Annotated in this window: 62 protein-coding genes, 1 tRNA gene and 2 pseudogenes (2 of these 65 running past the window's edge); 33 read left to right on the top strand and 32 right to left on the bottom strand. The window is 53.3% G+C overall.

The features are described from left to right. Nucleotides 1–394, bottom strand: the 5' portion of a protein-coding gene (locus ADH66_RS17375) for a transglycosylase domain-containing protein (RefSeq protein WP_066538218.1). The gene continues 335 nt to the left of window position 1, outside the view; only the first 394 of its 729 coding nucleotides appear in the window; its start codon is at nt 392–394; the stop codon falls past the left edge of the window. A 92-nt stretch (nt 395–486) separates the two neighbouring features. Then, a complete protein-coding gene (locus tag ADH66_RS17370) occupies nt 487–1,527 on the bottom strand; it encodes a TRM11 family SAM-dependent methyltransferase (protein ID WP_066538221.1) in 1,041 nt (346 codons plus the stop codon). A gap of 87 nt (nt 1,528–1,614) precedes the next feature. Between ADH66_RS17370 and ADH66_RS17365 the strand changes: the two genes are divergently transcribed. The 9 genes from ADH66_RS17365 to ADH66_RS17325 all read left to right on the top strand — a co-directional run bounded on the left by ADH66_RS17365 (nt 1,615) and on the right by ADH66_RS17325 (nt 9,803). After that, a complete protein-coding gene (locus tag ADH66_RS17365; protein ID WP_407922901.1) occupies nt 1,615–1,980 on the top strand; it encodes a metal-dependent transcriptional regulator in 366 nt (121 codons plus the stop codon). A 207-nt stretch (nt 1,981–2,187) separates the two neighbouring features. Continuing rightward, the gene (locus ADH66_RS17360) at nt 2,188–2,358 is read left to right on the top strand and encodes a DUF362 domain-containing protein (protein ID WP_066538232.1); all 171 of its coding nucleotides are present in this window, start codon (nt 2,188–2,190) and stop codon (nt 2,356–2,358) included. A gap of 116 nt (nt 2,359–2,474) precedes the next feature. After that, nucleotides 2,475–3,224 (top strand): tRNA1(Val) (adenine(37)-N6)-methyltransferase, encoded by a 750-nt coding sequence (locus ADH66_RS17355; protein WP_066538234.1) that lies wholly within the window; start codon nt 2,475–2,477, stop codon nt 3,222–3,224. After that, the gene (gene rsmI, locus ADH66_RS17350) at nt 3,217–4,065 is read left to right on the top strand and encodes a 16S rRNA (cytidine(1402)-2'-O)-methyltransferase (RefSeq protein WP_066538237.1); all 849 of its coding nucleotides are present in this window, start codon (nt 3,217–3,219) and stop codon (nt 4,063–4,065) included. Before ADH66_RS17355 ends, rsmI begins: the two co-directional genes overlap by 8 nt. A gap of 74 nt (nt 4,066–4,139) precedes the next feature. Next, nucleotides 4,140–4,553 carry a hypothetical protein gene (locus ADH66_RS17345; RefSeq protein WP_066538239.1) on the top strand — a complete coding sequence of 138 codons (414 nt, stop codon included), beginning with the start codon at nt 4,140–4,142 and terminating at the stop codon, nt 4,551–4,553. Between the two features lie 16 nt (nt 4,554–4,569). Continuing rightward, nucleotides 4,570–5,346 carry a nucleoside phosphorylase gene (locus ADH66_RS17340; RefSeq protein ID WP_066538241.1) on the top strand — a complete coding sequence of 259 codons (777 nt, stop codon included), beginning with the start codon at nt 4,570–4,572 and terminating at the stop codon, nt 5,344–5,346. Between the two features lie 295 nt (nt 5,347–5,641). Then, nucleotides 5,642–6,109: a MarR family winged helix-turn-helix transcriptional regulator gene (locus ADH66_RS17335; protein ID WP_084384389.1), complete on the top strand. Its 468-nt coding sequence runs from the start codon at nt 5,642–5,644 to the stop codon at nt 6,107–6,109. A gap of 42 nt (nt 6,110–6,151) precedes the next feature. After that, nucleotides 6,152–7,903: an ABC transporter ATP-binding protein gene (locus tag ADH66_RS17330; protein WP_066538243.1), complete on the top strand. Its 1,752-nt coding sequence runs from the start codon at nt 6,152–6,154 to the stop codon at nt 7,901–7,903. Beyond that, the gene (locus ADH66_RS17325) at nt 7,893–9,803 is read left to right on the top strand and encodes an ABC transporter ATP-binding protein (protein ID WP_066538245.1); all 1,911 of its coding nucleotides are present in this window, start codon (nt 7,893–7,895) and stop codon (nt 9,801–9,803) included. The genes ADH66_RS17330 and ADH66_RS17325 overlap by 11 nt, the downstream gene beginning before the upstream one ends. A gap of 136 nt (nt 9,804–9,939) precedes the next feature. On the opposite strand, the gene ADH66_RS17320 is transcribed toward ADH66_RS17325, so the two are convergent. Both ADH66_RS17320 and ADH66_RS20240 read right to left on the bottom strand, forming a co-directional pair. Beyond that, nucleotides 9,940–10,290 carry an IS5 family transposase gene (locus ADH66_RS17320; protein WP_066538249.1) on the bottom strand — a complete coding sequence of 117 codons (351 nt, stop codon included), beginning with the start codon at nt 10,288–10,290 and terminating at the stop codon, nt 9,940–9,942. Next, on the bottom strand, nt 10,287–10,427 hold the full coding sequence (locus tag ADH66_RS20240; RefSeq protein WP_157130640.1) for a hypothetical protein: 141 nt from the start codon (nt 10,425–10,427) through the stop codon (nt 10,287–10,289). Before ADH66_RS20240 ends, ADH66_RS17320 begins: the two co-directional genes overlap by 4 nt. Before the next feature lie 444 nt (nt 10,428–10,871). Between ADH66_RS20240 and ADH66_RS17315 the strand changes: the two genes are divergently transcribed. Beyond that, the gene (locus ADH66_RS17315; RefSeq protein WP_066538252.1) at nt 10,872–11,993 is read left to right on the top strand and encodes an aldo/keto reductase; all 1,122 of its coding nucleotides are present in this window, start codon (nt 10,872–10,874) and stop codon (nt 11,991–11,993) included. A 95-nt stretch (nt 11,994–12,088) separates the two neighbouring features. Here ADH66_RS17315 and ADH66_RS17310 read toward each other — a convergent pair whose 3' ends face one another. After that, nucleotides 12,089–13,837, bottom strand: coding sequence for a glycoside hydrolase family 2 protein (locus tag ADH66_RS17310; RefSeq protein WP_066538255.1), 1,749 nt, complete (start codon nt 13,835–13,837; stop codon nt 12,089–12,091). A gap of 175 nt (nt 13,838–14,012) precedes the next feature. Here ADH66_RS17310 and ADH66_RS17305 point away from each other — a divergent pair, with 175 nt between their 5' ends. Genes ADH66_RS17305 through ADH66_RS17285 form a run of 5 tightly spaced genes read left to right on the top strand, consistent with a single transcriptional unit; the run spans nt 14,013 to nt 18,902 of the window. Then, complete coding sequence (locus ADH66_RS17305) at nt 14,013–15,281, top strand: 3-phosphoshikimate 1-carboxyvinyltransferase (protein ID WP_066538258.1); 1,269 nt, start codon at nt 14,013–14,015, stop codon at nt 15,279–15,281. Then, on the top strand, nt 15,262–16,359 hold the full coding sequence (gene aroC / locus ADH66_RS17300) for a chorismate synthase (protein ID WP_066538261.1): 1,098 nt from the start codon (nt 15,262–15,264) through the stop codon (nt 16,357–16,359). The genes ADH66_RS17305 and aroC overlap by 20 nt, the downstream gene beginning before the upstream one ends. Nucleotides 16,360–16,372: 13 nt before the next feature. Continuing rightward, entirely contained in the window at nt 16,373–17,518 is a 1,146-nt protein-coding gene (locus ADH66_RS17295; RefSeq protein WP_236757109.1) for a bifunctional chorismate mutase/prephenate dehydratase, read from the top strand. Next, on the top strand, nt 17,519–18,034 hold the full coding sequence (locus tag ADH66_RS17290; protein ID WP_066538264.1) for a GNAT family N-acetyltransferase: 516 nt from the start codon (nt 17,519–17,521) through the stop codon (nt 18,032–18,034). Then, complete coding sequence (locus ADH66_RS17285; protein WP_066538266.1) at nt 18,027–18,902, top strand: serine hydrolase domain-containing protein; 876 nt, start codon at nt 18,027–18,029, stop codon at nt 18,900–18,902. Before ADH66_RS17290 ends, ADH66_RS17285 begins: the two co-directional genes overlap by 8 nt. Before the next feature lie 74 nt (nt 18,903–18,976). On the opposite strand, the gene ADH66_RS17280 is transcribed toward ADH66_RS17285, so the two are convergent. Both ADH66_RS17280 and ADH66_RS17275 read right to left on the bottom strand, forming a co-directional pair. Further along, nucleotides 18,977–19,966, bottom strand: coding sequence for an S-layer homology domain-containing protein (locus ADH66_RS17280; protein ID WP_084384391.1), 990 nt, complete (start codon nt 19,964–19,966; stop codon nt 18,977–18,979). A 17-nt stretch (nt 19,967–19,983) separates the two neighbouring features. Next, a complete protein-coding gene (locus tag ADH66_RS17275) occupies nt 19,984–21,654 on the bottom strand; it encodes a hypothetical protein (protein ID WP_066538268.1) in 1,671 nt (556 codons plus the stop codon). Between ADH66_RS17275 and ADH66_RS17270 the strand changes: the two are divergent. After that, a pseudogene (locus tag ADH66_RS17270) lies at nt 21,635–21,883 on the top strand (ABC transporter ATP-binding protein); the annotation flags it as partial. The gene ADH66_RS17275 and the pseudogene ADH66_RS17270 sit on opposite strands and share 20 nt — an antisense overlap. Before the next feature lie 58 nt (nt 21,884–21,941). Here ADH66_RS17270 and ADH66_RS17265 read toward each other — a convergent pair. From ADH66_RS17265 to ADH66_RS17235, 6 genes are all read right to left on the bottom strand, one after another. Beyond that, nucleotides 21,942–22,304, bottom strand: a complete 363-nt coding sequence (locus ADH66_RS17265; RefSeq protein ID WP_066538272.1) for a metal-dependent transcriptional regulator — start codon at nt 22,302–22,304, stop codon at nt 21,942–21,944. A 13-nt stretch (nt 22,305–22,317) separates the two neighbouring features. After that, entirely contained in the window at nt 22,318–23,502 is a 1,185-nt protein-coding gene (locus tag ADH66_RS17260) for an MATE family efflux transporter (protein ID WP_066538275.1), read from the bottom strand. Between the two features lie 351 nt (nt 23,503–23,853). Beyond that, a complete protein-coding gene (locus ADH66_RS17250) occupies nt 23,854–24,822 on the bottom strand; it encodes a ketopantoate reductase family protein (protein WP_066538278.1) in 969 nt (322 codons plus the stop codon). Nucleotides 24,823–24,955: 133 nt separating this feature from the next. After that, a complete protein-coding gene (locus tag ADH66_RS17245; protein WP_066538281.1) occupies nt 24,956–26,683 on the bottom strand; it encodes an ABC transporter ATP-binding protein in 1,728 nt (575 codons plus the stop codon). After that, nucleotides 26,676–28,454: an ABC transporter ATP-binding protein gene (locus tag ADH66_RS17240; RefSeq protein WP_066538284.1), complete on the bottom strand. Its 1,779-nt coding sequence runs from the start codon at nt 28,452–28,454 to the stop codon at nt 26,676–26,678. Before ADH66_RS17240 ends, ADH66_RS17245 begins: the two co-directional genes overlap by 8 nt. Nucleotides 28,455–28,523: 69 nt before the next feature. Beyond that, nucleotides 28,524–29,141 (bottom strand): TetR/AcrR family transcriptional regulator, encoded by a 618-nt coding sequence (locus ADH66_RS17235; RefSeq protein WP_066538287.1) that lies wholly within the window; start codon nt 29,139–29,141, stop codon nt 28,524–28,526. A 172-nt stretch (nt 29,142–29,313) separates the two neighbouring features. Between ADH66_RS17235 and ADH66_RS17230 the strand changes: the two genes are divergently transcribed. Continuing rightward, complete coding sequence (locus ADH66_RS17230) at nt 29,314–29,616, top strand: nucleotidyltransferase family protein (RefSeq protein ID WP_066538290.1); 303 nt, start codon at nt 29,314–29,316, stop codon at nt 29,614–29,616. A gap of 228 nt (nt 29,617–29,844) precedes the next feature. Here the strand turns inward: ADH66_RS17230 and ADH66_RS17225 are convergent, their stop codons facing one another. From ADH66_RS17225 to ADH66_RS17170, 11 genes are all read right to left on the bottom strand, one after another. After that, on the bottom strand, nt 29,845–30,348 hold the full coding sequence (locus ADH66_RS17225) for a hypothetical protein (protein WP_157130641.1): 504 nt from the start codon (nt 30,346–30,348) through the stop codon (nt 29,845–29,847). A 65-nt stretch (nt 30,349–30,413) separates the two neighbouring features. After that, the gene (locus ADH66_RS17220) at nt 30,414–30,656 is read right to left on the bottom strand and encodes a hypothetical protein (protein WP_066538295.1); all 243 of its coding nucleotides are present in this window, start codon (nt 30,654–30,656) and stop codon (nt 30,414–30,416) included. Further along, the gene (locus ADH66_RS17215; RefSeq protein WP_066538296.1) at nt 30,656–30,922 is read right to left on the bottom strand and encodes a hypothetical protein; all 267 of its coding nucleotides are present in this window, start codon (nt 30,920–30,922) and stop codon (nt 30,656–30,658) included. Before ADH66_RS17215 ends, ADH66_RS17220 begins: the two co-directional genes overlap by 1 nt. A gap of 200 nt (nt 30,923–31,122) precedes the next feature. Further along, nucleotides 31,123–31,314, bottom strand: coding sequence for a hypothetical protein (locus ADH66_RS17210; protein WP_066538298.1), 192 nt, complete (start codon nt 31,312–31,314; stop codon nt 31,123–31,125). Between the two features lie 3 nt (nt 31,315–31,317). Next, nucleotides 31,318–31,917 carry a type 2 periplasmic-binding domain-containing protein gene (locus ADH66_RS17205; protein ID WP_207653011.1) on the bottom strand — a complete coding sequence of 200 codons (600 nt, stop codon included), beginning with the start codon at nt 31,915–31,917 and terminating at the stop codon, nt 31,318–31,320. Nucleotides 31,918–31,941: 24 nt separating this feature from the next. Further along, nucleotides 31,942–32,394 carry a hypothetical protein gene (locus tag ADH66_RS17200; RefSeq protein WP_066538304.1) on the bottom strand — a complete coding sequence of 151 codons (453 nt, stop codon included), beginning with the start codon at nt 32,392–32,394 and terminating at the stop codon, nt 31,942–31,944. A 294-nt stretch (nt 32,395–32,688) separates the two neighbouring features. Further along, complete coding sequence (locus tag ADH66_RS17195) at nt 32,689–32,937, bottom strand: GHKL domain-containing protein (protein WP_157130643.1); 249 nt, start codon at nt 32,935–32,937, stop codon at nt 32,689–32,691. Between the two features lie 95 nt (nt 32,938–33,032). Beyond that, on the bottom strand, nt 33,033–33,287 hold the full coding sequence (locus ADH66_RS17185; RefSeq protein WP_157130644.1) for a hypothetical protein: 255 nt from the start codon (nt 33,285–33,287) through the stop codon (nt 33,033–33,035). Between the two features lie 16 nt (nt 33,288–33,303). After that, nucleotides 33,304–33,660 carry a hypothetical protein gene (locus ADH66_RS17180; protein ID WP_088364474.1) on the bottom strand — a complete coding sequence of 119 codons (357 nt, stop codon included), beginning with the start codon at nt 33,658–33,660 and terminating at the stop codon, nt 33,304–33,306. Nucleotides 33,661–33,755: 95 nt separating this feature from the next. After that, nucleotides 33,756–34,058, bottom strand: a complete 303-nt coding sequence (locus ADH66_RS17175) for a LytTR family DNA-binding domain-containing protein (RefSeq protein WP_407922935.1) — start codon at nt 34,056–34,058, stop codon at nt 33,756–33,758. 26 nt (nt 34,059–34,084) lie between these two features. Next, nucleotides 34,085–34,486: a LytR/AlgR family response regulator transcription factor gene (locus ADH66_RS17170; RefSeq protein ID WP_157767230.1), complete on the bottom strand. Its 402-nt coding sequence runs from the start codon at nt 34,484–34,486 to the stop codon at nt 34,085–34,087. Between the two features lie 314 nt (nt 34,487–34,800). On the opposite strand from ADH66_RS17170, the gene ADH66_RS17165 reads away from it, so the two are divergent. The 5 genes from ADH66_RS17165 to ADH66_RS17145 all read left to right on the top strand — a co-directional run bounded on the left by ADH66_RS17165 (nt 34,801) and on the right by ADH66_RS17145 (nt 39,973). After that, nucleotides 34,801–34,956, top strand: coding sequence for a cyclic lactone autoinducer peptide (locus tag ADH66_RS17165; protein ID WP_084384395.1), 156 nt, complete (start codon nt 34,801–34,803; stop codon nt 34,954–34,956). A 109-nt stretch (nt 34,957–35,065) separates the two neighbouring features. Further along, nucleotides 35,066–35,272, top strand: coding sequence for an accessory gene regulator B family protein (locus ADH66_RS21905; RefSeq protein ID WP_066538314.1), 207 nt, complete (start codon nt 35,066–35,068; stop codon nt 35,270–35,272). Between the two features lie 203 nt (nt 35,273–35,475). Then, entirely contained in the window at nt 35,476–37,056 is a 1,581-nt protein-coding gene (locus ADH66_RS17155) for a glycoside hydrolase family 5 protein (protein WP_066538317.1), read from the top strand. A gap of 50 nt (nt 37,057–37,106) precedes the next feature. Further along, nucleotides 37,107–38,855 carry an HD domain-containing protein gene (locus ADH66_RS17150; protein ID WP_066538319.1) on the top strand — a complete coding sequence of 583 codons (1,749 nt, stop codon included), beginning with the start codon at nt 37,107–37,109 and terminating at the stop codon, nt 38,853–38,855. Then, nucleotides 38,801–39,973: a hypothetical protein gene (locus ADH66_RS17145; protein ID WP_066538322.1), complete on the top strand. Its 1,173-nt coding sequence runs from the start codon at nt 38,801–38,803 to the stop codon at nt 39,971–39,973. The genes ADH66_RS17150 and ADH66_RS17145 overlap by 55 nt, the downstream gene beginning before the upstream one ends. A gap of 416 nt (nt 39,974–40,389) precedes the next feature. On the opposite strand, the gene ADH66_RS21225 is transcribed toward ADH66_RS17145, so the two are convergent. The 3 genes from ADH66_RS21225 to ADH66_RS17135 form a co-directional block, all read right to left on the bottom strand. After that, entirely contained in the window at nt 40,390–40,845 is a 456-nt protein-coding gene (locus ADH66_RS21225) for a transposase (protein ID WP_236757106.1), read from the bottom strand. Next, the gene (locus ADH66_RS21220) at nt 40,811–41,512 is read right to left on the bottom strand and encodes an IS110 family transposase (RefSeq protein ID WP_236757105.1); all 702 of its coding nucleotides are present in this window, start codon (nt 41,510–41,512) and stop codon (nt 40,811–40,813) included. The genes ADH66_RS21225 and ADH66_RS21220 overlap by 35 nt, the downstream gene beginning before the upstream one ends. A 54-nt stretch (nt 41,513–41,566) precedes the next feature. Then, a protein-coding gene (locus ADH66_RS17135) for an IS5 family transposase (protein WP_088364400.1) occupies nt 41,567–42,363 on the bottom strand; the annotation gives its coding sequence in 2 pieces (ribosomal slippage) (nt 41,567–41,973 and nt 41,973–42,363; 798 coding nt in all). Nucleotides 42,364–42,753: 390 nt separating this feature from the next. On the opposite strand from ADH66_RS17135, the gene ADH66_RS17130 reads away from it, so the two are divergent. Both ADH66_RS17130 and ADH66_RS17125 read left to right on the top strand, forming a co-directional pair. Continuing rightward, nucleotides 42,754–43,572: a Nif3-like dinuclear metal center hexameric protein gene (locus ADH66_RS17130; protein WP_066538325.1), complete on the top strand. Its 819-nt coding sequence runs from the start codon at nt 42,754–42,756 to the stop codon at nt 43,570–43,572. A 693-nt stretch (nt 43,573–44,265) separates the two neighbouring features. Then, on the top strand, nt 44,266–47,964 hold the full coding sequence (locus tag ADH66_RS17125; RefSeq protein WP_066538327.1) for an SIR2 family NAD-dependent protein deacylase: 3,699 nt from the start codon (nt 44,266–44,268) through the stop codon (nt 47,962–47,964). Between the two features lie 297 nt (nt 47,965–48,261). On the opposite strand, the gene ADH66_RS20235 is transcribed toward ADH66_RS17125, so the two are convergent. The 3 genes from ADH66_RS20235 to ADH66_RS17115 form a co-directional block, all read right to left on the bottom strand. Continuing rightward, a tRNA-Ser gene (locus tag ADH66_RS20235) sits at nt 48,262–48,390 on the bottom strand. Between the two features lie 227 nt (nt 48,391–48,617). After that, on the bottom strand, nt 48,618–49,007 hold the full coding sequence (locus tag ADH66_RS17120; protein ID WP_066538330.1) for an HI0074 family nucleotidyltransferase substrate-binding subunit: 390 nt from the start codon (nt 49,005–49,007) through the stop codon (nt 48,618–48,620). Then, nucleotides 48,994–49,284 (bottom strand): nucleotidyltransferase domain-containing protein, encoded by a 291-nt coding sequence (locus ADH66_RS17115; RefSeq protein ID WP_201448085.1) that lies wholly within the window; start codon nt 49,282–49,284, stop codon nt 48,994–48,996. The genes ADH66_RS17120 and ADH66_RS17115 overlap by 14 nt, the downstream gene beginning before the upstream one ends. Nucleotides 49,285–49,408: 124 nt before the next feature. On the opposite strand from ADH66_RS17115, the gene ADH66_RS17110 reads away from it, so the two are divergent. From ADH66_RS17110 to ADH66_RS20230, 9 genes are all read left to right on the top strand, one after another. Further along, a complete protein-coding gene (locus tag ADH66_RS17110; RefSeq protein ID WP_066538332.1) occupies nt 49,409–51,154 on the top strand; it encodes a DUF262 domain-containing protein in 1,746 nt (581 codons plus the stop codon). A gap of 92 nt (nt 51,155–51,246) precedes the next feature. Next, on the top strand, nt 51,247–51,483 hold the full coding sequence (locus ADH66_RS17105) for a DUF3791 domain-containing protein (RefSeq protein ID WP_066538334.1): 237 nt from the start codon (nt 51,247–51,249) through the stop codon (nt 51,481–51,483). Further along, on the top strand, nt 51,480–51,950 hold the full coding sequence (locus ADH66_RS17100) for a DUF3990 domain-containing protein (protein ID WP_066538341.1): 471 nt from the start codon (nt 51,480–51,482) through the stop codon (nt 51,948–51,950). The genes ADH66_RS17105 and ADH66_RS17100 overlap by 4 nt, the downstream gene beginning before the upstream one ends. Further along, nucleotides 51,947–52,162, top strand: a complete 216-nt coding sequence (locus ADH66_RS17095; protein ID WP_066538343.1) for a DUF3791 domain-containing protein — start codon at nt 51,947–51,949, stop codon at nt 52,160–52,162. Before ADH66_RS17100 ends, ADH66_RS17095 begins: the two co-directional genes overlap by 4 nt. Next, on the top strand, nt 52,159–52,899 hold the full coding sequence (yaaA, locus tag ADH66_RS17090) for a peroxide stress protein YaaA (protein WP_066538349.1): 741 nt from the start codon (nt 52,159–52,161) through the stop codon (nt 52,897–52,899). The genes ADH66_RS17095 and yaaA overlap by 4 nt, the downstream gene beginning before the upstream one ends. Before the next feature lies 1 nt (nt 52,900). Next, nucleotides 52,901–53,365: a thioredoxin-dependent thiol peroxidase gene (bcp, locus tag ADH66_RS17085; protein WP_066538351.1), complete on the top strand. Its 465-nt coding sequence runs from the start codon at nt 52,901–52,903 to the stop codon at nt 53,363–53,365. A gap of 3 nt (nt 53,366–53,368) precedes the next feature. After that, nucleotides 53,369–53,491 (top strand): hypothetical protein, encoded by a 123-nt coding sequence (locus tag ADH66_RS21390; RefSeq protein ID WP_257789553.1) that lies wholly within the window; start codon nt 53,369–53,371, stop codon nt 53,489–53,491. After that, complete coding sequence (locus ADH66_RS17080) at nt 53,488–54,096, top strand: sister chromatid cohesion protein PDS5 (RefSeq protein WP_066538352.1); 609 nt, start codon at nt 53,488–53,490, stop codon at nt 54,094–54,096. The genes ADH66_RS21390 and ADH66_RS17080 overlap by 4 nt, the downstream gene beginning before the upstream one ends. Before the next feature lie 276 nt (nt 54,097–54,372). Further along, entirely contained in the window at nt 54,373–54,510 is a 138-nt protein-coding gene (locus ADH66_RS20230; protein WP_157130646.1) for a hypothetical protein, read from the top strand. Nucleotides 54,511–54,613: 103 nt separating this feature from the next. On the opposite strand, the gene ADH66_RS21900 is transcribed toward ADH66_RS20230, so the two are convergent. Both ADH66_RS21900 and tnpC read right to left on the bottom strand, forming a co-directional pair. Then, on the bottom strand, nt 54,614–54,721 hold the full coding sequence (locus ADH66_RS21900) for a hypothetical protein (RefSeq protein ID WP_456236496.1): 108 nt from the start codon (nt 54,719–54,721) through the stop codon (nt 54,614–54,616). Between the two features lie 126 nt (nt 54,722–54,847). Then, nucleotides 54,848–55,196 (bottom strand): annotated as a pseudogene (gene tnpC / locus ADH66_RS21210) (IS66 family transposase) (it continues 990 nt past the right edge of the window).

The raw sequence follows: 55,196 nt of genomic DNA, 5'->3' as shown, positions 1-55,196 counted from the left end.
TCAATTCCTTTTCCTGTGTGAAGTAAAGGTTTTTTGCCAGCTGCTGGGTGATGGTGCTGCCGCCCTCGGCAAAGGACATGGTCCTTATGTCGTTATAAACAGCCCGGCCTATGGCGATATAGTCCACGCCGCCGTGCTCATAGAACCTATGGTCCTCGGCGGCGATGACGGCGTCCAGATATGTGTCCGGGAGCTCCGAGAGAGGTGTGAAGCCCTCCTTGGCCCGGACCTCCCCGGCGGCCCGGCGGACCGGGAGCTGCTCCAGGGCGGAGGTGTACATATAATAACCCCGCAGGGTTATCGCCCCCGCAGCGGCAACGCAGACGGCGAAGAATATCAAGAATATATTGCGGGCTATTTTAAGGGCTTTATGCTTTTTCTTATTTGCGGTCATTGCAAGGACTCCCTTCGTTTTTGATGGCTCTATTCTATCAGGTCTTCCTTGCAAATTTCTTACGGAAATTCTTTCGGAATATTTAGCGTGCCTTACATTTTTTGTAAGGTTCCCTTTTTAAGCAGGAGGATCCCCGCTTTCTTGCCGGAGACGAGTATATCGTATCTCCCGGCAAGCGACAGCCCCGGGGCGCTCTTTAGAGCCGCCGGCAGCGCGTCCTTTGCGGCGGTGAGCAGGACTATCCGCCCTCCGGGCTTTAGGCAGGCGGACATCTCAGCGAGGGCCCGGGAGTAGAACTCCTCAAGGGGCATACCCACGTCCTGATAGAGCCCCCAGGGCGGGTCGGTGACGAAAGCGTCCACCGTGCCGGGGGCAAGGACCTCTGTCAGCTTCAGCGCGTCCTGCTTTTTTATATGCACATTCCCCCGGCGGGGGAGCTTGCGCCGGGCGGAGGCCAGCCTCCTCTCCTCTGTGTCAAAGGCGAAAATTTCACTGTACGGGAATCGCCTGCACCGCTCCCGGGGTATGGCCCCGTGGCCGCAGAAGGGGTCGCATATAATGTCCCCGGGCTTCGGGTCTGAGAGCCAGCAGAGCATATAGGCAAGCTCCGGGTGCAGCTCCCCGGGGGAGAGGAGCTTGTCATATGCCTTGTGCCGACTGAGGCGCTTTAATAGCCACCCCTGCCCGTCGGAGCGGACCATGGTCCAGAATTCGCTGTCGGGCAGGGAGCGGTCGGGCCTAAGGCCGCTCTCTGCCCGAAGCTTCTCCTCCAGGCTGGCCTTTGCCTTCTTGGGCACGGAGACCAGTTGTCCGCAGCAGGAGCTGACCAGACGGAAGGTGCGCGCCCCCCGGGGATTGTCCCGGCAGGCAAGCCAGTCCACGGGCGCGCTTGGCAAAGAGCGGAGGAAGCCCGCAAGCCCCTCGGGAGTTGGGGCAGCGGGGGCGGTGTAGAGAACCCGGAAGATATTGTTGAAGCAGAACAGATTGAGGTCGCTGTAGGGTACGGCGGTGGTAAAGTCTACGGAGCCGCCGGAGAGGGAGAGCCCGCAGAGATCCTTCAAGCGGCGGGCAAGTATTTGGGCGCAGATATCCTCCGTCCCGGATATGCAAAGGCCAAGATAGCGGTATGTCATAAGTATCGTCCTCCTGGGGATGTATGCTTGAAATCTGGCGAGAGATATAATATAATATAAAGTATATCATAGAAGGGACGGGTCGTGTTGAAAAAAATTCAAGAATCTTCGGAAAATTATTTGGAGACTATACTCATCCTCCACCAGCGCACAGGGGCCGTGCGGTCCATAGATATTGCCGCTGAGATGGAGTTCAGCAAGCCCAGCGTCAGCGTGGCCATGAAGCACCTTAGAGAGCGCGGCTGCATAGCCGTGGACCCTGAGGGGTACATCACCCTTACGGAGGAGGGCCGGGCTATTGCCGAGAGCGTATATGAGCGGCACCTGCTGTTTACCCGATGGCTGACCTCTCTGGGCGTGCCGGAGGAGCTGGCGGCCGAGGACGCCTGCCGGATAGAGCATGTTATAAGCGAGGAGACCTTCAGGGCCATACAGAAGCACGTGGACGGATAAGCGCACCGCCCTCCGCCTCGGGGCATAAACTGCCGGGAGCAAAGGCATTTTCCCGCATGACCCCAGCTCATAAAAAATCCCTCAAAAAACATCTTGCAATTTTGCAGATATATGTTACAATAAAGGTATAATGCGGCATAAACAGTAAACGCAGTTTTAAAATGCGTTTACTGTACCAGGCCGCAAATCTACATGGAGGTGTTCCCTATGCCTTATACTATCAGTGACGAGTGCATCGCCTGCGGTGCCTGCGCCGCCGAGTGCCCCTCCGAGGCTATCTCTGAGGGCGACGGCAAGTACGTTATCGATCCCGACAAGTGCGTGGACTGCGGCGCCTGCGCCGGCGTCTGCCCCGTAGACGCTCCTCAGGAGGGCTAAGCAGCAGTTTGACACGGTTCGTGTTAAACTGCAACGCATAACCAGAAGAAGCGAAGCCTGCAAATTCCGGGCTTCGCTTTTTTTGTAATATTATTACTGCTATGAGGAGTTCACATATGGAAGACCACTGGGAGCCCCTGGGAGAAGGTCTGAGGGTGCTTGTCAGCCCCTCCCACGGCTTTAATACAGACACCCTGCTGCTGGCGGATTTCTCCCTGCCAAAACCCCGCTCACGCTGCGCGGACCTGGGCAGCGGCTGCGGGGTGATACCGCTGCTATGGTGCCGCCGTGCGCGGCCCGAATCCGTCCTGGCCCTGGAGGTGCAGGAGGACGCAGCGGAGCTTGCCAAGACGTCTGCCGCCGCCAACGGCATGGAGGACCGCATATACACAATCTTAGGGGACGTCCGTGACTATAAGGCCCTTCTACCCCACCAGTCCCTGGACCTTATCGCCAGCAACCCGCCCTACTTCGCTCCGGGCACCGGCGCTGTCAGCCGGAACCCAGAGCGGGGCCTTGCCCGACACAGCCCCACCTTTCAGCTTTCGGACCTGGCGGAGGCTGCGTTTTACTCCCTGCGGCATGGGGGGCGGCTTTGTATCTGCCTGCCCACTGTTCGCCTGGCGGAGGCCGTGTCCCTTTTCCACGCCCGGTCTCTGGAGCCAAAGCGCCTGCGCCTTGTGCAGCAGCGGCCCGGAAAGCCGCCGTACCTGTTCCTGCTGGAGTGCAGGAGGGGCGGAGGTTCTAGTCTTGCGGTAGAGGAAACCTTAACGCTCACCGACGGGTCGGGGCGATATTCCCGGGAGATGGAGCGCATATACGGCGACTATTTAGAAATTAACCGAAAGGAGCCTTCAAATGCTTGAAAAAGGTGCACTTTACATCGTGGGAACACCCATCGGGAACCTGGGCGATTTCTCGCCCAGGGCCCGGGAGACCCTGGGCGAAGCCGACTTCATAGCCGCAGAGGACACCCGGGTAACCATGGGGCTATTGAACCGCTTCGGGCTTCATAAGCCCCTTATAAGCTATTTTGAGCACAATAAGCTGAGCCGCGAGGGAACTATAATAGCCCGCCTGCGGGCCGGGGAGACCTGCGCCCTGGTCTCCGACGCGGGCATGCCCGCTATATCCGACCCCGGCGAGACGCTAGTGGCCGCCTGTGCCCGAGAGGATATCCCGGTCTATGTGGTGCCCGGACCCACCGCCGCCATCTCCGCCCTGGCCGTCAGCGGCCTGCCCACAGGGCGTTTCACCTTCGAGGGTTTCCTGTCCGTTAACAAGCGAAGCCGCCGCAGGCACCTGGAACAGGTGGAGGGCGAGACCCGCACCATGGTCTTCTATGAGGCCCCCCATAAGCTGCGCCGGACCCTCTCGGACTTTGAGAAGCTCTTCGGCGGGGACAGGAGGATAGCCGTGGTCCGGGAGCTGACAAAGGTACACGAGGAGGTCTGGCGCACCACCCTTGGGGAGGCCGCCGCCCATTACCGGGAGAAGGAGCCCCGTGGGGAATATGTGCTGGTAATAGCAGGGGCGGAGGAGTCCGGTAACGAGGAAACCGCCTATACCCTGGAGGAGGCGGTTGACATGGCACGGGAGCTTTTGGAGGAGGGCGCGCCTCCCTCAGAGGCCGCAAAACAGGCCGCAAAGGCCACGGGCCTGCGCAAGTCAGAAATCTACCGGGTCCTGACAGAAGAAAGCCCTTGACATTGCTTTTTTGCGCGGTATTATTTATATGCTCCAATCGGAGCATATAAATAATATTTTCAAGGGGGATTAAGATGAACACCAATACCGGCAATCTAACGGAGAAGGTTTCAGTAAACATCAACACCACCACACTGGCCGCTATTGACCTGCTGATAGACAACGGCCACTACTTCAACCGCAGCGACTTCATAAACCAGGCCTTGCGAGAGGCCATAGCCCGGAACGAAGCAAACATTCAGCGGGCCTCTGAGGAGAGCGGCAAGAAGCTTGAGAGCGGCTACTGGTTCATGGGCGTGTCCCGGCTGACCGGGCCGGAGGTGGACGAGATACTCCGCTCCGGTAAGCCCAGAAGCATCACCGGCTACGGCGTGCTGTCCATTGACCCCAATATACCCGCCGAAAAGGTCTTCGCCGCCATAAGCGGCATAAATATCCGGGGCAAGGTTTCCTGCGCGCCGGAGGTTCGGGAACACTATAATCTATAAAAAGGAGCGAGAAACTATGCAATGGTTCTTTGATGGGGACAGGACCCCGCCTGTTTTCACCGCCAGGCAGCACGCGGAGAGCAAGCACGTCACCACAAGCGTATCTCCCCTGCCAAGGCGCGGGGTGGCCTTCTGCCTGGGCCGGGGCCTGCCGGTGCTTCTGGAGCGCTTCGAAACCCGCCTGATCATGGAGGAGCTTCCGGGCTTCATCGTCCACAGCCCCGTCTATATGATAGAGGGCTTTGATAATGTCTGCTTCTTCGACGGTGGCCGGGGCGCGCCCCAGGCCGGGTGCTGTGTGGAGACGGTCCACGCCCTGGGGGTGGAGGAGCTGCTGGTAGTTGGGCTCTGCGGAGCCTTCGGGGAGGATATAGAGGTCTGCGACGTGCTGCTGCCCGGCCGCCTGCTCATTGAGGAGGGCACCTCCCACCACTACTCCGCGGGGCAGGAATACACCGTTCCCGAAAGCCCCTGGCCAGGTGAGCAGATGGCGGACTTTCTTGGCGGCTTCGCTGTAAAGCGCCGCGACACCGTCACCACAGACGCGCCCTACCGCCAGACTTACTATAAAGAGGCCCTCTGGCGGCAAAACGGCTTTTACGGCGTGGACATGGAGGCCTCGGCCCTTGTCAGCGTCTGTAATTATTTTGGCATGAAATCCGCCGTGGCGCTGATGGCCTCGGACAAGCACCCGCTGTCGCCGGACAGCCCGCCCTGGACCTGGGGGAACGTGGATTTCAAGGCGCGCCGGGACGATTTTATCGAGGCCTGCGTGCGGCTGGCGGTGGAATAGAATAGACTAAAGAGCTTGGAAATCCTGAAGGGGTCTCCCAAGCTTTTCTATTTTAACTCGTTCATAAGGTATGGAGGCTCGTTTTCAGAGTGCATTGGATTACCCATAGAACCACTACTTTCTCTAACATTTTATACCGAAGGAATGAAAATAAATTAAGTCGACAAAAAATCCCAAATATCCCTTGACAACCCCAAAAGCCAGAGTTATAATGTTACCATCCTAACAGTTCGTTTTCTAACAGTACAGCATCTAACTGTTCGGCAACTATCGGAGAAGGAAGGAGGGACTACAGATGTCGAAAGACTGCGGCAAGCTGCACCGAATGGAACACCGGGACGAGGTGGGATTCCAGATAAACGGGCTGTCGCATATGATACGCTGGCTCACCCACCAGTATGTGGGCGAGGACGGCGGGCACTCGGGCGCCGGGGTGTACGGCTGGCTTATCGGATTTTTGTATGACAACCGGGACCAGGATATATTTCAGCGGGATCTGCAGCAGCAGTTCTCTGTGCGCCGCTCCACCATGACCGGGATTTTGCAGGCCATGGAGAAGGACGGCATGATAACCCGCAGCCCCGTGCCCTGGGACGCGCGGCTTAAAAAGATAGAGCTCACGGAGAAGGCCGTTGCCCGCCAGGAAAAGTTTCAGCAGACCATTGCCGCCATCGAGGCGAAGCTCTCCTCGGGGCTGACGCCACAGGAGAAGGAGACCTTTATAGGGCTCTGTGAAAAGATACGCAAGTCCCTTGAGGACTGACCGTTACAGCCACAAATATTTACGAAAGGACTGATACCGCAAATGATTCGCAAGCTTTCCCGCGCCATAAGGGAATACAAACGGGATACGGTGCTCACCCCCGTCACCGCCGCCATGGAGGTGGTGATGGAGGTGATAATTCCGGTGCTCATGGCTTTTCTCATTGACCGCGGCATAAACGCCGGGGACATGGACACCATCTGGAGGACCGGCCTGCTCCTGGTGCTCTGCGCCCTCGTTTCCATGGCCTTCGGCGTGCTGTCGGGCTTCTTCGGGGCAAGGGCCTCCACGGGCTTTGCCAGGAACCTTCGGCAGGATATGTACTATGCTGTGCAGAAGTATTCCTTTTCAAACATCGACAAGTTTTCCACCGGCAGCATCGTCACCCGGCTCACCACCGATGTGACGAACCTCCAGAATACCTTCCAGATGCTCATACGCATTGCCGTGCGGGCTCCCTCCACCCTTATCTTCTCCATGGTGATGGCGTTTCTGGTGAACGCCCGGCTGGCCCTGCTGTTCCTGGCCGTCATACCCGTCCTGGGCGCGGGCCTTGCCTTTATCTCCATGAAAGCGCATCCGGCCTTTACCCGAATGTTCAAGCACTATGACCGCATGAACACCGTGGTCCAGGAGAATCTCCGGGGCATAAGGGTCGTAAAGGCCTTTGTCAGGGAGGATCACGAGACCGAGAAGTTTGTGGACGCGTCTGAAAAGCTCCGCCGTGACTCTGCCCTGGCCGAGAAGATACTGGCCTTCAACTCCCCCTTAATGCAGTTCTGTATGTACGCCGTCATGCTGCTCATATCATGGTTCGGCGCAAAGCTCATAGTAGGCTCCGGGGCCGGGGCTCCCGGCTCCATGACCACAGGCCAGCTCATGAGCATGATGAGCTACGCCATGCAGGTACTTATGTCCCTGATGATGCTGACCATGATACTGGTGATGGGCACCATGTCCAGGGCCTCCGCCACCCGCGTGGTGGAGATTCTGGACGAGCAGAGCGATATCTTAAACGGCGAGAAGGACCTGACCCTTGTAAAGGACGGCTCCATACAGTTTAAAGACGTGGAGTTCAACTATAAGCGCTCGGGCCGCGCCTGCCTGTCGGGGATTAACCTCGACATCAAGTCCGGCCAGACCGTGGGAATCCTAGGCGGCACAGGCAGCGGCAAGTCCAGTCTTGTGCAGCTTATCCCCCGGCTGTACGACGTAGTCAGCGGCCAGGTGCTGGTGGGCGGCGAGGATGTGCGGGACTATAACGTGACGGCCCTTAGAGAAGAGGTGGCAATGGTCCTGCAAAAGAACGAGCTCTTCTCCGGCACCATAAAGGACAATTTGAGATGGGGCGACGAGAACGCCACCGACGAGGACATTGAGCGGGTGTGTAAGCTGGCCCAGGCCGACGGCTTTATAAGGGAGTTCCCCGAGGGCTATGACACCTACATAGAACAGGGGGGCACAAACGTCTCCGGCGGGCAGAAGCAGAGATTGTGCATCGCCAGGGCCCTCCTGAAGAAGCCCAAGATACTCATACTTGACGACTCCACCAGCGCCGTGGACACCCATACCGACGCGCTGATCCGGGACGCCTTCAAAAACGAGATACCCGACACCACCAAGCTCATCATAGCCCAGCGGGTCAGCTCCGTCCAGGAGGCCGACCAGATAATCGTGCTGGACGGCGGCAAAATTGCCGACATCGGCACCCATGAGGAGCTCCTAAGGACCAGCCCGATATATCGGGAGGTCTATGAATCCCAGCAGAAAGGAGAGACCGCAAATGCCTCCTAGAGGACCAATGGGCGCGGCCTACGCCAAAAACAGGCCGAAACCAAAGAACCAGGGGAAGGTCATCAAAAGGCTTTTGAGCTATATGGACCTGCCCAACAGAATACGCTTGGCCATAGTGCTTGTGTGCATACTCGTCAGCGCCTTGGCGGGAGTCGTGGGCTCCATGTTCCTTGAGACCCTCATAGACGACTATATCACCCCCCTGCTCCAGATGGAGAACCCGGTATTTACAGGGCTCTTAAGGGCCCTTGGCACCATGGCGCTGATATACCTTGCGGGCGTTGTCACCACCTTTACCTATAACTGGCTGATGGTGAACGTCTCCCAGGGGATATTAAAGGACATAAGGGACGACCTGTTCTCACGTATGCAGCACCTGCCCATAAAGTATTTCGATACCCACACCCACGGCGACATTATGAGCCGGTACACCAACGACACGGACACCCTTCGTATGCTCATCTCACAGAGTATCCCTCAGCTCTTTAACACTGTGATAACCCTTGTGTCGGTGTTCATCGCCATGGTATCCACGAGTATACCGCTGACTGTCCTGGTGCTGGTGGTGGTGGCGCTTATGCTGCTGCTCACCGGCAAGATAGGCGGTATGTCTGGCAAATATTTCGTGCGCCAGCAGAAGTCTCTGGGGGCCATCAACGGATATATCGAGGAGATGATCACCGGGCAGAAGGTGATAAAGGTCTTCTGCCACGAGGAGCACGCCAAGGCGGACTTCGACAAGCTCAACGACCAGCTTAGAAGCGACGCCGCCCGGGCCAACAGCTTCGCCAACATAATGGGCCCCGTCATGAACAACCTGGGGCATTTGCAGTACGCCCTGATAGCCATCGCCGGGGGCGCGTTGGCCATAGGCGGCGTTGGCGGACTGACTCTTGGCGGCATAGCGGCGTTTTTGCAGCTTAGCAGAAGCTTCACAATGCCCATAGGCCAGATAGCCCAGCAGTTCAACGTGATGGTCATGGCCCTGGCGGGAGCCGAGCGCATCTTCGAGATGATGGACGAGACACCCGAGCAGGACGAGGGCTACGTGACCCTTGTGAACGCCAAGGAAGTAAACGGCGTCCTCACCGAGACCACCGAACGTACCGGTATGTGGGCCTGGAAGCACCCCCATAAGGAGGACGGCACCGTGACCTATCAGAAGCTCACCGGTGAGGTGGAGCTTTTGGACGTGGACTTCGGCTATAACGAGGAGAAGCTGGTGCTGCACAACATCGACATCGATGCCCAGCCCGGCAAGAAGATAGCCTTCGTGGGGGCCACGGGCGCGGGCAAGACCACCATAACCAACCTTATCAACCGCTTCTACGATATAGCCGACGGCAAGATTCGGTATGACGGCATAAATATCAACAAGATCAAAAAGCCTGATTTGCGCCGGTCCCTTGGTGTGGTCTTACAGGACACCAACCTCTTTACCGGCACCGTGCGGGAGAATATCCGCTACGGCAAGCTGGACGCCACTGACGAGGAGGTGGAGGCCGCAGCTAAATTGGCCAACGCCGACGGCTTTATCCGCCGCCTGCCCGAGGGCTATGACACCGAGCTCACCGGCGACGGCGGCAGTCTCAGCCAGGGCCAGCGTCAGCTGCTCTCCATAGCCCGGGCCGCCGTGGCCGACCCGCCGGTGATGGTCCTGGACGAGGCCACGTCATCTATCGATACCCGCACCGAGCGCCTGGTACAAAAAGGCATGGATGGCCTGATGCAGGGCCGCACGGTCTTCGTCATCGCCCACCGCTTGAGTACCGTCCAGAACTCCGACAGCATCATGGTGCTGGAGCTGGGGCATATCATCGAGCGCGGGACCCATGAGGAGCTGATTGCCCAGAAGGGCAAGTATTATCAGCTTTATACCGGGGCGTTTGAGTTGGAGTGATTTAAAGTGCATGAAGAAAGGGAGCCTTTTAAGGGGCTCCCTTTCTTAAATGGTACTTATCCTTGCGACGGGCTTCAGAGAAATTACCGCCTTGAAGTGTAAAATTATATGGCGTTTCAGTCGGACGGCGAAGGGATCACCCCGCCCCGACCAGATGCGGCGACCATATTATATTTGGCGTTCTCTCCGGGTGGACCCTGATGCGGGCGGAACCCAAGCTTACCACGTTTACCTGGAGCTGAAGGATCTCCAGCTGTTGTAAACGCAGAAATACCCTTTCTAAAACGCCGTTTTTCGCCCAGCGGTTTATCCGAACATAGATCACGTGCCAATCTCCGTATTCTTTGGGTAAGCCCCTCCATTTGCACCCATTTTCCACTATGTACAGCACTGCGTTCAACACGTTCAAATTACTGATCTTCGCTGGCTTACGCTGTTTTGGAAAGCAGTCTGCTACTTGTTCGTACTGTTCTTTTTGTAACGTCATTCTTTCTTTAAAGCGCCTTCCCGCTTAAGTGAGCGGGCCCCGGCCGGGGGCTCCGGGGCAGGGCTGCCGGCGTTGCCGCCATAGGCAGTCAGCCCCGTCAGTACGGCTAAAAGCAGTGCTAAGATGGATTTTTTCATAGTGCATCCTCCTAAAAATATTTTCCCAGCGACACCCCCCAAAGGGCAGACCCCAGGCCCGCCCTATGGGCTTCGCCGCTGAGACAACAAAAGCGGCGCAGGGAACTTGACCCTACACCGCCGGAAGCTACACGCAAAATCCACTTAGGCCCTTGTAAAAAAACAGGGGATTGTTTATAATAGATATGGTGCAGATATTCTGCTGTGTGGGAGGTTAGCGCTCCTGCATAGGGGCGTTGGGGATGGCGGTCCCCGGCGCCCTGCCTTTTTTGCTTCTGTGTCTCGACTACATTTTACACCATATTGCGCGGAATAGCAAGAGGTTTTTTGCGCGAGGTCAAGACCCGGCAGAGTAAGCTGCAAGACATTTTTGGAAATAGGTCTTGACATGGAGAGCGGTCAAGGTTGTATAATGGATAAAAAATATGAAAGGAAGTTTACGCCATGAAAAATTTCGGCTTCGGCCTAATGCGCCTGCCCACCACCGACCCGTCCAATGCGGGCGCTATCGACGTGGAGCAGGTCAAGAAGATGGTAGACCTGTTCATTGAAAAGGGCTTTACTTACTTTGACACCGCCTGGATGTACTGCGGTTTCCAGAGCGAGCCCACGGTGAAGGAGGTGCTCACCAGCCGCTATTCCAGGGACAAATTCACCCTGGCCAGCAAGCTGCATAACGGCTTCTTCAACAGCCTGGAGGACAGAGACACCGTCTTTAACCAGCAGCTCCGCAAGACCGGCGTGGAATATTTCGACTATTATATGCTCCACGGTATAGAGTCCGGCAGCCTGCCTAAGTATGAACAGTTCGATTGCTTTAGCTGGCTGAAAGATAAGAAGGAGAAGGGTCTGGTGAAAACGGCGGGTATCTCCTTCCACGCCACGGCGGAGCTGCTGGACGAGATTCTTACCAAGTACCCCTTCCTCGAGTTCGTTCAGTTACAGATAAACTATCTGGATTGGGACAGCCAGTGGATACAATCCAAGGCCTGCTACGATGTGGCGGTGAAGCACGGCAAGTGGGTGACGGTTATGGAGCCCGTGAAGGGCGGCACTCTGGCGAAAGTTCCCGCAGAGGTGGAGGAGCTGTTCAAGGCCCACGACCCCAGCCTGTCCCCGGCTTCCTGGGCCATCCGCTTTGCCGCCAGCCTGCCGGAGGTGAAGATGGTGCTCTCTGGCATGAGCAGCCTTGCGCAGATGGAGGACAATCTCAGCTTTATGGAGAACTTCAAGCCTCTCACTGAGGAGGAAAAGGCCATGGTAATGAAGGCCGGGGAGATCATCAACAGCCGGATCGCCGTGCCCTGCACAGGCTGCTCCTACTGCACCGAGGGCTGCCCCCAGAAGATCGCCATACCCCAGTATTTCTCCCTATATAACGAGGATATGCGTGAGCATTTGGAGGAGAAGGGCTGGACGGTGAACTTCTCCAACTACGCCAATCTGACAAAGAATTTTGGAAAGGCAAAGGACTGTATTGAATGCGGCCAGTGCGAGGAGATGTGCCCCCAGCACCTGCCCATCATCGAGAAGCTGAAGGAAGTTTCCGCGCATTTTGACAGATAGGCTCCGCAAATATTTTGTAGCTCAAAGCCCCCTATGCAGTTTTGTTCTGCATAGGGGGCTTTACTATTATGCTTATAGATTTCTATTCCAGGCGCTCACTTCTCTATGGCCGCCCGGGCAGACATGGCGGTCCTCATGCCCTCATATATCCTGTCGGAGAACTTGCGGCTGCGGTCATAGGAGTAAAGGCCGTTCTGCTCCTGCTCCACGTCGGTGAGCTGGGTATAGCACAGGGCGCACACTGCCGGGTTCTCGAGCATTGCTCCGGCAAGGCCCGCAAAGCGCCGCAGCACCTCGTCCTCGCTCTGGGGCCGGTTGCCATAGCCCCAGTTGTTTTCATCCTCGGGGGCGGGATTCCACCAGGTGCCGCCGTACTCGCTGACAAAGTAGGGCTGGCCCTCATACTTCTGGCGGTTCGGGAAAGTCTCGTGGGCAGGGCCGCCCTCGGCCATGGGGGCAAGCTTCTCCCTGAAGGACTCCGGGTCCTGGTCATAGTCGTGTATGTCGTAGATATCGGTTATCACATGGAAATTGCCGCTGGTGTCTATCAACGGGCGGGTGGGGTCCAGAGCCTTGGTGGCAAGGTACGTGGCCCGCAGCACCTCGTCGTCCTGCCGGGCGCCTGTATAGGGGTGGTCCCAGGTCTCGTTAAAGGGGCACCAGCCCACTAAAGCCGGGTGGTTAAAGTCCCGCTCCACCGACTCTATCCACTCGGGCAGGAAATACTCAAGGCCTGCCGGGGTGGAGATGTCGCAGCCCCAGCTGGCCATCTCGCCCCAGACGATATATCCAAGCTTATCCGCCCAGTAGAGATACCGCTCCTCGAACACCTTCTGATGCAGCCTTGCGCCGTTGAAGCCCAGGTCCATGCTCAGCTCTATGTCCTTTTTCAGCGCCTCGTCGCTGGGAGCGGTGTAAATGCCGTCGGGATAGAAGCCCTGGTCCAGTATCAGCCGCTGGAATATTGGCCTGTCGTTTATCTCGATGGCCTTTTTGTCCCAGCGGAGGCTGCGAAGACCAAAGTAGCCGTCTATCCTGTCGATCACAGCGCCGTCCTTTTCAATAATAAGCTCCAAGTCGTAGAGGTTGGGCTCCCCCGGGGCCCAAAGATGTTTCTCAGAAAGGGAGAGCTCAAAGGCCAGCTGGCCGGCTCCTGCGCGCTCACATCTGCCCACGGTCCTGCCCTCAAAAGAGGCGGCGGCCTTTAGCGCGCAGCCCTCAGTGCAGCCCTTTATAGATACCTGTAGGGAGACGGAGCTGTTATCGGGCTGGGGGTAGACCTTATAGGAGACGATATGTGTCTTGGGAAGGAACTCCAGCCATACCGTCTGCCATATGCCGGTGGTGCGGGTATAGTCGCAGGCGTTGGAGTAGTGCAGATGGGCCTGCTTGCCCTTGGGCTGTTTGCCAGAGCGCACGTTGTCCTGGGCGCAGAGGGCAATGGTGTTCTCGCCGGGCTGTACATAGGCCGTGATGTCAAAAGCGAAGGACACATAGCCGCCCCTGTGGCTTCCCACCTCCCTGCCGTTGACCCAGACGGTGCACTTATAGTCCACCGCGCCGAAGCGCAGCACGACTGCGCCCTTTGCCTGCTCCGGGGTAATATCGACCTTGCGGCGGTACCATACGGCGGGGATAAAGTCCGTATAGCCTATGCCGGAGAGCTTGCTCTCCGGGCAGAAGGGCACTGTGATGGCCTTGGAGAAGGGTTTTTCCCACTGGCGTCGCTCAATGCCGCTGTCTCCGAAATCAAACTCGAACTCCCAGCTGCCGTTAAGGTTCAGCCAGCTTTCTTCTCCCCTTGTCATCTGAGGGCGGGGATATTCAGGACGGGGTATGGACATGGTCTTTCTCCTTCCAAAGTTGAATAAATTGTACACATCATACCACAACCGATAGGCGTTTGCAAGCACAACTTTGCATTTTACCTTTGCATTTTACGCCCCGTTTTTTCTTGCAAGAAGCCCCGAAAGCTGGTATAATAAAATAGACAGCCTGTTGTCACAAAGGAGAATACCTATGTATTGTGTAAGCTACGGCTCCGCCTTTGCCGGCGGGAGCCTTACCGTGCCCCCCAGCAAGTCCGCCGCCATACGGGCGCTGCTTTGCGGGGCCCTTTCCCGCTGCACAAGCGGCAGGGAATGCGTTATTGAGAACCTGTACCCAAGCGAGGACATCACGGCCACGGAGCGGGCCGCGGGTATCCTCTGTGCCGGCGGCGGTGGAGAGGTGGACTGCGGCGAATCCGGCTCGCTTCTGCGCTTTATAATACCCATCGCCGCCGCCCTTGGGGGCCGCTGGCGCTTCACGGGCCGGGGGCGGCTGCCCCAGCGGCCCCTCGGGGTGTACGCGGAGCTTCTTCCCGCCCACGGCGTGGCGTTCAAAAACGGGACCGGGGGCCTTGGCCTGCCCCTTGAGATAGAGGGCAGGCTTGCTCCGGGGCGCTTCTGTCTGCCGGGAAATATCAGTTCCCAGTTTGTAACAGGCCTTTTGATGGCCCTGCCCCTTTTAGAGGGGGACAGCGAACTGGTACTGACCTCGCCCCTGGAGTCCATAGGGTACGTGGACATGACCCTGGAGGTGCTTCGGGACTTCGGCGTAAGAGTTGACCCAATAGCGGGCGGCTGGCACGTGCCCGGCGGGCAGAGGTATGAAAGGCCCGGCTATCGGGTGGAGGGCGACTGGTCCCAGGCGGCGTTTTTCCTTAATATGGCGGCGCTGTCTCCCATAGGGGCAGTAGTGCGCCTAAGAGGCCTGCGCCCTGACTCTCTACAAGGGGACCGGGCCTGTGTAGAGGTATTCGGCCGCTTTGGCCTGGATATCGGCTGGGAGGGAGAGGAGCTTGTGGCACGGAATAAAAGCGCCCGGGAGCCCTTCGGCGGCCTTGTGGGGCAGGAGCTGGACGTATCGAACATCACCGACATGGTCCCGGCGGCGGCGGTATGCGCGGCCCTCTGCCGGGGGGAGACCCGCTTTGAGAACGGGGGCCGGCTGCGGCTTAAGGAGAGCGACAGGCTTTCCGCCATGTGCCGGGCCATAAACGCCCTTGGAGGACAGGCCGCCGAGGAGGGCGATACTCTTGTGATACGCGGGGTGGAGCGCCTTGAGGGAGGCAGGGCCCAGGGCTGCAACGACCATCGGGTGGTGATGGCCCTGGCCGGGGCGGGACTCCGCAGTAAAGCGCCGGTAGAGGTCACGGAGGCCTACAGCATCAACAAGACCTATCCCACATTTTTTGAGGAATACAGAAGGTTAGGAGGTATTGCCAATGTCCTCCAGCTGGGGTAACAGTATCAGGATATCCATCTTCGGCGGCAGCCATACGGCGGCCATCGGCGTGAATATAGAGGGCCTGCCTGCCGGGGAGAGGATAACCTGGCCGGAGATTTTAAAGCAGATGTCCCGCCGGGCCCCGGGCCGGGACAAGACCGCCACCACCCGAAAGGAGAGCGATGAACCCCGGGTTCTCTGCGGCCTTCTGGACGGTGTGACCACCGGCGCGCCCCTCTGCGCCGTTATAGAGAACAGCAACCAGCGCTCAAAGGACTACAGCCAGTTAAAGGTCCTGCCCCGGCCCGGCCACGCGGACTATACCGCCGAAGTGAAGTATGGCGGCCATCAGGACGTGCGGGGGGGAGGACACTTCTCCGGGCGGCTCACGGCGCCCTTGGTGTTCGCGGGGGCCGTGGCCCGGCAGATACTTCGGCGGCGTGGGATAGAGATAGGCTCCCATGTGCTGAAAATAGCCGGGGCGGAAATAGGCGACCGGTCCTTTGACCCTGTGGGAGTGTCCCCGGAGCTTCTGGACAGGCTATCAAATGAATATTTCCCGGTGATAGACCCGGCGGCTAAGGAGAGTATGCGCCAATCTATTGAAGGGGCGCGGCTCAGCCAGGACAGCGTGGGGGGCACAGTGGAGTGCGCCGTGCTGGGTATGCCGGTGGGGGCGGGGGACCCCATCTTTGACGGCGTGGAGAACCGCATAGCCTCTATAATTTTCGGCATACCGGCGGTAAAGGGGATCGAGTTCGGCGCGGGCTTTTCCGTGGCGGATATGCGCGGCAGCGAAAACAACGACCCCATATATATGGAAAACGACGGCTCCATAAGGACCCGCACCAACAATTCCGGCGGGATTCTGGGGGGGATCGCAAACGGTATGCCCATAATATTCCGGGCGGCCTTAAAGCCCACCCCCTCCATAAGCCGGGAGCAGGACACAGTGAACCTGGCGGACAGGACCAACGCCAAGCTGACGGTTACGGGCCGCCACGACCCCTGCGTGGTCCCCAGAGCCGCCCCGGCGGTGGAGGCGGCGGCAGCCGTGGCGGTTTTGGACCTTTTGGCCCAGAGCCGTATGCTATAGGGAGGAGCAAAGCATGGAGGAACAGGAATTTCAAGAAAAGCTGGCGGTAGAGCGCCGGGAGATAGACCGCATCGACAGGGAGCTTCTGCCCCTGTTTTTAGAGCGCATGGGCTGTGTGGAGCGGGTAGGAGAGCTAAAGCGGCAGGCCGGAAAGCCCGTGCGAAACGCCGCCCGGGAGCAGGAGATAATCGACAGGGTCAGCCGGCAGGCCGGGGAGATGGGCCAGAGCGCCGCAGAATTTTACCGGGCCATAATGGCCATAAGCCGAGACAGGGAACACAACCTCATGGGCGGCGACCCGGACCTTTTGGAGCTGGAGCAAAGGGCGAACCGAGAGCTTCAGAGCCCCGGGAAAGTGGTCTGCCAGGGGGTGCGGGGGGCCTATTCCCATCAGGCGGCAGAGAGGCTGTTCCCTGGAGCGGAGATCGGGTTCGTGCCGGAGTTTCACGAGGTGTTCCGTGAGGTTTCAGAGGGCGCGCTGGGGGTGGTGCCGGTGGAGAATTCCGCCGCGGGCTCGGTGACGGCCGTGTACGACCTGATACTGAAGTACCGCTTCTACATTGTGGGCGCCGTTGATATACGGGTGGAGCACTGCCTTGCCGCCGCAGCCCCGGGGGAGATTACAAGGGTGCTGTCCCATCCCCAGGCCCTGGCCCAGTGCTCAGAGCTCCTCTCCAGGGAGGGCTATGAAACGGAGGACTACAGCAACACCGCCGCCGCGGCCAAGGCCGTTGCGGAGAGCCGGGAGCCGGGGCTGGGCGTGATATGCTCCGAGGACGCCGCAAGGCGCTATGGACTTACAATACTCCGGCGGGGCGTTCAAAATGTGCGCAACAATACCACCAGGTTCGTGGCCGTGTCCAGGGAGGCCGTGCTGCCCGTGGACGCCAGCAAGATAAGCCTCTGTTTCTCCCTGCCCCACACCACCGGCTCCCTGCACAGCGTACTGCGGAGGTTCGCGGGCTCAGGGCTGAATCTTACGAAGATAGAGTCGCGGCCCCTCCCCGGGCGCTCCTTCGAATATGATTTTTACCTGGATTTTACCGGCTGTATTCACGACCCCTCTACCCTAAACCTTATCTGCGCCCTAAAAGCGGAGCTGCCCAGGTTCTCGTTTTTGGGCAATTACAGCGAGCTTTCCACAGAGGAGGAAATCTGAATGAACATAGAGCTAAAGCCGGTTAATACCCCGGAGGAGATAGGCCTCCTCTGCCGTCTGGCAAAGGAGGCCTGGGAGCAGGCCTATAGTGAGCTGCTGGGCCTGAAGCAGGTGGAGTATATGGTGGAAAAGTTCCTGTCGCCGCCGGCGGTCAGGGAGCAGATGGACAAGGAGGGCTATATATACTATATGATATACGGCGAGGGCGAGCCCGGCGGCTTTACCGGCTTTGCGCCGGGTTACGGTGGACGGGACGAGCTGTTTTTAAGCAAGCTCTATCTGCTCCCACATATGAAGGGCACAGGCGCCGCCCGGGCGGCCTTTAAGCTCATAGAGCACGAGGCCCGCAGCCGCAGCCTTTCCCGCATACGCCTGACGGTGAACAAGGGAAATACCCACGCCAAGGAGGTATACGAGCACTGGGGCTTTGAGACCGTCGAGAGCACTGTGACGGACATCGGCGGCGGGTTTGTGATGGACGATTACGTTATGGAAAGGAGAGTCCGCAATGCTTGAGCTTGCTCCGTTTATTGAAGCGGCTACCCCCCTGCGGGCTTTGGGGGTGGTTGTCAGCCAGAACGGGCGGGAGACCGCCCGCCACACCTGGGAGGGGGCCTGCCGCCGGAATATCTACTCCGCCAGCAAGAGCTTTACCTCCGCCGCGGTGGGCATAGCCATAAAGGAGGGGCTGCTCTCTCTGGAGGAGCGGCTCGTAGACGCGTTTTCGGAGGAGCTGCCCGTAACCGTTTTGGAGAACCTCAGAAAAGCCACGGTACGGGACCTTCTGACCATGTGCCTGGGCCAGCCGAAGGCTTTCCTCATGGGGGAGGACCGGCCCTATTACCCGGAAAAGAACTGGGTCAGGCTGGCCCTGGCCCAGCCCTTCTCCTATGAGCCCGGCACGAAGTTTGTCTATAACAACGTGGGGCCCTACCTTGCGGGCATACTGGTCCAGCGCCGGGCGGGCTGCGACCTGGTACACTATCTCATGCCCCGGCTCTTTGAGCCCATGGGCCTCCGGCTGCCCACCTGGGAGACGGACCCCCTGGGGAACACCTTCGGCGCGGGCGGGCTTTTCCTCACCATGGACGAGCTGCACAAGTTCGGGCTGCTGTACCTGCAAAAGGGGAATTGGCAGGGCAGGCAGCTTGTGCCGGAGAGCTGGGTTAGAGAGTCCACCAGCAAGCAGGCGGAGAACGGCGGACATGGATACGGCTACCTGTTCTGGGGCGGCGAGCACGGCTCCTTTAGGGCGGACGGCAAGTACGGGCAGTTTTCCATTTTAATGCGAGATAAAAACGCCGTGGTTACTATTGTCGCGGAGAGCCGGGAGGCGGACAAGCTGCTGGCGGCGGTGTTCGAGCATATTTACTGCCGGCTATAGAATAGAACAGCAGAAAAGCCGCCCAAAGGGCGGCTTTTCCGTTTATAGTGGAAGCTTTCTTCTTGTACTCTGAATTACTTCATGCTGTAATATTTCATCAGCATCTGCGCGGCCTCGCCCCTTGAAGCATTGCCCTTGGGGTCAAGCTCGCCGTTGGTCCGGCCGCTTATGATGTCCTTCTCAACAGCCCAGAGCAGGGCCTCCTTGGCGTAGCTGCTAACTTTGTTAGCGTCAGGGAAGTTCAGCGTGGTCATGGTGGGAGCGGGCCTGCCCTCATAGCGCCACAGCAGGCTCACCAGCTGCTCGCGGGTGATGTGGTCGTTGGGACCGGCCTTGCCGTTGGCATAACCGGCCAGGATGCCCTCGTTCGTCGCCCAGATTATCTGCTTGGCGAACCAGTCGCTCTCCTTAACATCGGGGAACTTGGCGGTCCAGGTGACGCTGGGGCTGCCTTCCTTCTTGTAGAGGATCTGGGCAAACTCCGCACGGGTCAGGTTGCTGCGGGGGTTGAACCGGCCGTTCTTGTCGCCGACCATCAGGCCATTCTGGTTGACATACTTCACCGCGTCGAAGAACCAGTCGCTCTCTTTAACGTCTTTAAAGGGGTTCTCCCACACCGGAGGAGTGGGCGGCTCCGGGGTGTCGTCGACCTTCTTGAAGGTGGCGCCGACGGTTACGGAACTGCCGGGCATGGTGAAGGTGTACTTCCCGTTCCCAACGTCAGTTGTAGTCACAGTCTTGCCGTTAGCATCGGTGACGGTCAAGTCCTCTATCTCATAGCCCTCGTCGGGTGTGACGGTAATCGTCACGGTTGAGCCGCTGGCGGCGCTGGTGGGGCTGACGGTTATCCTGCCGCCCTCAACGTCCGCGGGGGTGTTGACTTTGTAGGTGGTGGGGGGAACCACCGGGGGAACGTAAGGGGGCGGCGTGGGTACAGGAGTGGTGTCACCCACATGCAGTCCATCTCCGTCCAATGTGCCCTCTTGTATCTTTGCACCGGCAGGAACCGCCAGGCTCACACACATAACGAGTGTGAGAAGGAAGGCAATCACTCTTTTTTTCATGACTATATTCCTCCTTTTTAGTCAGCGGTAACGCCCGTATAGCTGTTCTCTGCCTCCGTTACATTAACCCAGTCATCGATATCAAAGTCCTCCATTTTGAACTTCTCGTTCAGATTTGTGGTCATACCAACGCCAACAACCTTGACAGCAAGGGTCTGCTGGCACTGGAGAACATACTGTTCGTCCTTTTCGAGCTTTACAACATAGGCAATATTGAAGCTATTTGCCGTGGCCTTCGGGCCGACAGAAATAATATATCTCTGTGTTGCTTCGCTTGTGTTCTTGACCACCAGCACGCCGGACTCGTTATAAACGTCATTCTGATTGATAGTACCATTAACGCCGGTAACTGCTCCGGTCATATCAGCGAGTTTGGTGTATGTGACCTTTGGCATCGCGGCCGCGCCCAGCTCGCCCGGGTCGACAGGAATATCACTCACTTCACTGCTCTTAGCGCCAAATACCTGGGACAGATGATTCAGCGTGACTGTCAGGAAGTAGCCGTTCTCCGCATCGCCGCCCTTTTCGGCAGGCTCCTTTGTTACTTTGCCGTCGTCGCCGATGTGGATCACGGTATCGTAGTCGGAGCTGGGAACCGGCACCTTCACGATAATTTCGCAACTAGCAGGGGCTGTAAACAGCTTGCTCTCCTGCTCCATGGTGACGGTCACAACGTACTTGCCATCAGTGCCCAGGGATTCGAGAGCGTGGGTTACAATAGCTTTAGTGGCCTCATCAGCTGTTAGGTTCTCGGTGTTAACATTTGCGTCCGAGGTAGTCTCGGCCTTAACGGTGGGCTTCAGATCCTTCGCAGCATCAAGAGCCTTTGCCGTAGTCGCGGGAATCGTAGCCTCCGCGCCGCCCTGGCCGACGATCTTCAGGTCGACATTGTTTTTCTCACTGTCGTTAGCTGCATTCGTAAGCGCCTCAACGATTGTCTTGTCGATAGTAACGGTGCCATTGGCGATGGTCCCGACGCTGACGGTGGGAACGTCTTTACTTGCTTCGCCGGTGTCCTCGTGGTTCGTGCTGCTGCCGGTAGCCGCGGCGTTGATAGCGGCGACGAGCTCCTTTGTGGTCTCCTCGCTCAGTGAGCCATCATCTTTGGGCGTTGCGGCGGGCACCACGATCTCCACGCCTTCCAGGTCAACATTGAACTTGACCGCTACAGATTGTTCACCCTTAGTATAGGTCACCACAACAGGACGCTGGCGGGGGTTTGCCACCGCGGTATCGCCCACATTGTAGTAGCCGTTAAGAGTCTTCGCACCTTCCTCGCCATCAAAGTCTTCGGCTGTAATATTTCTTTCGGTCTCCTCATCCCTCTTATACTTGGTGATGGTCCAGCCATCCACAACAGCAGGGAACTTCACGCCGACCCAGTAGCCCATGGTCTCAGGGGCATCGGCGTTCTGGTGGCCCATGAGGTTCTTGGCCGCGACCTCTACATTGATATCGCCGTATGTCGCAAGGTCAGAGGCTGTGGCAGTTACAGTGTAAGTGCCTTCGGTGTACAGCGCATCGTCAGCAATAGCGTTCCCTTTTATTGTCTCGTCATCAGATTCATTCCTTGTGTCGTGCAGGGGGGCGCCGTTAGGGTCGACTCTCATCTTCTCCAGGATAGCGCGGATTAGCGCCGCGTTGGGATTAGAAGCAGCCTCATACTCTAAGGGTACCACAATCGGCATGGTACTCCACGATATCAATCTCTCTGCCCGCTACGCCGACTGGCTTTTTGCCATGCGCAAGGGGAAACTGCTGGCCCAGGGAGAGCCTGCGGATATTCTCACCCCGGAGTTAATAAAAGAAGTCTACGGGCTGGACTGCGTGGTAATGGAAGATCCTGTCTCCTGCACGCCTTATGTTGTGCCAAAAGGCAGGTACCATATGAATACTGCCCTGGTGCGGGCCGGATAAGGTTCCAAAAGAAGATAAGACTGTACAAGCGAAAACGACTTGCTTGTACAGTCTCTTTTTATCCCTCCAACTCCGCCTTCCACTTTCGAAAGCTCTCCTCGCTGATGGCGTGCTCGATCTTGCAGGCATCCTCCTCAGCCAGCTTCTCATCCACCCCGGCGGCGATAAGCTGGCGGGTGAAAAACTGGTGCCGCTCATAAATCTGCTCTGCCACCTCCCGGCCCAGGCCGGTCAAGAGCAGGGAACCGTTTCCGTCAACCTCCAAGAACCCGCCCTTTTTCAGCAGCCCTACCGCGTTGCTAATGCTGGGTTTGCTAAAATTCATGTGTCGGGCCAGATCAACTGAGCGCACCGCGCCCATTTTACGCTGCAAAACCAAAATTGCCTCCAGATAGTCCTCGCCGGACGCGTATAATACCATAATTGTCCTCCCTTTAGGTGCGTACCTTGGTATGGTCGCGGAACAGATGATAATAGATTGTAAAAGCCAGTGATGTGACCGCCCAGGAAACCGGGTAGACTGCCAAGATTGCCAGCAGTTGGTGATTGTGCGGCACAAGCCATATCCACAGGACACGGGTAGCGCAGGTGCCAAGCAGAGTGATCACCATGGGCCGCAGGCTCTCCCCCTGTCCCCGAATCGCCCCGGCAAAGACCTCGCCGAACACATATAGGAAGTAGAGCGGGGCCATCAGCCTCATAAGCCTGCCGGTGACGCCGGCAATGGGCGCGTCCGCCGGGTTGAGAATAAGGTGGCCCAGCGGCTCGCTCCACAAAAATAAGATAGCGCTGATAAAAATAATGACAGCGAGGGTCATGCCAAGGCCGATCCGCACTCCCTTCTGGCAGCGCTCTCCCTGGCCTGCGCCGTAATTTTGCGCCACAAAGGTGGCGACCGCCGCCGCGAAGGAGTCCGCCGCCAGCCAGATGAGAAAATCCAGCTTGCCGCACAGGGCCCAGGCTACGATATTATCCGTGCCGGTCTGGTTCACCGCTGCCTGCACGGTCATGTTGGAGATGGGGTACAACACGGACTGCAAAGCCATAGGCAGACCGATGGTGAATATTTTCCCCAGCACTGCCCTGTCAAAGCGGAGCCGCCCGAGGGACAGCCGGTAAGCCGCCTGCCGCCTTACCAATACCACCAGCGCCAGTGCCGCGCTCAGCCCCTGGGCCAGGACTGTGGCCAAAGCCGCGCCGGGAGCGCTCATGCCCCATGCCGCCACGAACAACAGGTCAAGGCCCACATTCGCCGCGCCGGAGACTGCCAAAATGCAGAACGGTGTCCGGGAATCCCCCACCGCCCGCAAAATTCCGGCGCAGATATTGTAGACCATGGATACGGCCAGCCCGGCAAAATAAATCTGTACATACCCCAGCGCCAAAGGATACACGTCGTTCGGTACGCTCATCAGGCGCAAGCCCAAAGGCGCTGCCGCCACGCATACCGCCGACAGCACCAGTCCTCCTGCCATAGCGAACTGCCCCAATATCACAGCGTCCACCGTGGCGTAAAGCTGCTGAAAAAGCCCACCTGCCAGGACGGGCAGAAAATACAGCAGAGGCAATTTCCAGATAGAGCCGGTGGTGAAATCAATGGCGCTGGCCCTCTTTTTCATGTTGGCCTCCTTTTTGTTAGTTTATGCTAACCTTCGGGCGTGAAAGATTCACTGTGGAGCATGAAGCCCATGTGAAAGGTGCGCATGACCTAGTAAAACACCCATTTCCCATTGCGCCCTCCGCCGCTTCATAGATGGACAGCCAGATCATCCCCGCCACAAGGCAGACGTGGAGGGAATTACCGGTCAGCCCGCCGATACTGGGTGTGCGTTTCACCATCTGACGGTAAATCGTCTTGGCTCTCCTTTTCAGCGCAGGAGCGTCCCAGCCCTGCAAACTACTGAGAGAGGCCGGGGCGAGGATATGCCACATCAACCCTTCACAATAAGTGTATTTCGTGATTACCCTTCCTATTTTCCATATGAGAGGTAAAGCGCTTGCCAATCGGGCATAGCCTTTCGCAGGGCGTCCCAGTTTGGCATGGGAAAGTCCGGCCGCTGCTCCCGCAAAGCGGCAAAGGCTTTCTCCAGCGCCTCCAGCTCCGCGACCGCGCTGCGGCAGTGATCAGTAGCAGCCAGTTCCCCAATAGCTGTCTTGGCCATGATCTGTAGCACGGCATAGGAAAGCCCCCCTTGGAAACCGTAGAGCTTCTCTATTGTGTTCTCCGGCAAAATGGGGTACCCCAAAGCTTTCAGCAGTTCATACCCCTCCCGGACTGCCCGAAGCCCTGTTTTGATCTGCCGCTCTGTGGCCCGCTTCAAATTACAGTTCAAGGCATAGCTTAAGTAGACGATGGGCAGGATGAAAGCCAGATGGCACTTGTACCAGGCGTCCATGTCCGCGGCCCAGGTGAGCCTGTATTTCGTCCCGGCAAACGCCGACCTGAGCCTCCGCTTTTCCACCAGGGACAGCTCTTTATGCAGTCCGCCCACCGTCATTCCCGCCTCCCCGAACCGAACACAGACCACTCGTTCCGCCTCCCGCCGTCCGCCGGTGCCCTGAAATCCAAACAGCACTCTCTGAGGCGCGGCGGAACAATTTCGGATATGCCGCTCCATCTCTCCGGCGGACATATTATTGCCCACCAGCACCACGATAGAACTGTCCACCCGGCCCAAATCGTCCAGGACCGCCGCCATCTGCTGATACTGCATGACGACGAAAACCAAGTCGTAGTGTTCTCTGTCCAGCGCTCCAATTACGCGGGGACGGTCGCGGGTAACCTTCTTTTGCAGGTGATGGTAAATGGTCAGGCCGCTTTGCTCCAGTGTCTCCCGCCAGCCTCCACGGGCCAGCAGAGTCACATCATTTCCCGCCGCGCACAGTACATGGGTCAGATAGCTGCCTATGACCCCGGCCCCATAGATCAAGATTTTCATGCTTCCCCTCATATTCTCTCAAGTTTGTTAGCCGTCGCTAACATGGAGTTCAAGAAATAGCGCACGCCAATTAGCGTGCGCTAACTCACTTATATTTTACTATGCCGAACAATTTTTGTCAATGACAATTTTTCTATTCCAGCGTCCAATTCTGACTCTCCGTTTGCAGCTTCACCATCCGGGCAAAAGCCCCGTTCTTCTTCATCAGCTCCTCCGGGCTCCCCATCTCAGCCACCGTGCCGCCGGACAGCACCACGATCTTATCGGCGTTCTCCACCGTCCTCATGCGATGGGCAATGATCAGCACCGTCTTTCGCTCCACCAGCCGGGAGATAGCCTGCTGGATCTCCGTCTCGTTCTCCGCGTCCAGGGAGGCGGTAGCCTCATCCAGCAGGATGATGGGCGCGTCCTTCAAAAGCGCCCGGGCGATGGAAATGCGCTGCCGTTCGCCCCCGGAGAGACTGGAGCCGTTTTCCCCAATCATGGTCTGATACCCTTGGGGGAGCTTGGCAATAAAGTCCTCGCACATAGCCTCCTGTGCCGCCCGCATGACCTCCGCGTCTGTTGCGTCCTTCCGGCCAATGCGGATATTCTCCAGGATCGTGTTGTTGAACAGGGTCACGTCCTGGAACACGATGGAGTAGGCGGTCAGGAGCTTTTCGGGGTCAACCCGGCTCACATCCACACCGCCGACGGTGATCTTGCCCCGGTCAATATCCCAAAACCGCGCCGCCAGCTTTGCGGCGGTGGACTTGCCGCCCCCGGAGGGGCCGATCAGGGCCGTGACCTCGCCCTGCCTGGCGGTAAAGGAGACGTCTTTCAGCACTGTCTCGCCAGTGTTGTAAGCAAAACCCACGTGGTCAAATTTGATGTCATAGCCTTTGGGGACAAAGGCCGCTTCGCCGCTCTGAGAGGGAGTTTCGTTGATCTCGTTCATGCGGTCGATGTTCACTTGCAGGGAGTTCATAGCCGCCAGATTTTGCAGGGAGAAATTCATGGGCTCATAAATGCGGGAGACCACCAGCAGGAACAGGAAGAAGGTCACCAGGGACAGCTCGCCGCTCATCAGGCGCATACTGCCTACCAGCGCCACCGAGACGATTCCCAGCTTGAGAATCATTTGTGCCGGGACCACAAACATGGCCGAACCCAATTCGCTTTTGATGTGCCGTACCTCCAGTACGTCGATTTTCCGGCCCAGGCCGTCCAGGTATTTTCCCTCGGCTTTACAGCTTTTCAAGTCGCGGAGGGTTTCCAAGCACTCCTGCACTCCCTCTGCCACGGCAAGGTTTGCGGCGGTCTGCTTGCGTGTAAAATGGTTTTGCGCTTTCTTGGAGAAACCTACAATTACCAGCGCCACCGGCAGTACCCAAAGGGCCGCAAGGGCCATCTGCCAGTCGTAGAACAGCAGGCTGACGGCCACCAGGCAGGTGGAAATCACCGAACCGTAGAACTGTGGCACATAGTGTGAGAACATCTGCTCCGTTACCTGCACATCCCCCATAATGGTGTTTGTCAGGTCGGACAGGTCTTTCTTTCCGAAGAAAGAGAGCGGAAGCTGCCGCAGCTTCTCCGCCAGCCGGAGGCGGCAGGCCCCGGATTCCCGGTAAGTAGAGAAGTAGGTGGCGTTGTATTTCCAGAACTCGGTGAGCCAGACCAGCACCAGAGCCCCGGCAATCCCCAGAACGTAAAGCATATATTGAGGCTGATTATGGTTCAGAAAACTGCTCACCAGCATATACAGCAGCCCCACCGGGAACATCAGTGCCAAGTCAGCCACGGCGCAGGCGGCGGTAGCTTTTACCAGCCCCTTCGCGCCCTCCCGGGAGAGGGCGAAACGTTTCATCAGTCGTTCAACCATGATTTACACCTACCTTCCAGTTTATTGAGGTCTGATAATCCCGCCACATCCTGGCGTAAAGCCCATCGTTTGCCAGGAGAGCGTCATGGGTTCCGCTCTCCTCCACCCGGCCGTCTCTCAGCGCAAAGACGCGGTCTGCGTTCCTAATCGTGGTCAGCCGGTGGGCGATCATGATGACGGGTTTGCCCCTGGAGAGCCGCTCAAAGGCTTTCTGCACCAGCGCCTCGTTTTCCGGGTCCGCAAAGGCGGTGGCCTCGTCCAGAATAAGGAAGGGCGCGTTTTTCAGCATGACCCGGGCGATGGCAATCCGCTGCTGTTCGCCGCCGGAGAGGTACACGCCCTTGGTACCAATCACCGTGTCAATACTTTGGGGCAGTTTGGCTATGATGTCGTCACATTGCGCCTCGTGGAGTACCCGCTCTACCTCCTGCCGGGTGGCGTTGGGCTTAGACAGCCGCACATTTTCCAGAATGGAAGTTTTGAGCAATTTACTGTCTTGAAACACATAGGCCACGGTGTCCATCAGAACATCTTTTGAAATGTCCTTTACATTGACGCCGCCAATCTGGATGGCCCCGCCGGTTACATCCCAAAACCGGGAGATAAGCCCCGCCACCGTGGTCTTGCCGCCGCCGGACGGTCCTACCAAGGCCACCGTTTCACCAGCCTCAACTTTGATAGATATATTCCTGATTGCATCCTCTGCACTGCCACTGTAACGGAAAGTCACGTTTTCCAGGGTAACAGAATTGTCTGCCGGTCGTTTACTGGCATGGGGGTCGGGCAGCGGCTCCACGTCCAAAATGGAGTGAATGCGGCCCAGCGCGTCGGCCACGATCATGCCGTTCTCGCTCATATACATGACCTTGGACATGGCGGTGGCGATAATTGGCGTGAAAATCACGTAGAAGATAAAATTCAAGAGTATCGGCTGCGCCACCGGCCCGCTGCCTGTCAGAATCAGCGCCAGCGCAATCAGGAACGCGAAGGCGCTGTTGATGAACACCGTGTACATCAGCATGGGGCCCCGGCACTTCTTGCAGTAGGCGATGCAGTATTTGTAGTAATTGTCGATGGTGCCCTTGAACCGGGCGAAGGAGTGGACGGTCTGCCCGAAAGTCTTGACCACCGGCACGCCCCTCACATACTCCACTGCCTCGTTGTTCATGTCCGCCAGGGCGTTTTGGTACTCCTTGATGTCCTTTGCCATCTGTGGGCCCACCATCTTGAACATGGCTGCAAAGCCTAAAACGATAGGCAAAAGGCTTACAAGCCCGAACCGCCAGTCGAACAGGAACAGCAGGATTACCATGCAGATTGGGGTGGTGACCGCCGCTGACATATCCGGGAGCTGGTGGGCCAGATAGGTCTCGGTGGCGGCGCTGCTGTCATTGACGATGCGGCGTATTTTGCCGCTGCCCATCTCGCCGATGAAGCCCAGGGGCAGCTTTGCGATATGGTCCATCAGCGCCTTGCGGATGTTCCCGGCGATGCGGAAAGCCGACAGGTGGGAGCTCATCAGGGCGCAGACGTAGACCACAATGGACAGCAGGGCGAAGCCCACCGCCAGCCAGCCGTTATGGACAACGTGTCCGGCCCGGGGAAAATCCGGGGCCACCGCAAGGACCTCTTGGGTAATTCGGAACAGAAACACGAAGGGGAACAGGGCCAGCACCGCGCTGGCGGCGGACAGCAGCAGGGACAGGTAGGTCAGAAACCTGTGCCGCCCCGCATAGTGCATGAGTTCCTTTAGGTTGCTTTCTTTCTTCAAGTTGATACCTCCTTAGATGATTAGTTGCAGCTAACTATATGGCAAAAATAATAGGACATAGTTACCGTGCTAACTATTCTGTCCCATTATTTTTATCCAACCAGCAGTATAAAACTCCCTCAGCCTGGTGACAAACCTGACCGCCCGCTCCTTTGGCATATCATGCCGCAAAACCTCAAACATTCCCTCGAACATCCCGCTGGCGATCATATGGCACAGCTCCCGGTCCAGTTCGGGGACAGTATGCCCCAGGTCCCTCAGTACGTCGATATATCTGAAAGTGTATTCCACCTCGATGTCCACCATATTATGAATAAAGTGCTCATAGGGGGTGCCGCTGCTACAACAGATCAGCAGCTTGAACGCCTCCCAGTGGCTGTACATATAGTCGATCATCCAGTCGACGCAGTCCCCGGATTCCTGCCCCATATGGGCGGGCTGCTCCTCCTTGGGGAGCTGGGCAAAGTCCGTCTGGGCTGTCATGAACCGGCCCATGACAGCCGCTGCGCAGGGCTCCACCAGGGCGGCGAACAGGGCCTCCTTGCTGGAGTAGTAGCCGTAAAAGGCCCCGGTGGTCACTCCAGCGGACTTGACGATATTCCGCAGGGAGGCTCCCTGGAAGCCTTTTTCCAAGAACTCTGCGGTGGCGGTCTGGTGGATCTTTTCGAGAGTGGGGTTGTCGCTCACATTAGCCCTCCTATAACAACGCTATATAACAGTGTTATTATACCGCAATCGAGCAGCCCTGTCAAGTGCAAATGACAAAACTGCCGCAAAGCGGTTGAATGATTTAGAAAGATCCATTGCTAAATTCCGCTTCTTGATGTATACTTGAATAGATAAGATGGAGGTGCGTTAAGTGGATTACAGTCTATCAGAAACTTTAAAAGTCGAAATAATAGATTTGGCTCTCCAATGCAAATTGGACAAGGTAATCCTTTTCGGCTCCCGGGCAAGGGGCGACAACCGGGAGCGTAGTGATATCGACCTTGCCATACAAGGAGAAAGCCTTAAATACCACCTTGCCAGATTCATCCATCATGGAAGCGACATGGTTATTTTTACCAATATCAATGCCAACAAAAAAACATACAGTCACCTCAGAAGAAGAATTTTGGATTGGGAGACCACTCAGATAATAGGCGCCACTACCTTGTGCTAAATACGGAGAGAAGCCATAAGGCAACCAACATCCAACTCATACGCGGAAAGCTTATTAGAGAGAGGGATCAGTCTTTCAAGTACGAGCAAAGGCGCTCAAGGAGGTGACGATCATCCTCTCAATCTAATAAAACTATTATCTCCTATCAGATAGGAGATGTAAAGAAGTAGGTCTGAGGGTTTATAGGTATCCCTTGAACAACCTAAATACATTATACAAGGAGGTGTATCAAATAATCAAGGTTAAACCATCGGAAAGGCTGGGGCAGCCCTTGAGCGGGAGCTGCCCACCGACATCCACCAGCTCTATCACGATATGCTGGAAGCCGGTATTAGCAAGCCGCCAAGGAATATCCTGCTCCGTGACGATATCAAGGCCATGACCTAGGCCGCCCGGCCGGTCAAGCTGGCGCTCTATTGCCCCCTGGTGGGCCAATTGGACGATGGCGAGCGCGACGAGTATATCGACATGGGCAGAGGCTTCCTGACGGCGTATCAAGACCAGATCTAGCAGGCCCTTGCCGATGAACAGGCTCCTGAGATGGGCGATATGGCTCAGCACCAGGGGGCCCCAGGGGTGACCGATAAGTTTATGTAAAGGACTTTCCCAGCCGGTGCCGCCGCTTTTTCCTTGAGGATGCTTCGCCCGCCTCTGTGCAGAATGACGCTCTATTTCAAGTTGTAAGCCAATATGTGGAGGAGAGACCGAACGATATCGTGTATCAAAAGGCAAGGGCGGCCCGCATTGGGAACCGCCCCTGTGAAAAGGATATATCAGGACTCAAAGGTATGGAACGCTTAAGTTTGCAGGAGCAGGTCGCCAACCTTGTCTTTTGAAAAGACGTTCTCCTCAAAGAAGAAAAAGCATCGGGGAACTGTACCAGACAGGTCAGGCACAAGATAGAAAAGACGGTTCACAACCTTGTCCTCCTCATAAATGTCCCTGTTGGTGAAAGGAAAATCAAAGAGACTCTGCAGGGGGACGGGCTCAGAAGCGCCGAGCCAGGATAAGTAACAGCCATAGAATTTCAAAGCGGACATCAGATCACCTCCTCGTCCAGCGCGTCTAAAAGGAGACTGAAAAATCCCCGGACAAGCCACACCATCACATCGTCGGGAAGACCAGCGAGAAGGATAATGAGGCTCACGGCGAAAAAGCCGGACTTGCCCCTCTCCAAGTCGCAGTAGGAACGGGTGGACATATAGAAGAATTCCGCCATGTTCTCCTGAGTAACGTTGTTTTCGTGCCGGGTAAGGTTTAGGACATTTTGCAGGTATGGCCTGAGCAGAGCACTGAATTTTCTCATTGGAAAGCCCTCCTATAAAAAAGATTTATAGGAAAATCTTACCAATAGAAGATGCGTACCTCCATGAGGCACACCTCAGATTCTGCCAAAACACGGCATTGTTCTACAGTGATGGAGCTCCCGCACAGAGAACTTTTTGTACCAGCTTGGACTTATCTTATAAGGTGTTGTGTGATTTTTTCATGTGGGGGGGCCTGCTTTTAGCTCTTGACCAACATCATCGACATTTCCATGTAGCGCTTATGTACAATCTTCCTCAGCTCCTCCGTTCCCTTCTTAAAGTCAAACTCGGCAGTTATACCCAGCATGGCCCCCTCCAAGAGAGTATAGAATTTCGCCACGTTTATCTGGTCCTGCAGCCTGGAGAAGCTCTCGAAATGCTCCTCGCTCATAGCCTATCCGTGGGCGGGGTATTCGTTTGAGTAAAGATCCATATGCGTGGGCAGGCTGTGCATGGCGGAATAGATGGGAAAGCCCTTCTGAACCTCCCGGCTAATTTGGAAATCCAGCACCGTAAAGGCCTCGTCCGGGTGGGCGCTGTTGCGGTTTATGCCCGCAAAGGCGGTTATGTCCACTGTGATGCCGCTATCTTTATTATAGGTAGAAAAGAAGTCGAACTTCCGTCCGTTGAGTAGATCCAGCGTGTTGTCTGGTCCGCTAAATTTGCCGTCTGTAAAGTTCACAAAGACAGGTACGATCGCCTCCGATTGGACTTTCTTTGAATGGTCTATAGCCTTTTTCATATATTCAAACAGCTCGTCTTCTGAAAACGCAGGTAAGCCCTTATCGTAATCAGCCAATTCTCCCATCATATTATAAGGCGTCACATACCCCGCCAGCGACCGGGCAAGCTTATCTGCGCTTTCGGCCAGCTCCTCCCATGCCGCCGGGAGCTCAACGCTTGAGCTGAACCTGTCCCTGTCCAAAAGGAGCACGTCAAACGTATACGCCAGCGGGAGAAGCATTTGACCCTCGTCGCCCCTCCCGGCCTCCATCACAACTGGCAGAAGACGGTCCCACTACATGTACTTAGCCTGCGAAATATAGTCGTCCAGCGGCAGGAATATCCTGTTTTCCATGGCCTGGTTCGGGAACTTGAAAAGCCCTTCCTCACCTATGCCAGGGGCCCAGCAGGTGCAGATAAACACATCGGGGCCTTTTCCCGCCAGTACCTCAGTGCGAATCCGGCTGAGAGCGGCGCTACGCTCCTGACCCTCTGGGGGCAGGGTCTCGGTTATGATCAGGAAGTCCTTTCCGTTTCCGGGGACGTAGGGGAAAAAGCCATCAATACTACCGCTGTCCGCGCTTGGCAGGTCTACAAGCACGGACAGCTGTGGCAGACTCAATTTGTCTGTCCGGCCCGATTGGTCGGGCTGGCTGGGGGTTGGGTCATCTTGATTTTTGCTGCCGCATGAAATCAACAATACTGCCAGGAGCAGAGAAACAAGAGCTATAAAAATGCTTTTTCTCATGTATACTCACCTTCTAAAGAATAAATTGGCAAATAACCTGATTAGGACATCGAGTCGACCAACTCTTGCTGACGGAAATCGGACTTGTAGTACGGTTTCTGTTCAACTGCCAAAAGTGTAGCAGAAAAATTTTGTTTTTACAACTTCCTTTGCGCGAAATGACAAAAAACGCGACAAAATGGTATGTTGATACTTTTTATACCCATTAGGAACTACGATATATTGTGGTTTCCTCCTAACCAAACAGAAGCCCCTCTCTGACACCAGAGAGGGGCTTCTTGGGGGATTATGAATTTATACTTTATCTTTCAACAGGACTGAGATATTAAACAGCTTCGTTTCCCGGTCATATTCATGGTTTAGGGTGCCGTCGCATTTTCTGACAATGGCTTTCACGCTTTTCAGCCCGATACCGTGCTGTTCCTTATTGAGCTTGCGGGTCAGAAATCCCCCACGACCGTCCTCCCGGGGCGGGTGGCTGCAAGGGTTTGTCAAGGACAAAAACAAGTCTGTCCCCGCAGGACTGCCCATGTGCAGTTCCACATAAGGCTCGGCAGTATTTTGGCCGCTTCCACGGCGTTTTCAAGGAGGTTTCCAAACAGGGCGGTAATGTCGTTTGGGGCGATAAAATCATACTCCTAATCCCGCACCTCCACCTGGAAAGCTATGCCCCGCTCGTAACAGAGCTCTTCATACCTGGACAGCACCACGTCAAGCATTGGGTTTTTGCAATAGCGTATCCTGTTTTGAAGTGCCGGCAGCTCTTTGATTTTCGTAACATAGTCCACCACAGAATCCGCGCCCTGCTCCTGGGCAAGTCCCTTGATGGCGGTCAGGTGCCGCCGGAGGTCGTGGATAAGCACCCGCTGATCATCATATTTTCCCTCCAGCATTTTAAAATAGACTCCCTCAGCCTCCTTCTTCTGCTTCACCATTTGCAGTGAAAGGTACTGCTGGCTGACTTTTTGACTGTACTGATAGCCCGCAAACAGCCAAAATCGTCAGCACTGGTGTACTGGATTGGTATAGGTCATAGTCGCCTGGCACAGCGCCCAAGATCAAAACAATTATGAACTCCAGCCCTGTTGATAAGCAGGTGAGCATACCCGCATGAAAGATGCCCGCTTTCCATGGGCAGGTGTAGCAGCCGCATAGCAGAGTGAAATTTATCAGAGCAAACGCCAAGCCGTTTATCCAGGTATCCGCGATATTGAAGGTAAGGAAAGCCGTGCCGTAGCCTACAGCATATGCCGCCACGCTTACCAAAAGCGTACACCGCCTTCTAAACATTCCTGAAAAATAGCTTCACGCCGTAATGCCCTCCGCAACGTATATGCACAGATAGATAAGCCTCATATCCATTATGACATCGCCTCCAAAAAAAGCAGGTGCGCGTCTTTGAACTCCTGGTACTTGCGCCGGGCTATATATGCCTCCCAAATTCTCCCATCAGGTGTTTTAAGAACGATCGATTCATGGGTATAGGACTGGAGGTACTTTAAGTTGATTATGTAGCTTCGGTGAGGCCTATTAAAGCTCCTGTACTTCAAAAGCCTGTCCCAGTATTTCGCGTTTTCTACGGACTCTAAGGAGCGGGAAAGGGTATGGACTATTACTCTACGGTCCTCCTTCTCAATCATGACAATCTCGTCTGATGAACAGATAATGGTTTCCTCTTTCGTTTCTATGCTTATTTTTCTGCCTCCATACTGATTTGGTATAGAGCCTCCTTGAAATTACGAAAGAGCCGCGCCTTATCAATGGGCTTTGAGAGATAGCGAAAGACATGAAATTTCATAGCGTCGTCAAGATAATCCAGATAGGAGGTGACAATGAAAATTTTGATTTTCGGGTTTTTCTCCCTCAAAAGCGCCCCTATGTTTATGCCATTCCGTCCGGGCATCTCTACGTCAAGAAACGCAATGTCAGCTCGCAGGGCAGAAGCTCTGGACTCCGAAGCAAGCAGGGCGTCGCCGTTTGAGTAAACTGCATATTCAGGTTGAGCGAGATGGGCAGACTCATGGTATTCTCTAAGATACTTTTGCAGCTGGTCCAAGATTTGTTCGTCGTCATCGCATAAAATAATTCTCATGGCGTCACCCTGGAACATTATTCTATATGAAAAATTATACCACAAATATCTTCGTTTGTCCTCCTTTTTCTGGGTTTTGTTTTCTTAGCAGCTTGTTAATCTCTGCTGTCAGCTTCTGCTTCTCCGACGTGCCTCCCCTCCCTAAAGATAATCTGCTTTACCTCCACAATATATTGTGTTTATCTTATCACGAGAAGAAAATAAGCGTTTTTTCATGAAATGACCATTTTGTATCGATTTTTGACCATTTGGTAAATTGGGCTAGATTTTTTTGTGTATGGGGAGTATAATATAAGCCAAAAGAGGGAACTGCAATGATAAAAGCAAAAGACATCTTCTCAAAGCTTGCAGCAGGTATGGCCTTTTTCCTTTCCGCTATCCTCTTCGTGGGCGCCAACACAGCATCTTCTACCATCATCCACCAGCCCAAAGCCCCCGAATCCCTGCGCCGGTTCAGCAAGATCAAGTGATCAGGCGCCTAGCCGCCGTCACTGCAAAATGGCTCCTGTAAGCAGGGGCCATTTTTGCTAGTGACGTGGAACTCTACGAGTACGGCATTTACAGCTTTCTTTTCACCCTGTGCCCCTGGGGCTGGCGCTGGTTATCAGCTTTTTCCTTAACATGGTAGTAGAGGGCCTCCTGTTAATAATTCCCTTCCTCCTTGTGAGAAAGTTCTGCGGGGGCTTCCACTTTCAATCGCCGGTACTCTGCGGGATCCTCTCGGCGGCGCTTCAGTTTCCATGCGTGTTTATAAAAGACCGCCATGGTTTGGGCAACAATAAGTGATTTACCTTCTTTCGTGTTTTTGCGGGAGTGCGGACTCTCCCCAAGAAATCCCCCAAAAGCTTGTATTCCACGCCAAAGCCAGATATAATAATACTCAAAGCTTCGGGCTGTAGAAGTATGAACGCCTGCGGCATCAATGCACAAAAATTACCCCGGCCGCTTCCAGCAGAAGCCGGCGGCCCTTGAGAACCAGGAGGACAAAAATGAACACCAATGAAAAACTTTCCCAAGCACGCGTCAGCGGATTTTTACGGGCCAAAGGCCGTGAAATCGTCAACGGAAAAGGCGAGCCCCTCCTCCTGTCCGGATGGGGGCTTGGCAACTGGCTGCTCTGCGAGGGGTATATGTGGAGGGCAGGCCCAAGGGGTGACCGGCCCCGGAAGCTGGAGCAGGTGGTGCGGGAGCTGGCGGGAGGCCGGTACGCCGAGGCCTTCTGGCCCCGCTTTCGGGAGAACTATATCCGCCGTGAGGATATACTGCGCATGGCGGAGCTTGGCTATAACTCCGTGCGGGTACCCATCGGATGGCGGGTGCTTATGGAGGACGAGCCGGGCCTCCGCTGGAGGGAGGAGGGTTTCCGGCTGTTGGACCGGCTGCTGGACTGGTGCCAGGAGGCGGGGATATATGCCTTTTTAGACCTGCACGGGGCCCCCGGCGGCCAGACCGGGACCAATATCGACGACTGCGTGGACGACTTCCCCCGGCTGTTCACCGACAGGGACAGCTGGGACAAGGCCGTGGCCCTGTGGGGGGAGCTGGCCCGGCGCTATAAGGACCGGTGGATAGTGGGGGGCTACGACCTCTTAAACGAGCCCCTGCGCCCGGACGACGGCCGCAGGCCCTGCCAGTACCTTCTGCCAAGGCTGCGGGACTTCTACATAGAGGCTATCGCCGAGATACGCAGGCACGATCAGAAGCATATGCTGTCTATCGAGGGAGGCAGCTGGGCCACGGACCCGTCGGTGTTCTGCATGGATTACGACAGCAATATGGTCCTCCACTTCCACCGCTACGCCGTTATGCCGGATATCGGCGCGTACCGGGAGTTCCTGGAGCTATCAGAGCGCTGGGACAAGCCCCTTTGGCTTGGTGAGAGCGGCGAGAACACCCCGGAGTGGTTCGCGGCCCTGTACCCACTGGGGGCAAAGCTGGGGGTGGGCTATAACGTCTGGCCCTGGAAGAAGATGGACTGCGAGAACTCCCCATACTCGGTGAATATGCCGAAGGGCTGGGAAAAGTTTACCGCCTATACCAGCGGCGGGGAGCGGCCCTCCTATGAGGAAGCCCAGGCCCTGCTGGACGAGTACCTTGAAAATATTCTTATAGAGAACTGCCTGGAGCGGCCAAGGGTCAGCGCCAGCGTCCGAAGAGAGCCGGGCTGCTCAGTGCGGGCCACGGACTTCGACGAGGGAGGCTGTCTTGGGTTCTGCCGGACCGATGTGGTCAGCGGCTATCGCAGGGGCTCGGGCATGAAGCTCCTCGAGCCGGAGTCCCTGCCCGAAAAGCGCTTCGGCTTTGACTGCCGCTGGGACGTCTTCAAGCTGAGCCTATCCCCCGGGGAGTACGCCGAGTACACCTTCTTCGCCGCGAAGGAGGGCAGCAGCGTCGCTGTGGAGTTCGGCAAGGGCTCCGACGGACAGGTAGAGGTGTTTCAGGACGGAAGAAGTCTTGGTACGGTGTCCCCGGGGGACGGCCCGCTGCAACTGCTGCCCGCCGCAGAGACAGTTATACGCGTGGCCGGTGGGTTCGGAGAGAGCCTGCTTGAGAGGATAATTTTTGAATAGATATGCCCGGACTGAATTACTTACATATTGGGAGCAGGAGGACGATTAAAATGGAAACACCGAAAACCCCCTACGGCCTGGAGGAGCATCTAAGCACCCTCTGCCAGCAGGCACCGCAGTTTAAGAACCTGCATTCCAGCTGGGAGCTCAACAAGCGCTCCTGTGTGTCGGCGCTCAAACAGGTGGCGCAGAATTACCCTCACTACAGCGTGCATGATGAGCTCCACTCTCAAAATGTGGTCTCCAATATGGAGCAGCTTCTGGGAGAGGACCGCCTATGCAAGCTGTCTCCTACGGATACCTGGAGGCTCTTACAGTTAGCGTACCTCCACGATTTTGGTATGCTTTTGCTCTATGACAATATCGAACAGGAATGGGAATCGGCTGATTTCCAGGAGTATTTGCTGGGCCAGCTCTCCCTGCTGCATACTTGTAATCAAGAGGATGTTCTAAAGTTGGACTACATTTCCAACGGCTACGCCGCCGACTATATCCATCCACGCTTTTTGGCGGAGATGCTGCGGCTCGGGGACCTCTTGGATGCGGACAACAGCCGGTTTGAACCCACGGCTGAGCTGGTAACCGGGGAACTGCCTCAAGACTCCGCTGCCCATAAGGGTAAGCACGAGGCCACAATTCATCTGTTAATCACGCCGGAGCAAATTGAGTACCGGGCGGACTGCCCGAATCACTCCGTGTACCGGGAAACGCGGGTATTCCTGGATTGGCTGGAGAGCGAGCTTACCTTTGCCGCCATCAACTGGCTGAGCCTTATCCCAAAAGAGCTGGGCGGCACCGCTCCACGGCTGACTAAGAAGGAACTGCTCTTAAACGGTAAGCCTGATATAGAGAACACCAGTGACTTACGCTTTGGGATATCTCAGGAAAAGGCCTTTGAGATTATTGAGGGTTCCGGGATCTATAACGATAAAATGATATTTCTGCGCGAGCTTATCCAAAACGCGGAGGATGCAAGCAAGATTCAGCTATGGCGCGACTTACAGAAACGGCCGGACCTTTATTTGGTTGATAACGCAGATAAAAATGACCTCTCTCATCTCCAGCCCTACGACATAAAAGCCGAGGCCTTTGACAGCTATAAAATCACAGTGGATATGAGGCAAGAGCCTGATGAGAAGTTTCGGATCCGTATAATCGACCGCGGCACCGGCATGAGCGTTGACACCGTCAAGCAGATGTGCCGGGTGGGGACAAGCTATCATCAGGACAAGGCTCGGCGGCGTGAAATCGAAGCAATGCCCGCCTGGCTGCGGCCCACGGCGGGGTTCGGCATAGGCTTGCAGTCGGTCTTCCTGGTTGCGCCCGTTTTTACTATTTACAGCCGCCCGGAGGAGGGCGCTATTAAGGTCACTGTGGAGTCCCGGAAAAAGGAGGGGTATGTGCAGATTGAAAAGGGTGAGTTTTGGGAGGAGCAGGGGACGTGTGTAGAAGTGGTATTTGACCAATTGCAGATTAATATTCCTATGAAAAAGTCCTATGACCCCTTTGGTGAGGATTCTGGAACTGCAGATACTATATATAAAGATTTTTGCGACAATATGAAGCATTGGGTGGAACTGTCTTGGTTTCCGGTAGATATCACCCAGGACTGTCTTTTGTTGAAAAAAATTAGGAACGAACTCTGGAATGACTTTCAGCCAGGAGATTGTCAGCAAAAAGGGCCGTTCCTAGTCACGCAGACTACGTATGAGGGAATCCAGGTATGGGATAGGAGACTTACACGATGCTCCATATTGAGCCTAGTTTTAATGCATCTCCATCGCTCGATATGTCTTTGAAAGGTAAATATGTATATTCCCCTGACGTAACTCACGATTTCTTCGGGTACATAGCCAGATCAGAACTTGTGTATTCTATCGATTTTTGGGGATTGGATGCAAAAGAATATCTATCTTTAGACCGAATGAATTTTAGTCAGAAGAAAATTGATGAAATTGCTCACCGTTTCAGTACTATTCTCCGAGCCGCTGTTGGCTTTCTGCTCGAGCAGGATAACCCACCTCGAAAGGTCATAGAAATAGACAATTTTAATCTCGGCTTGCCTTTGCCAGATAAATTTAGCGCTATTTGGACCATTGCGGATTTCAACCAAAGGAAACGAATGCTTGCGTCACCCGAGAAGTATTTGCATCCCATGGTGAAAAAAATCCGGGTTTTGCAATGGGCAGATGATAGCAAGTATCACGAAACCACGGTTACAATGGGAAGTGTACTAACAGATTATGAAGATTATTACTTTGCGGGTATTTGGCTAGGCAGTGAGATATTTCCAGACGTATGTAGATTGGGATACACGGCGCAAAGCATATGTGAGATATGTAATTTAATGTATGATGGACTTGAACAAAAGAGAATAGTTTTAGATACCAGTTTTATCATGCGGATTCCAGATAGATGCATTAAAAAAATCTGGTGCTCTTTGGAGTGGAACTCCATATGCCTATACTCATTGAGAAACACCCCAGCAGATTACTGTGAAATGGGAAAAGAAACAAGAACTGCTGTTTTGAAATATATGTACTGTGGGGCGGGTCGAGATAGTGTTCCAATTCGCTATAATATTCTTGCCATGGAAGAATATAGCGTTTTAACACTAAACCATCGCGGCGCTACAGTTGATAATATACCATCAAATATTCTGGAAAGTGCCTATATAATTTCGCCTGTTATTGCCAGAGACGAGCGTGTGATAAATTGTTCAAGGTGCGAATTTATCACGCAAATCACACGATCGCCAGAATTTAAGCGTATAACTGAATATGTCCTTGAAAACCGCGCCGCCCCCACCCCCTGCACAAAAGAGGACATCGTCGAAACCTACAAGCGCCTCCTTTCCGACTACTATGACGTTATGCACGAGGACGAGGCTCTAAAAGAAGACGGCGAGGGGGAATAGCATGAGAAGAACGGTCACATCCGCGAAGGACTCTCATGAGAAAGACTCGTTTCCTCCTAAAGGTTAATTGATTGGAATCACCTGTTGTCATCTGAACCCTCAAGGTTTGGACAATGACAGGTGATTTTTAATTTAGCAGATTTATACGGATTTGAGCCTGCTCACTATACAAATTAAAGGGACATACCCCACGTTGACAACCATTAACCCGATTGATATAATAAAAGCCACAGGTGCGCACCCAAACGATAAAGAAAAAAAGTCCAGTGGTAAGAAGTCAATAGAGAAATGAAAGAAAAATCACAAGAAAAGCGGTGAAAAAGAAATGGCATAGCAGCAAAAAGGCAACACCAACCAAAGCCCTGCCCCATGATATTTTTTTGAACAGGGCTTCGTTACCGAAAAGCGAGTAGGACTCAGCCCTCCGGCGGTATGTAGTTCCGCCCCTCCTTCAGCAGTCGAAAGACGAGCCGAACCAGTTTTCTGGCAGTTAAAGCGAGTGCGCGTTTGTGCTGGTATTTATTGACCTGTTTGTACTTGAGGTCATAGTAACGCCTGAACTCGGAGTCGCATCTTCTCACAGAGTTGGCGGCTTCCAGCAGATAGTAGCGAAGGAAACGGTTGCCGGACTTAATGAGGCGGGTGTTCTGGGCTTCAAACTCACCGGACTGGTGCTGCTTCCAGACGAGGCCAGCGTATTTGGCGACAGAAGCCTGGGATTGGAAACGGTTCACATCGCCGATTTCGGCGATGATACCGGCAGAATAGACTTTACCGATACCAGGAACGGAGGTCAGAGTGTTGGGAAGGACAGCAAATATCTGTTCAATTTGTTTGTCAAGAACCTTGATTTGCTTTTCCAACGCCCGCATGGTGGCAATACAAACGGCCATGGCCGACCTTGCTTACAAAAGCAGCAAGTTCATCCAAATCGGCATAAGCCAGCTCGTCCACAGTTTCAAAGCGCTCCATAAGAGCGATGGTGGTGGCGCTGGAGTTCGCTATGTCCTTGTCCTGGGCGAGACCGGAGCATTTCAAAAACAAATAGTTTGCAAAACGCTGTTTCTCTCGGGTTAAATCCTGCACAGCGTAGAATCTGGCTCTGGTCAAGGTTTGCAGGGCTTTGTAGCGGTAGTCGTCCATATAGACCTCCTGGGTGATACGACCAAAACGGAGCTTATCGGCAATCACAAAAGCGTCCACATCATCGTTCTTGGGCAGTTCGGAGTAGGATTCCTTGAACTTGCTGACCTGCTTGGGATTGAGCACATGGATCTTGCGCTGGAACCGGCCCAGAGTTCCGTCCTCACGGAGAGCGTACACGAGATTATCTCCGTAGATGCCGGTGGCCTCCATGCCGATCACGACCTGTTCCAAACCCATTGTGGTGAGTGCCGATACGATTTTATCTATGAGTATTTTAGCTCCGCCACGGTTGTTCTGTACAGTAAAATTGCTGTGCTTTTCCCCATCAGGCCGCATGAGATAGGCTGTGTTCCCGCGGCTTCCCACATCAATGCCAACGAATAATTGATTCACGATTTCACCTCCTCGGGGTGGAAATTTTAGGACCAACAGGCTGTAAGAACCTGTTTAGCATCTATTTAAGAGCAGACGAATAAAGGCAAGAGAAAACATTTGAAAAGAGTTCTGTAATTTACGTTCGCAGTTTTTCCAGAGTCTCCGACATTTGTCGAGCCAGGCAAAAGAGCGCTCCACAATCCAGCGCTTTGGCAGGACAGCAAAAGTATGGAGCTCGTTGCGCTTAACGACCTCAACCTCCGCACCAGAAAGATCCTTGATTGAGTTTGCAAATGTTTCTCCGGTGTAGCCTCCATCTGCCATAATCTTTTTGAGCGCAGACAGATGGTCGGTTACATCACAATAATAATCAACCATATCAATTGCGCCGGTTCGATCTGTTACATTGGCGGTCGTCACCATAATTGCGTGGGGTAGCCCCAAAATGTCCACGCCAATATGTAGTTTTATCCCAGATACTTTTTCCCCGCGTCATAGCCCTTTTCTTCTGCGGTATCAGCATTTTGAATGCTTTTGGAATCGACAATTATCATTGTTGTTTGTGCCTTGCGTCCGTTTTTTTCCCGCTCTGCTTCCACCAGTTTGCGTAAAACCCTGTCAAGAACACTGACTCCATTTTCATCTGGATTTGACCATATGTCGTAATGATACCGCACATTTTGCCATTTAGGGAAATCATGTGGGATGGCTCGCCATGTGCATCCTTCTTTCAACAGATACAAAACTGCACAAAATATGTCATACAGGTCGTAGCTTCTGGGATGTGTTAGCTTTTTGACTCTGGACAATTCCTCGCGTATTTCTTCAAATTGTTTCCGACTGATGTCACTTGGATAGCTTTTCCTCACCTGTCTTCCCCCCTCATCCCCTCTATTTTATCACTGGACCGGATGGTTGGCTAGATACTAAACAGGTTCTAAGATACCCATGATAACCGGAAGCCTCAGCAACCTCGCGTATGAGAATCATTCCGAGGAGCGGCCGATGCGATCCCCTCCACTGCCTGTCCCAGCGGCTCGCCGCTGGGGCTGAGGGGGCCTCACCCCGGCAAACAGCCAGTGAGTTTGCAGCTTACTTCCGGCTCGGGGGGACGGACTTTCTTTGTAGCAACCTTGCGGTTCTACCGGAGAATATAGAACTTATCCTGCTGTCCTACAGCTATTGTACCACGGGTATCTTACGGCCTGCTGGTACCTGATTTATTAACTTATAAACTTATTATACGAGGAGTGTTGACCGTGACAATCAAAGAAGTCATCGAGATCATGGAATCCCACCACAAAAATTTTGACCCTGCCCAGCCCACCTGCGATGGGGTCATCGCGGGGGATGTCTCCAAGGAATGCACCGGCGTGGCCCTGACCTGCTGCCCCACGGCTCGGGTGATCCGGCAGGCGGCCAACGAGGGCTGCAACCTGCTTATCTGCCACGAGCCCACCTTCTTTGACGGCTGGGACAAAACCGACTGGCTGGAGGGCGACCCGGTCTACCTGGTCAAGAAAGCCCTGCTGGAGGAAACCGGCATGACCGTCTACCGCAACCATGACCACCTACATAGCGACAGGCCCGACGGGATTTTTACCGGCGTCGCCAAAAAGCTGGGCTGGGAAAAATACGCACTAAGCGATGAGTTCATGCCCGGCTGCTGCTTCCAGCTGCCTTCCACAACCGTGGCGGGCGTAGCCGAACAGTTGGCCCAGGCCATGGGTATCGACGGCATCCGCATCATCGGCGACCCGGAGATGGAGGTGGAGCGGGCTGCGGTGGTGTTCCATTTCCTGGGTGGGGACATGGACAGAGAAGTCCTGCGGTTCGTAAAAGAAAACTGCGTGCAAGTGCTCATTCCCGGCGAGGTGGTGGACTGGACGGTGGGCGAATATGTGCAAGATGGGCTGTTCTTTGGGCAGAAGCTGGCGCTCCTAAACCCCGGCCACTTCAACTGGGAGGAGCCTGGCATGGAGTACATGGCCCAGTGGCTGGCGGACGACTTGGGCGGCGCGGTGCCGGTCAAGTTCTTCCAGTCTGGAAACCAGTACAAGTGGATTGCTTTCGACTGAAAGATAGTAAGGACTTACGGACTGGAGCAGCCGTAATTTTCTCTGCACCGAATATCTGATGGCTATGGTCATATATCTCCTGAATATCCTCCTTGAGTTCTTTTCGTCTTTCCGCATACCATGTATGCTCTCGCTTGCCGCGCAGAACGTGGTTGTAAAAGGTGCCTCTCGGCACATCCAAAGCCTCACAGATCATGTGCACGCTATATGTATGCTGCTCATGCAGCCTTTCTAACGCACCCAACTTCACTTTGAGAGGATCTCTGGGAGAACATTCCGCGGTTTTGAGAATTTCAATGATCGCCTCTAAACGTTTGACCTTATTCTCCAACAGGCGGAAGTTATGAAGGATAGGCTCCTTGCAATCATCCTCAGCGGTCTTTGCTAGTTTTAACCAGTTATAAATTGTACTTCTGGGATGCCGTTGTCTTGGATAATCCGGGAAATGGACTCACCAGCTCTGTAGCGGGAAATTACCGCTTGTTTTTGTGACAGGTCATACTTACTTTTCATTGTTATCGCTCCTTATGCAAGCTGAGTATACCATACTTTCCACCTTGAGTCATCACACTTGGCTTGAAAAACGTGTGAAATTCTGATATAGTTAAAGTAATCGAGCGAGACAACAGTTATGTGTCGGTGGAATGGCGTCAGATATAATTTTGTGCTTTTTATATAGTTTGGGAGGATAAAATGAAAGGCTCTATTCACGATAGTACTACGTTAAAATACCTAAGAATAATCGGCAGCCACTTACAGGAAGGACACGCTGCATTAATGGTCGGCGCAGGGTTTGGCCTTAATGCAGACAAAATTGACGAGAGTGTTGGCAATATCCCTTTGTGGAATGATCTAAAAAATGAATTTATAGATCGTTTAGCCCATTCTCCGGAGAAGAAAGCCGCCTTGCAGGATACGGACCCACTAACTTTAGCAGAACAATTTGAGGTCATGTATGGCCGGCCCGAACTTGACCGTCTGCTCCTAGACCAAATACGGGATGACGATTATCTCCCGTCTTCACTCTATTATCAGCTTCTTTCTTTACCCTGGTCAGACATCTTTACAACAAATTATGATACCCTTCTTGAACGCACCAGTAAGGAGGTTACAGAAATACCATTCCGGGTGGTGAGAGAAAAAGAAGATCTTGTCGGCAGTTCAGGGATCACCCGCATTGTGAAATTACATGGCACTTTCCCATCCCATCGCCCTTTTATCATTACTGCGGAAGACTATCGGACTTACCCTGAAAAATTTGCTCCGTTTGTCAATACTGTTCAGCAGTCTTTGCTGGAGAACACTCTTTGCTTGATTGGCTTTTCAGGCAATGATCCAAACTTCCAAAAATGGATTGGTTGGATCAGGGATAATCTGGGGAAAGACAACTGCCCTCAAATATATATGTTAACCCATCGGCCTCTTAGCGAGATTGAAGTAAAAATGCTATATCGCAAGAACGTGATCCCCGTGGATTTATCTCAGTTGTCTACAGAGAGTAGTTCGCCGTACTCGATTTACCAAAAGGCTTTAATCAATCTTTCTGAACTATCCAGTACGCAAAAAGAAGATACTTGGCCGCAGGGAGTAGCTTTCTACAATATGGATGGGAGCGATATTTCGCTGATAGAAGCCACGGATCAGTTGAAATTAGTCCGTGAGTCATATCCAGGCTGGCTTACTGTTCCTGCCGGTGCTCTCCAAAGACTACAGTCAAATGTTTTGAATTATGCCCGCCACATACTATTTACGTATTGCAAGGATGGCAGCGTATCTTCCGCACAGAAGTTAGATTATCTGTATGAGTATAACTGGATACATGAAAAGTCTTTGCTTCCCATTATTAATAAAGAGTGGGATTGCTATTTGGATATCCTTAACGGAGACCAGCTTGAGGAATCGACAAAAGCTGTAGAAATCCAACTCGCCATGCTGAGAACAGCAAGAGAAGATGGAAATTGGAATGATTGGGATGATCTATACAAAAGTCTTATCCATAATCCTTCCCTCAATCCTGAGCAAATGCAGCAGTTGTTCTGGGAAAAATGTCTCTGCAATAGAGCACGATACAAATTCCAGGAGTTCATGAAGGAAGTGGAGCATTGGAATCCACCGATTACAATGCCGCTATGGTGCCTGCGGAAAGCCGGACTTCTTGCGGAGTGTGGAAAACTTGATTTAGCTTCTGATTCTTTGGGCCGTGCAATTTCAGAAGTCCGGCGCAGGTTGTCTCATCTGAACTGGGCGGACAAGGCCCTTCTGTCATTGGAAAGTGCATTGATGGAGTTACGAGATTATGTGAAACAGGTGCAGAACCCATCGCACCGCGATACCTCCAATTCAAATGAGAACTCAAACTCCACGGGTGATTGTGTACCTCTTGATTCTCAAGATATTACACTAACTAATACTATGCGTGCAGGGCTTAGAGGTCCCTCCTCGCGCTCGGTGAGTGAGAACACAGAAAAGAGAATAGATGAGCATCATCAAACACTTCATAGGCAGCATGAAGTATCGTGGAGGGAACAAAATACTTGTTTTACAGGTAAGCTGGAAGGGCCATGGATTCCACTAAAAACACATTCTGTTACGACTGGCTTCGACTTCGGATCAGAACAAGGTTCCTTTCATTCAGGGCCGGATAAAGACGTCATATTAGCATATTCTTTCTTACGTTTTCGTGAGGAAACTGGCATACCATTTCAAATCATGAACGTGAGATACGACAAAAAAGCGGCGTGTGGAGCAGCAAAGCGGATTGCATGCGGCTCTGCACCGTGGAGTATTTTGACGATGGTTCGTGCGAACGCCGCCGAGCAGATTGGAGAAGTTATCACAAGAGCTCTACTTAGTGAATGGTCAAGAGAGGAGGCCGATAAATGGACACAATTCTATTTGGAGGCTCTCCTGCATACGGAACAGAGTATAACAGCACAGAGCTGGCTCTATAAAGAAAATTTTGCTTGTTTAGCCGCTAACGTTTTACCAGAGGTTCTGTCTGAACTCTGTACCAAGTGTTCTTATCCTCTTATGCAGAAATTGCTGGATTGGCTGGAAACGGTTTATCATTCTCCAAAAAGGCTGTGTTACCAGCGAACTTTTTCTTTGATGAAGAGGCTAATGGCTGTGTATCCAAAGTCTAAATACAAAGAATTATTCTTACAACTATTGCGATTTCTTGTACTGGACAGCAATCCCCAAGATCAGCGTTTTTTCCCTTCTCCCTTATCCTATGTGACGGTTGAGCCATCAAGGCCCGCTTTCTTTTTGGACGAACCAATCCCAGAAATAGATCTACTTTTACTTCAATCTGTCCAGGATGAACATGTTCAATCGCAGCTTCTGCATTGCTTAGAAGCCGGTCTCTTGACGGAATCACAGGCAGTTCAATTACGAGACACTCTTTGGGATGGACAACAGTTTCATGCTCCAAAGGGGTGGCTATCTGTGGTATGTCTTTCTCTACCTTCTCATCCAACTGTGGATTGTACTCGCTATTTATGTCGGGAGTTGACAGAAAGAGTACAGGGGTATATGGATAAAACGGAACGCCCTCAGAATGATGTGGACATTCTAAATGAAATAAATGCGGCAGCTTTATCAAAAAGCGATGCCTTTACTCCAGAAGAGATTACAAATATTCTTTGTGTATTCCGATTCCGCTTAAAATCTTTGTCTTCTGATGTTCAAGATAAAAGCTCTGACTTTCTGGGGTATAAATCCAGCCGAATTTCATTGATGTACTCAACCGCTCATTCACTTTGGCTGCTCACTCAGAATTCTCCTTCTTGGAAAGCAAACCCAAAAGATAGAGAGAACACGGAAGAAATTCGCGAAATTTTAAGGAGTTCTGCTATCTCCCACTATGGAATCGCTGCTCTGTGGCAAGAGCAATTAGTACAAAATTTGCAATTTGCGGATCCGTTAACACATTATCTGTGCTCTCCAGACAAAAAGGTATCTGAATGGGGATATCGAGTTTTAGCGGTAGCTCTTCGGCACAGCCAATATGGATTACTGCCAAAAGAAGAAATTGATAGTGGCATAGCAGCCATTTCTCATCAAATTATGTGGTCCGCTTCACAGAATTTGTTATTTGCCCTACAAGCTATGACAGTTGCAATAAAGTTTTGTCCTAATATAGTCTCGTCAGAAGAATTGTCGGATCTTTTGATAGGCTTGCATAGCCTCGTTCAAAAGACAAAAATAAGCATCAATGATGCAGCTGAAACCGTTTCTGAAAAAGGATTGCTACGAATCAATGCGGGCGCCCTTGCGAAAGTTATCAAAGAGAAGTGCATATGTAATGATACTTTAGGGGTGCTCGATACCTGGACGAATATCATTGAGTCAGAAAACGAGTTTGGAGAAATACGCAACCAGGGCAATTGAGCGCTTGATTAGATTTGTTTTTGGGTTTGAAGAATTATGCAAAGCGACAAAAATGTAGGCGATTCATTGAGTAAGAGATTTTTAGCAAATTCACTGTGTAAAGGTCTAGCAACAGAATTGGTGAATGACAATTGATCTGAATGGCATCTTTTTTGCAATAGTAGTTTTTTCAATTCCTCAACAGGCCGCAAATCCGCATAAATACTGGCTTTTTTGAGCACGAATAGTCCACAGGCATCTTTTTTGTATGGTCGCCCCATCCTAGGAAAACCAAATATCTTTTTTATATCCACAGGATGGCGGAGAGTGTGGGATTCGAACCCACGTGCCCTGTAAAGGACAACTGCATTTCGAGTGCTGTGCGAGAATCAGAACTTGAGGGATTTCAGCAGAACCAAATGGAAGATAAGAGAACGCCAAAACCCCAGTGTTTGCGGGGAGCTTCGGCGTTTTGGAGCGGCGAAAATTCGCAAATGTAGATGTCGCGCCAGATTCCGGATTTTGAGCAGTTCTAAGAAAATTCCCGAGCGATTCTTAGAATTTTGAGAAGAACCGGGCCATTTTGAGAGCGAATCGGTGGCGTGTGGCAGTGCAGATGTTGGCGCGTCAATGCCGCACCGGGACAAGAATCATGTGCGGAAACCCAACAAATGTCACAGCCACCGGGCTTCCAATTCTGCTTTGAGCGTGTCCAGTAAATCAATATATTCCTCTTTCACGCGCCTTACCAGAGCCAACGCTATTTCCTCATTATAGGAATGTGTCACATCGTTGTGCGACACCAGCATAGCCAGCCACTTTTCCTCGTCCTGAATCATTCCGGCGCTATATGCCAGCTTGAGTATCTGCTTTGGTGAGCCGGTCTGCCCCTCACCGTAGCCTTGTTCCTGCAAAATCTCCTTCATGGCTTTCCACGCCTGCTCAAAGCATATCTCAAACAGGGCGGCGCTGCCGGTCAGGGTCAGCACATCGTATGGCTCATTCAAATCCCGGACAAGCCGCAGATTGTCCAGCGCCTTGCAGAAGTTTTCAAACTTTTTCATAGATCACTATGCCGTCCCTTCTGATTTCCTCCATCAGCTCAGTTTGCACCGGCTTATCCAAATCCACTACGTCGAACATGAGCAGGGTGGGGATATCTTCGTCTGCGCTGGCAGCAAAGGCCACGGTATCGCCGCCTTGAATAGCAAGGTCGATGTCGCTGCGCTCCAGGTTGTCGCCCCTTGCCCGGGAGCCAAAGAGGATCACCTTATCCAGATTGCACCGGCGGGCTAAATCAATTATTTCAGTTTTTATTGTTTCTGAAAGGCTGTAAGCCATTTGACGCACCTCCATCCCAACACTTAAAGCATACACGAAAAACCCAAAATTTGCAATAAACCTTTCCAAAACGCTTTCAATCTGGTATAATCATGTCAAGAGCAGGAAAGCGAGGCAGATTACTATGTCAAAGATCACCATAGATCAGAAAAGCGTTAAAACACTGTTCAGTGAGAAAAAAGCCGACTTCTTGATTCCAGACTATCAGCGCCCCTATGCCTGGGGTGAAAAGGAGTGCCAGACCTTGTGGGACGATCTGTTCCTCTTTGCGTTCCCCGAGAACAACTGCGACCTATTCAATGGCGATGACGAATACTTTTTGGGCCCAATCGTCACATTCAAAAACGATGAGGGTAAGCTTGAAATTATCGATGGCCAGCAGAGACTGACTACCCTGATGCTGCTTCTCCGTGCTTTCTATGCGAAGTACGGCAGCATGAAGGACGATAAGGCCATAAAGACGAGTAAAATGATTGAGCAGTGCATCTGGAAAACAGATGAGTTTGGTGACCCGGATAAAACCGCTCTCAAAATCAACTCTGAGGTTGCAACGGACAAGCAAAAGGATGAGTTCCTAAACATTCTGAAAACCGGAGTTATACCGGACAATGCCTCCAGCAGCTACGCCAACAATTATCGGTTTTTCCAGCAGAAGATCGTCAGCTTTCAGTCTGAATATTCAGATTGGTTTTCCAAGCTGCCTGTCCGTATCATGAATAACTGTATCCTGCTGCCCATTGAGGCCGAATCCCAGGATACTGCTCTGCGCATATTCTCTACACTGAACGACAGGGGCAAGCCTCTTTCCGATGCTGATATATTCAAGGCACAGTTTTATAAATTTTACTCGTCAAAGGGGCAAAAGGAGGAGTTCATTCAGAGATGGAAAGACCTGGAGGTTTTGTGCGATTCCATTTTCCACCCCATCACTGGCACACCTATGGACGAGATATTCACGCGGTATATGTATTATGAACGCGCAAAGCAGGGAATCAAGTCGTCTACTACGGAGGCCTTGCGCAAATTCTATGAAAAGAATACGTACAGCCTGCTGAAAAAAGATGAGACCTTTGACAATATCATTGACCTTGCAAACTTCTGGAACGATGTCCAGAATCAAAGCGTTGAGCGCTTTTCGGACCGTGTCCTGCGCAGACTATTTGTGTTGAATTATGCCCCAAACGGTATGTGGACATACTTCGTATCTGTCTATTACATGGCTAACCGGAATGCCGCCGGCAGTCTTGACGATGAGAAATTCTTCGATTTCCTGAATAAAATTACTGCTTTCATTTGGGCCTATGCCGTGACCAATCCCGGCGTAAATGCCCTGCGCACACCTGTCTTTGCGGAGATGATAAATATTGTCAACGGTCAGCCGGTAACATTTGAGGGCTATCTTTTCCACACCCAGCAGGTACAGAACGCATTGAACAATTATGTGTTCAGCAATAACCGGGCGATCACCAAGTCTATGCTGACCTGGTGGGAATTTCAGAACCCGGGCCAGGAACTGCTCTCTCTGGAAAACGCCCTGGAAATCGAGCATATCTTCGCCAGAAAGCGTCAGGAGCTGGAACAATCTCTGTCCAACCCAAGAAATATCGAGAGCCTCGGCAATAAGGCTCTGTTAGAAAAGCGTATCAATATCCGCGCGGCTGATTATCATTTTGCAGATAAAGCAAAATATTATTTGGGCGGAGAGAATAGCCGTAAGCAGAAAAGAGAAGGTACTAAAATCAAAGAACTGCTCGATTTAGCAGCCCAAATTTCTGATTTTACTGAGGCCGATATAGTGCAGCGAAATGCCAAAATAATCTTCGGGTTTATTGATTTTATGCACGGGAACGGATTGCTGAGCGAGGAATAGAGCTAAAAAATCATCTGTAAGCTGCCCAAGCCCTGTGTTTCTTTACGAAATCTGATATAATGATGTTGTAGATGCCCTCGGGAGGAAAAGTAATGGACACACAGATGGAAATTCAGAATATAGATCAGCTTGAGTTTGCGATATTTTGCATTGAGAATATCGCTGCCCGGCTCGGGATAGATGCAAAGCAGGTATATCAGGCTTTGGAGGATTCTGACATTCTGATAAGCTATATTGTGCCGGGATATGATGTGCTGCACACACAGGGAAAAGATTATATTGTGGACGATATTCTTTCGGTAATGGAAACGCGGGGTGTGAAACCATGATTCTTTATCACGGCTCATATTTGGAGGTGCGCATACCTGACTTGAGCCACTCACGGAAAAACGTGGACTTTGGCTGTGGGTTCTATACAACTCCGCTTTTTGAGCAGGCTGTAAATTGGTGCAGGAAATTCAAGCGTCAGGGAAAAGATAGCGTTGTATCGAAGTATGACTTTACTGAAACCGCATACCATAAATTGAAAGTCCTGCGATTTGAATCTTATTCTGAGGAATGGATTGACTATATTCTTGCGTGCCGAACCGGAAATGACACAACCGACTACGATATAGTAATTGGCGGCGTTGCAAATGACAAGGTGTTTAACACTGTGGAGCTTTACTTTGACCAGCTTATTGACAAAAAAGAGGCTATCAAACGCCTGACCTATGAGAAACCGAATCTGCAATACTGTTTCCGGACATTAACGGCGCTGGAATGCCTGAAGTTTGAAGGGAGCGAAATGATATGAACGCTAATCCTATCCTGCTCCAAAAAAAGTATGCCAGAGTGATTAGCTGTTTTGCTGAGAAAGCCGGTATTTCCCTGAGCAGCGCCTTGAGTTTTTTCTATCACTCCAATGTTTACACCTTGGTGAGTGAAGGCGTTTCCGATATGCACTGCATGAGCGATGAATATTTGGCAGAAGATTTGGAAATTGAATACCGGGAGAAAACCCCATGAAAATCATCATCTCCCCCGCAAAGAAAATGAATGTAGACGCGAACAGCCTCCCCATAGGCAACCTGCCCCAATTCCTTCCCCAAACGGAACGGCTGCTGGCAAAACTCCAATCCATGTCCCCAAAAGAACTGCAATCCCTCTGGAAGTGCAACGACAACATCGCTCAACTAAACATAGACCGCCTGAAATCCATGAACTTGCGCCAAAACTTAACCCCGGCTATCCTCTCCTACGAGGGCATCCAGTACCGCTACATGGCTCCGGGCGTGATGACTGCCGGGCAGTTAAAATACCTGCGGGAGCATCTGTGTATCTTGTCCGGCTTTTACGGTCTGCTCCGCCCCTTTGACGGCGTAACACCTTACCGCCTGGAAATGCAGGCAAAGCTATCAGTAAGCGGTGCAAAGGACCTCTATGCCTTTTGGGGTGACAGCATCGCAAAGGAGCTGGCGGGGGATTCGGTACTGAACCTGGCCTCAAAGGAGTATAGCAGAGCAGTCATGCCATACCTCCCCGAGAACTCCATGCTGACCTGCATATTCGGCGAGTGGCTGAACGGAAAGGTCATTGAAAAGGGCACCATGTGCAAAATGGCCCGAGGTCAGATGGTGCGCTGGCTTGCCGAAAACAATATTGAAGCCCCGGAAGAAATCCATAAATTTGCAGATTTAGAGTACCGTTTTGATACAGAATTATCTACAGAAAACACATTTGTATTCATCAAAGGAGGACGCTAATATGTTGGAAGTTGGAACAAAAGCCCCGGAGTTTACCTTGCCGGACAAGGACGGAAACATGGTATCGCTGGCCGATTTTGCGGGCCAAAAGGTTGTGCTCTATTTCTATCCTCGGGACAACACCCCCGGTTGCACCCGGCAGGCTTGCGCTTTTGCGGGGGCTTATGAGGAGTTCAAAAACATCAACGCCGTGGTGATTGGAATTAGCAAGGATTCGGTGGCTTCCCACCAGAAATTTGCTGAAAAGCACGGCCTACCTTTTAACTTGCTCTCCGACCCGGAGCGCGCCGCCATCGAGGCCTACGGCGTGTGGCAGGAGAAGAAAAACTACGGCAAGGTGAGCATGGGCGTGGTTCGCTCCACGTTCGTTATTGACGAAAACGGCGTAATCGAGAAGGTCATGCCAAAGGTGAAACCGGACACCAACGCGGCGGAAATTCTAGCATATTTGCGCGGGGAGAAGTGAGTTATGCCGTTTCACATTGTCCGTCAGGACATCACGAAAATGCGGGTGGACGCCATTGTCAACGGTAGGTATAATTTTTTCGAGATAAACAAGGACAAATTGAAATTTGAGGAGATGATGGATTGAGTGAATTAGAACTTTATAAGGAACTTGGAGCATTGACAAATGCCAGGAGCGGATGGGAAGAGAGTATTCCATATGTTTCATCTCTTCTTACTCATGAATCCGTGAAAATACGGGCAAAGGCGCTCTGGCTGCTTGGGGAGATGGGACTTGAATTTCCTTTGTCGGTGCATGACTCGGTGGTTCCGGTAATAGCTTCTTTCTTTGATAGTCCGACGCCGCTTTTGCGAGAGCGTGCGGTCAATGCCATCGGCAGGATTGGACGAGGAAATTATCATATCATTGAACCGTATTGGGCAGACCTGTTCCGCTTTGCGTCTGATGAGGCGGCGAAGGTCAGGCTGAGTTTCATATGGGCGTCAGAAAACATCGCCACAAACACTCCCGGCATATATGAAAATCATATGCCGGTATTTGAGAAACTTTTGCATGATGCGGATGACAAGGTAAGGATGGAAGCACCAGAAATCTTCCGTGTTCTCGGTAAACGCAGGCCGGAGTTCGTCATACCATTTCTGGAGCAGCTGCAACAAATATCAGAAACAGACAAGAACCGTGTCGTAAGGATACACAGCTTGGGGGCGATCAAAGCAACGGTATCGAAGTAGATAAATTCCATTTTCTTATCTCCCGCAAAGAACTTGCCGCTTTGAAAGCGACCGAAAGGCCTCCCGTTTTTGGCCCTCGCTGTCGCGATGGAGTTGAGCCTCCCAGGGGACTGGCGGCCTTCTGGAGCGGGCTGGATACGCCCTGTCCCACGCCAGCAAATTTGACGTGATAGTGGAGTATTTCATCGTCAACGGCAGGTATGATATTTTTGAAATCAACGAGGTGCTTTTTCAGTATGATCAGCCGCTTTTGGGGTCCTGAGAAGGAGGATGTGCATGGATTATATCAACCAGGACAGCCTGATGTTTTTCGATAAATACCCGGCCGCTCTGCCGCTGTATGAGGCGTTCGCCGCTAAATTATTTGAATTATTTCCAGACATCACCCTGCGGGTGCAGAAGACCCAGATGTAAGCGAAAAATAGATACGAACCCTCGTAAAAAAGGAAAAAAGCAAGAGCGGTTCCCATAAGGAGCCGCTCTTTGAAAGAATTAATGCATTAAATTGGCCAACTGGTTATCGGCACAAGTCTTGTGCCGCATCATTCCAAGGCGCGCAATCGTCAGCAGAGGTTCCTACCGGCAGCCGTTCCAATAAGAATTGGAAGTACCGGAAAGGCCGCAGGCCGTTGGCTTTAGCAGTCTCCACAATAGAATAAGCGACTGCACTGGCGCTGGCTCCTCTGGGCGTGTTGGAAAACAGCCAATTCTTCCGGCCCACGGCAAAGGGCCGATAGTAACCGCAAGGTTACTATTCAGCCCGCTCCGCACGGTTGTTGGACAGTTCCAAGCGCCCATCCAGGAACACGTGCATCAACCACTCTTTTTGCTTTACGGTATAAGTCAGCGCCGCGCCATAGGCAGACTTTGGCACGGGGTTGCGGTCATATTCATTTTTAGCCCAGGCAAAAAACTCCTCTGCTATGGGTACAGAATACTCTTTCCTTGCCTGGAACCGCTTGTGGAAGGAGAGCCTTTTCTCCGTGTATCCAGCTTCCAGCTCAAACAATTTGTTGCAGTAACGCAATCCAGTCTGTGCCGGATGCTTTTCCCTCGCGTCTTTGGGCAGAGTTTTGAGAGTATCTGTGAATTTTCTCCTC

Source organism: Acutalibacter muris, from assembly GCF_002201475.1.
In the GTDB taxonomy this organism is placed as follows: Bacteria; Bacillota; Clostridia; order Oscillospirales; family Acutalibacteraceae; genus Acutalibacter; species Acutalibacter muris.
The sequence above is the reverse complement of the archived record's forward strand: the minus strand, read 5'-3'. Positions and strand labels throughout refer to the sequence as shown.

What these genes read in the sequence shown, in the direction of transcription:
- ADH66_RS17370 (WP_066538221.1), bottom strand. Translation starts at nt 1,527, where the DNA reads ATGACATACCGCTATCTTGGCCTTTGCATATCCGGGACGGAGGATATC.
- ADH66_RS17360 (WP_066538232.1), top strand. Translation starts at nt 2,188, where the DNA reads ATGCCTTATACTATCAGTGACGAGTGCATCGCCTGCGGTGCCTGCGCC.
- ADH66_RS17355 (WP_066538234.1), top strand. Translation starts at nt 2,475, where the DNA reads ATGGAAGACCACTGGGAGCCCCTGGGAGAAGGTCTGAGGGTGCTTGTC.
- rsmI (WP_066538237.1), top strand. Translation starts at nt 3,217, where the DNA reads ATGCTTGAAAAAGGTGCACTTTACATCGTGGGAACACCCATCGGGAAC.
- ADH66_RS17345 (WP_066538239.1), top strand. Translation starts at nt 4,140, where the DNA reads ATGAACACCAATACCGGCAATCTAACGGAGAAGGTTTCAGTAAACATC.
- ADH66_RS17340 (WP_066538241.1), top strand. Translation starts at nt 4,570, where the DNA reads ATGCAATGGTTCTTTGATGGGGACAGGACCCCGCCTGTTTTCACCGCC.
- ADH66_RS17335 (WP_084384389.1), top strand. Translation starts at nt 5,642, where the DNA reads ATGTCGAAAGACTGCGGCAAGCTGCACCGAATGGAACACCGGGACGAG.
- ADH66_RS17330 (WP_066538243.1), top strand. Translation starts at nt 6,152, where the DNA reads ATGATTCGCAAGCTTTCCCGCGCCATAAGGGAATACAAACGGGATACG.
- ADH66_RS17325 (WP_066538245.1), top strand. Translation starts at nt 7,893, where the DNA reads ATGCCTCCTAGAGGACCAATGGGCGCGGCCTACGCCAAAAACAGGCCG.
- ADH66_RS17320 (WP_066538249.1), bottom strand. Translation starts at nt 10,290, where the DNA reads ATGACGTTACAAAAAGAACAGTACGAACAAGTAGCAGACTGCTTTCCA.
- ADH66_RS20240 (WP_157130640.1), bottom strand. Translation starts at nt 10,427, where the DNA reads ATGAAAAAATCCATCTTAGCACTGCTTTTAGCCGTACTGACGGGGCTG.
- ADH66_RS17315 (WP_066538252.1), top strand. Translation starts at nt 10,872, where the DNA reads ATGAAAAATTTCGGCTTCGGCCTAATGCGCCTGCCCACCACCGACCCG.
- ADH66_RS17310 (WP_066538255.1), bottom strand. Translation starts at nt 13,837, where the DNA reads ATGTCCATACCCCGTCCTGAATATCCCCGCCCTCAGATGACAAGGGGA.
- ADH66_RS17305 (WP_066538258.1), top strand. Translation starts at nt 14,013, where the DNA reads ATGTATTGTGTAAGCTACGGCTCCGCCTTTGCCGGCGGGAGCCTTACC.
- aroC (WP_066538261.1), top strand. Translation starts at nt 15,262, where the DNA reads ATGTCCTCCAGCTGGGGTAACAGTATCAGGATATCCATCTTCGGCGGC.
- ADH66_RS17295 (WP_236757109.1), top strand. Translation starts at nt 16,373, where the DNA reads ATGGAGGAACAGGAATTTCAAGAAAAGCTGGCGGTAGAGCGCCGGGAG.
- ADH66_RS17290 (WP_066538264.1), top strand. Translation starts at nt 17,519, where the DNA reads ATGAACATAGAGCTAAAGCCGGTTAATACCCCGGAGGAGATAGGCCTC.
- ADH66_RS17285 (WP_066538266.1), top strand. Translation starts at nt 18,027, where the DNA reads ATGCTTGAGCTTGCTCCGTTTATTGAAGCGGCTACCCCCCTGCGGGCT.
- ADH66_RS17280 (WP_084384391.1), bottom strand. Translation starts at nt 19,966, where the DNA reads ATGAAAAAAAGAGTGATTGCCTTCCTTCTCACACTCGTTATGTGTGTG.
- ADH66_RS17275 (WP_066538268.1), bottom strand. Translation starts at nt 21,654, where the DNA reads ATGCCGATTGTGGTACCCTTAGAGTATGAGGCTGCTTCTAATCCCAAC.
- ADH66_RS17265 (WP_066538272.1), bottom strand. Translation starts at nt 22,304, where the DNA reads ATGGTATTATACGCGTCCGGCGAGGACTATCTGGAGGCAATTTTGGTT.
- ADH66_RS17260 (WP_066538275.1), bottom strand. Translation starts at nt 23,502, where the DNA reads ATGAAAAAGAGGGCCAGCGCCATTGATTTCACCACCGGCTCTATCTGG.
- ADH66_RS17250 (WP_066538278.1), bottom strand. Translation starts at nt 24,822, where the DNA reads ATGAAAATCTTGATCTATGGGGCCGGGGTCATAGGCAGCTATCTGACC.
- ADH66_RS17245 (WP_066538281.1), bottom strand. Translation starts at nt 26,683, where the DNA reads ATGGTTGAACGACTGATGAAACGTTTCGCCCTCTCCCGGGAGGGCGCG.
- ADH66_RS17220 (WP_066538295.1), bottom strand. Translation starts at nt 30,656, where the DNA reads ATGTCCGCTTTGAAATTCTATGGCTGTTACTTATCCTGGCTCGGCGCT.
- ADH66_RS17215 (WP_066538296.1), bottom strand. Translation starts at nt 30,922, where the DNA reads ATGAGAAAATTCAGTGCTCTGCTCAGGCCATACCTGCAAAATGTCCTA.
- ADH66_RS17210 (WP_066538298.1), bottom strand. Translation starts at nt 31,314, where the DNA reads ATGAGCGAGGAGCATTTCGAGAGCTTCTCCAGGCTGCAGGACCAGATA.
- ADH66_RS17205 (WP_207653011.1), bottom strand. Translation starts at nt 31,917, where the DNA reads ATGGAGGCCGGGAGGGGCGACGAGGGTCAAATGCTTCTCCCGCTGGCG.
- ADH66_RS17200 (WP_066538304.1), bottom strand. Translation starts at nt 32,394, where the DNA reads ATGAGAAAAAGCATTTTTATAGCTCTTGTTTCTCTGCTCCTGGCAGTA.
- ADH66_RS17185 (WP_157130644.1), bottom strand. Translation starts at nt 33,287, where the DNA reads ATGCTGGAGGGAAAATATGATGATCAGCGGGTGCTTATCCACGACCTC.
- ADH66_RS17170 (WP_157767230.1), bottom strand. Translation starts at nt 34,486, where the DNA reads ATGAGAATTATTTTATGCGATGACGACGAACAAATCTTGGACCAGCTG.
- ADH66_RS17165 (WP_084384395.1), top strand. Translation starts at nt 34,801, where the DNA reads ATGATAAAAGCAAAAGACATCTTCTCAAAGCTTGCAGCAGGTATGGCC.
- ADH66_RS17155 (WP_066538317.1), top strand. Translation starts at nt 35,476, where the DNA reads ATGAACACCAATGAAAAACTTTCCCAAGCACGCGTCAGCGGATTTTTA.
- ADH66_RS17150 (WP_066538319.1), top strand. Translation starts at nt 37,107, where the DNA reads ATGGAAACACCGAAAACCCCCTACGGCCTGGAGGAGCATCTAAGCACC.
- ADH66_RS17145 (WP_066538322.1), top strand. Translation starts at nt 38,801, where the DNA reads ATGCTCCATATTGAGCCTAGTTTTAATGCATCTCCATCGCTCGATATG.
- ADH66_RS21225 (WP_236757106.1), bottom strand. Translation starts at nt 40,845, where the DNA reads ATGCGGGCGTTGGAAAAGCAAATCAAGGTTCTTGACAAACAAATTGAA.
- ADH66_RS17125 (WP_066538327.1), top strand. Translation starts at nt 44,266, where the DNA reads ATGAAAGGCTCTATTCACGATAGTACTACGTTAAAATACCTAAGAATA.
- ADH66_RS17120 (WP_066538330.1), bottom strand. Translation starts at nt 49,007, where the DNA reads ATGAAAAAGTTTGAAAACTTCTGCAAGGCGCTGGACAATCTGCGGCTT.
- ADH66_RS17115 (WP_201448085.1), bottom strand. Translation starts at nt 49,284, where the DNA reads ATGGCTTACAGCCTTTCAGAAACAATAAAAACTGAAATAATTGATTTA.
- ADH66_RS17110 (WP_066538332.1), top strand. Translation starts at nt 49,409, where the DNA reads ATGTCAAAGATCACCATAGATCAGAAAAGCGTTAAAACACTGTTCAGT.
- ADH66_RS17105 (WP_066538334.1), top strand. Translation starts at nt 51,247, where the DNA reads ATGGACACACAGATGGAAATTCAGAATATAGATCAGCTTGAGTTTGCG.
- ADH66_RS17100 (WP_066538341.1), top strand. Translation starts at nt 51,480, where the DNA reads ATGATTCTTTATCACGGCTCATATTTGGAGGTGCGCATACCTGACTTG.
- ADH66_RS17095 (WP_066538343.1), top strand. Translation starts at nt 51,947, where the DNA reads ATGAACGCTAATCCTATCCTGCTCCAAAAAAAGTATGCCAGAGTGATT.
- yaaA (WP_066538349.1), top strand. Translation starts at nt 52,159, where the DNA reads ATGAAAATCATCATCTCCCCCGCAAAGAAAATGAATGTAGACGCGAAC.
- bcp (WP_066538351.1), top strand. Translation starts at nt 52,901, where the DNA reads ATGTTGGAAGTTGGAACAAAAGCCCCGGAGTTTACCTTGCCGGACAAG.
- ADH66_RS21390 (WP_257789553.1), top strand. Translation starts at nt 53,369, where the DNA reads ATGCCGTTTCACATTGTCCGTCAGGACATCACGAAAATGCGGGTGGAC.
- ADH66_RS20230 (WP_157130646.1), top strand. Translation starts at nt 54,373, where the DNA reads ATGGATTATATCAACCAGGACAGCCTGATGTTTTTCGATAAATACCCG.